The organism is Capnocytophaga bilenii (assembly GCF_017565765.1).
Taxonomy (GTDB): Bacteria; Bacteroidota; Bacteroidia; order Flavobacteriales; family Flavobacteriaceae; genus Capnocytophaga; species Capnocytophaga bilenii.
The window spans coordinates 173,015-230,685 of sequence record NZ_JAGDYP010000005.1 but is presented as its reverse complement, the minus strand read 5'-3'; the positions used below and the strand labels follow the sequence as shown (position 1 = coordinate 230,685).

Here is a 57,671-nt window from a genome sequence, read left to right as displayed (position 1 = left end):
AAAAAAGAATAATAATTATAATTTGGTGAAAGGGAAAGCTAATTTGAAGACATTTGCAAACATTCGCCAAGCTATTATAGATACAGGTGTAGATCCTAAAACTATACAATAGAATATTAACTAAATTATGATGTATATGATAGAAGCTTTTAATAACCTTGATGTACTCCTTAAGGGGTTTTGGATGGTAGCAATACCAGTTACGATTGTTTTTATTATCCAAATGGTACTTACTTTTATGGGAAGCGATGCTTCAGATGGTACTTCAGCCGATTTTGATGGTGATTTTGACGGAGGGGATACCCCATTTCAGTTGTTCTCATTTCGCAACTTAATGAATTTTCTGTTGGGATTTAGCTGGACGGGGATATCTTTCTATAAGATTATTACTAATCCAATAGTACTAATCATAACGGCAATATTAGTAGGTGCGCTTTTTATTTATTTGTTTTTTCTTATAATCAGGGCTCTGATGCGTCTTTCGGAAGATAATACTTTTAAACTAAAAGAAGCTATAGGCAAAGCTGCCGAAGTGTATGTACCTATACCTTCACGAAGAAAAGGCACAGGGAAAGTAATGCTTAGCGTGCGTGGGGCTATACACGAATTGGATGCTATGACTGATGAAGAAGCTATCCCTACAAGTATAAAGGTGAAAGTAACAGCTATAGAAGATAATATTTTGTTTGTAGAGCGCTTATAAAGAGCTGATTTGTTTTGCAGCTTGCTCTAAGTTCTTGGATAATCCAAATAAGTAATTAAACTGTTCCCAATAGAATTGTGTTTCGCGCATTGATATGGGAGCAGTTTTTTCTTTATTGGCATTAGTTGTAATTTCTTTTACAGATGCGCTAAGATGGTCGATAGCTGTTTTGTAATGATTGCTAATAGTAGTGTCTTTTTTTGAGAGTAGTAACAAAGAATGTTGCTGTAACTGTATAAGATTATCAATAGCCTCATTGAAAACAGCTTTAGGAAAAGTGATACGTTTGCTATTTAGCCGAATACCTAAAGAAGCAACTGTAGCCAAAAAAGATTGCTGGATAACAATAATACCATATACCGCAGGATTTTTGTATTGCATAAAGTTAGGTTCTTGTAACATTCGTTGGAATGTAGTATTGAGGTTAGAAAGAGCCAAAACAGCCTCTTTACGCGATACTTTGTAAGCAGTAGTAATACCTTCTTCAGTATTGAAAATTTCTTTCACTTCTATTAAATACCCAATATTGGCTTCTATTGATTTGGTTATAGCCTCTTTATAGCTATTGTGTTCCCAAGTAGGTAAGAGTAGATAATTAGATGAAAATGACAGAACTACTCCTATCACTGTATCAAGTAATCTATCGTAAATAAGAGTATAAATATCAGGATTGATGAGTGCAAAAATAAAAATAGCTGTAATGGTAATGAATACAGAGGCATACATATAATTTTCCTGTATGAGTCCGAAGGCAATAGGCATACATATAATAGCAATATAAAGGTACAAACTGGGGTAGGGGAGGAGATAAATAGCAGCAAATGATACCACCCCGCCTATAATAGTACCATAAGCCCTATTGAGTGAGCGTTCTTTAGTAATCCCAAAACCTGGGCGCATAATGATGAAGATAGTAAGAATAATCCAATAAGCATTATTCAAAGGAAATATGATACCGATGAGATACCCTATAATAACTACAACAGAAAGCCGTAAAGCATGCCTAAAAAAGGTAGATTTTAGCGAAATATGGTCTTTAAGTCTTCGCCACGAATAGTTTTGATAGCTTACAAACTTCCTATATGTACTTTCATCACGTACCCCTGCTTCTTTATTGTAATAATTTTCAAATATCAACCGGATATTCTTTATAGAATTGTATTGGCATTCTATGTAAATATAGAAGTTACGCAACATCAGTAAGCGTTCTTTATCTGCAGCGGTAGCTACCGCTTTTTTTAAGGCTTCATTCTCTTGTTGTGCTTGTTGGAGCAGTGTTTCTAAATGATTATTTAGCGTGATAGGTTTGCGCGAACCTATATATTCCGACATTTGCTGTAATTGCTTGGCTAACTCCTTCAGAAATGAAGCATATATATTCAGATACTCCTTATGTTCAGCAAATTCTTTTTCTACTTTTTCGTATTGCACAGGGTTAGCTAAAGCCAATTCAAAAATATCTACCAATTCTATAAACATCAAGAATTGTCGTTGTAAGTAATCTGTTTTTCCTGTTTTGCTACGTGAGTCGAGCACTTCATCGCGTAGTTTTTCATAGTTTTCGTTTAGGTTGGTTTGCAGATTAATAAGTTTGCTAAGTCCTTGAGTACGATCTGTTGCTGTAAGCAAATCAGCACGAGTAGCAAAAAATTGAGAAGTGAGAGCAAAGCACTTCCCTAATAACTGCTCGCTATACAAGCGCGGACGTATTTTCAGCATCAGATAGGCAAGTAAGCTATACCATACACTCCCTGAGAGTATATAACTACAATATAAAGCTATATTCCACCCTGTTTGCAAATGTGCCAAAGTAGAAGCAATCCCAAAGAGTCCCGCAAACGACACCATTGTAGCTCGCTGTCCATAGAGTGAAATGTAAGCATTAAAAAATGTAAGAACGAACATTGTTGGCAATAGCAAATATGGGTAAGGCTCTGTAAGATTTACCATAGCACTACTGAACATACACAACAGAGTAGCTATCAGCAGCCCGCCGTATAAATGTCTTCTATTACCAGGAATATCGCTGGGCGATATAGCTACAACACTCAAGGCTATAGGCACTCCAATATCCAAGCGATCACACCAATTGCCAATACCAAGAGGCACTAATACGGCAATAGTTTTGATGCAACCTTTGAAGAATGAAAAACTTTTAAAGAAAGAAATAATATTGTTTCGCATTTTTTGTGTATATTCGCCGCAAAATTACAAAACTAATTGCAAATGGCAATCCCTACAACCCAAATATTAAAAGAAGGCAAAATACTATTATACCCCACCGATACAGTATGGGGCTTAGGTTGTGATGCTACCAATCCCGATGCTGTAGCCCGAATATACCAAATTAAGCAGCGCAGTGAGAGCAAAAGCCTTATAGTCTTGGTGAGCAACCTTAGTATGTTGCAGGAATACGTAACGTTTATTCCAGTTAGTGCCTTAGCCTATCTTCAAGTGCCACATCACCCCACAACCATTATTTATCCACAAGCTCAGGGCTTAGCACCCAATGCCATTGCAGCCGATGGTTCTGTAGCCATTCGCATTGTGCAAGATAATTTCTGCCAGCAGCTTATCAATGATTTTGGCAAACCCATCATTTCCACTTCTGCCAACATCAGCGGAGCTCCTACCCCTAAATATTACAAGCAAATAAGTCCCGAAATTATTGCCCAATGTGATTACATAGTGCCTTATAAGCAAGAGGATACCACTATAAAAAAGCCCTCGCGCCTTATCAGTTTTGATGCCAGCGGAGAGCTTATTATTCTACGTGATTAAAAATTATCGTCTTTCTAAAAGTACTACATTTTCCACGTGGTATGTTTGCGGAAACATATCCACAGGCTGTACCTTGGTAACCTTATATAGTTCATCCATAAGTGCAAGGTCTCGCGCTTGGGTAGCACTATTACAGCTCACATACACAATTTTTTCAGGAGCTATTTGCAGTATTTGGGCTACAACATCTTTATGCATACCATCACGAGGAGGGTCGGTAATGATTACATCAGGAGTTCCATTGGCAGCTATAAAGTCATCATTGAATACATTCTTCATATCTCCCACATAAAAAGTAACATTACTTATTCCATTAGCAAGAGCATTTGCTTTCGCATCGGCAATAGCTTCAGGAACAGCTTCTACTCCTACTACTTTCTTAGCCTTTTTAGCTACAAACTGAGCAATAGTTCCCGTACCTGTATAGAGGTCATACACAAGCTCATCACCTTTTAAGTCAGCAAAATTACGAGCCACTTCATAAAGTTTGTAAGCCTGTTTAGAGTTAGTTTGGTAAAACGACTTTGCATTGATTTTAAAACGCAGCTCCTCCATTTCTTCGTAAATACAATCCTTCCCCTTGTAGCATATCAGCTCTTGGTCGTAAATAGCATCATTACCTTTGCTATTGATACAATATTGTAGCGAAGTTATTTGAGGGAATGTATCCGCAATATGTTGCAATAGCAACTCCCTTTTTTCTTTATCTTCTTTATAAAACTGAATCACGAGCATTATTTCATCAGTACTCGTTATTCGTATCATTATTGAGCGCAAGAAGCCTATTTGTTGTCTGGGACTGTAGAATGCCATATTATGTGCCAATGCAAACCGCTTAATTTCCTGTCTTATAGCATTAGAAGGATCAGCTTGTAGGTGGCATTCATCAATGTCCAATACCTTATCCCAAGCTCCTGATATGTGAAAACCCAAACCATTGCGATTTTCTATCTCGTCAGCATTTTTTATTTCTTCAGGCGTAAGCCAACGCATATCCGAAAAAGAAAATTCCATCTTATTTCGGTAGTAATAGATATCGTCTGAACCTATTATAGGCATCAATTCAGGTATCTCAATCCGTCCCAAGCGCACAAGATTGTTCTCCACCTCTTTTTGCTTGTAATATAGCTGACTTTCGTAGCTCATATTCTGCCATTTGCATCCCCCACAATAGCCAAAGTGTTTACATATAGGCGTAACACGTTGTTTTGATAGTTGGTGATACTTAATAGCCTGCCCCTCGTAATAAGCCGATTTTTTTTTAGTAGTTTGTACATCTACCACATCACCAGGAACTGCATTGCTTATAAATATAACTCGCCCATCAGGCGCTTTGGCTACACTTTTGCCTTTAGCTCCCGCATCTATTACGGTTACATTTTCTATGATTATATTCTTGTTCTTTTTCATTTGGGTGCAAAGATACGAATAAATTATGAATTATTTTGTACTTTTGTGCCAACTAATGTTTGGTAATGGAAAAATACGAAAAATACAACGCTATAGTGCTTTCAAGTGCAAAATATAGTGATAATAGCCTCATTGTAAGATGTTTTACCCCTGCTTATGGCACTTGTAGCTATTTGCTTAAAGGTGTATTATCGCCTAAGAAGAAGTTTCTAAAAGCAGCTCTTTTTCAGCCTTTTACACAGTTAGAATTAGTAGCTACTCACAAGGATACTCAGCAATTAGGCTATATAAAAGATGCTAAAATAGCCCACCCTTATGATTCGCTGCATACCGATATTTACAAAAGCACTATTTGTATTTTTCTTGCCGAAATCTGTACGATAGTATGTCCCGCAGGTACACCCGATGCTCCCCTTTTCAACTTTTTAGCAAAGCAACTGCAGCTTTTTGACCAATCACCTTTCAATCCTCATTTTACCCTCAAATTCCTTACTCAGCTCACCAATCTTCTCGGTTTTTACCCCGATACTTCTCAAACGCATTTGCCTTTTTTCAATATAGAAGAAGGTGTTTTTGCTACTACTGAAACCTTACATTGCATTTCAGGGAGACCCCTCATCTTGTTCAAAGATATTTTAACTACTGATACCAATTTTTTAGCTACTCTCAGCAGCACTCGCGAAGAGCGCAATGCTTTGTTACATCAGCTGTTGAAATATTACCAATGGCACTATCCCAACTTTAAGAAAATAAAGTCGTTAGAAGTATTACAAACCCTATTTCAATAAGGAAGAGGCTGTCCAAAAAGTCTAAACTAAACTTTTAAGGACAGCCTCTTTTTATTATATTTAGCAATCGTTACAACTTATTGTTTTTTACCCTGATTAGCTACGCTGTTAATTGCTGCAGCAATAGCCTCTTGATCACCCAAATAGTAATGTTTAATAGGTTTCAAATCAGCATCGAGCTCATAAACTAATGGCACTCCTGTAGGAATATTTAGTTTCAAAATATCAGCCTCACTCATACTGTCTAAATATTGTACCAATGAGCGCAAGCTATTACCGTGAGCTGCAATAATCACACTTTTGCCAGCTTTTATGTCAGGAGCAATCTCACTGAACCAAAGTGGCAACATACGGTCGTAGCAATCCTTGAGGCTTTCACCTGCTGTTTTTTCTTCGTCAGTTAAGTTGTTGTAACGGCGGTCGTGTGAAGGGTGGCGTTCGTCACTCTTTTCCAACAATGGAGGTTGCACATCGTATGAGCGTCTCCACAAAAGTACTTGGTCTTCACCGTATTTTGCAGCCGTTTCAGCCTTATTAAGCCCTTGTAAAGCACCATAGCTCTTTTCGTTAAGTCTCCAGCTTTTGTGAGTAGGTACCCAAAGGTCACCCATAGTTTCCAAGGCGTTGTTTAATGTTTTGATGGCGCGTTTCAATACCGAAGTGTAGGCAACATCAAATTTGAACCCCTCTTCTTTCATTACACGTCCTGCTTCGCGTGCTTCTTGCACTCCTTGCTCTGTCAAATCTACATCTTGCCACCCAGTGAATAAGTTTAGTTTGTTCCATTCACTTTGTCCGTGGCGTAAAAGTACTACTTTATACATAATATGTTCTGTTTTATTATTCTTTTTTATCACCGCCGCCTAAGCCTTTCAAAAAGTTGCCCAATTGTTTTTTAGCCTCTTTTTTAGCTTCCTCTTTGGCTTTTTCTTTAAGGTCTTCTTTCACCTTAGTAATTGTACTATCTTTGTTCTTCTTCAGCCCATCCACTACGTTCATAACATCAGCCGCTGTGCCCGAATTTGTTTTAGAAGCAATCGCATCTTTCAAGGCATCTGTACCTTTGTCTGCAAGGTTATTTATTTGATTTTTAGCTATCTGTGTTGCCAAATCTTTTACTACTGTCTTAATGTCTGTCTTTACTTCAGGCTTGTTAAAAGTACCGCCTACAGTAGCTACTACAGGTAAATTTGTAATTTTCTTTTGGTTTTCAGGTGTTAGCTTTGCCAACAAGTTTTCAGCCTCTTTGCCCAACATTTGTGGGGGCACATTGAAAGTTAGGTTGTAGTTCATTACTTGGTCAAACCCGTGCATACCAGCCACTTCCACTGCTACATCTTTGTATTTTATAGTAAAAGGTTTAATTTTTACTTTACCATCTTCAAAGTCCAATCCCGCTTTCACATTGTTCAGATTGAAATTAGCAAGATTCAACCCCGTAAATTGTTCGTTTAAAGACGAGAGTAGAGGAGAGGCTTTTGTATCAATTTTTGAATCTGCAAGCGAACCAAACAAATTACCCGAAATACTATTCAAATCAGGAGTAAGGTCATTATTCAATTTACCTTTTACGTTAATAATTGTATTGATTTTCCCTTGTAATACTTTTGCTATAGGAGCAATCTTTTCAAGCATTGATATCTTCGAGAAAGCCTCAACAATGTTTAGTTTATTGAGGTTCAAATTTACGTCAAAAGTAGGTACATCACCTTTGGTAGATACCCCCCCAGCAATACCTATATTACCGTCAAAAACATCTGTTTTTAGATGTTCCAAAGTAACCTTTTCATCTTTAATGATAAGTTTCCCCGAAATATTACTCAAGTTCAAATTGTCGTAAAGCACCGTTTTAGCCTTTGCATTTAGCGTACAGTCTAAAAAAGCAGGCACTTTTATAGCCGAAGCCGTATTGTTATTAGTTGCAGCTGTAGTTTTTGTTTCCTCTTTTTTCTCTTCCTTAGCAGGTGTAGTGCTTTCAGTAGTAGGTTGCATAAAGTCACTCACTGCCAGTTTGTTAGATAACATATTGAAGTTACCTTTTAGCGTTTCTTTCTTGAATAAGAAACCGTAAAGGTTATCTATAGTACCGTCAAGGTGCAAATCACTATCCCCTGTATGAGCGTCAAATGTAGAGAGACCTATGTGCGAAGGGTTAAACTTCAGTTGCAAGTTTTCTATATGAAAAGGCTTTACAAATTCTTCACCCGCATACACAAATTTTGCTAATGACAAATCACCTTGTGCTTTTATATTCTGATAGTTATTCGTCTCTACCGATTTCATATCCAATTGCAAAGCCAAATCAGCCTTCAGTTTTCCCTCAAACTTTTTGTCTAAAGCAATAGGGTATGCTTGCGATAAGTTTGCCAAGTTAATAGACCCTTTAGCAGCCAAATCTACATACGGATTAGCAATCACATTGCTCACTTTAGCACGTGCCGAAAACTGGTCTTCATCAATAGTCATCGCAAACTTGTTCAAGTTCACTTTCGTATCGTTCATTATCCCTGTAGCATTATCCACTTTTAAGTCTATACTAATGTTGCGCACAGTTTTAGGTAGCATAGGGTATTTTACCGAAGCATTATCAGCATACATTTCTATCCCAAAAGTAGGTATTTTATCCCCTACCATATCCCCTTTAGCAAAACCTTTCAGAGTGAGGTTACCCGTAGTTTTTACCCCCTCAAGGCTTTTGGTGTATTCTTCAGGAATAAGAGCTAAAAAGTTTTGGAAAGTATTTGTAGGCGTACTAAAAGTCAAGTCATAACGTTGTCCATCGTCCAATAGCTGTATAAACCCATTAAACACCAAATCCAGCTGATTGACAGTAGCCTTATTTTCTTTAAAAGTATATTTTTGCTCTTTGAGGTCAATTCCTAAAAGAGCTTGTAAAGTAATAGGAATACGTTTCATAAAAGTACTCTTACCCATAGCAAAAGTAACATTAGCCTTTGTTTGAGTGTCCAAGTCAAGTACCTCTTGAGCAAAATTTCCTTTTCCGCTGTGGTAAATATCGTCAATTTCCATAAAAATATCCCCCTCCTTATCTTCCATTCTGAAAGTAAATTTCAGATTTTCAACATTATATGATTGAATATCCAGTTTTATAGGAGTAGATTCTTCTTCAGGAGTTTCCGATGGAATAGTAATATCAAAGTTACCTTTCCCCTCTTGGTTCATATGCACATACACCGAAGCATCTTTCACATTAGCTCCCAATAAGTTATAGTTACCACTAATAAGGTCGCTTATACTCAAGCTCACATCTAAATGTTTAGCAGCAAAAAGAGTATCCCCTACAAAAGGTTCTTTGTTAGCAAGTACAAAATCCGAGAGTGTAACCTGTGCCTTAGGAAAATTCTTAAACAAGCTAATATCCACATCTTGAAGTGAAATAGTAGCTTTAAGGTTTTCATTAGCAATAGCAATCACTTTTTCTTTGATAGTATCCTTGAAGAAGTAAGGTATAGCCACCATTAGAGCGATGAGTAGCAGTAGGGTTATCCCTCCCCATTTTAGTATTTTTTTTACTATTTTCATTGATTTTTTCAATTAAATTTTGTTGCTGCAAAGATACTAAATATTTTAAAAACAACAATAATTTTTTCAAAAAACTTTTATGCGCCAATTCAAAATTCAAAATTCTTTTCAGCGAAGGATAAGCGAAGGATAAGCGAAGGATAAGCGAAGGAAAGTCGGCGAGCTGGCACAGCCGAGTATGTGACGAAGGAAAGTCGGCGAGCTGGCACAGCCGAGTATGTGACGAAGGATAAAAGCCTGTGCGGCTCGCACCGAAGGAAAGTCGGCGAGCTGGCGCAGCCGAGTATGTGACGAAAGGTAAATTGAACAAAAAAATCCTTACCAAAATTTGCAAATCAAAAAAAATATTAATACCTTTGTGCGCAATTAAAGAAACATTAAAAAACATTAAACATTATTTCTATGGACGCATTTACTTCACCCATTGGGTTGGTTGTGATTCTCGCAATCGTCATTTTTGTAACTATTTCGTCTTTAGTGGCTCGATATAAACGTTGCCCTTCCGACAAAATCCTTGTTATCTATGGTAAAACAGGAGGCTCTTCTGCCAAATGTATTCACGGAGGAGGAGCCTTCGTATGGCCTGTAATTCAAGACTTTGCTTACTTAGACCTCCGTCCTCTTTCTATCGAAGCAAACCTTACCAATGCCCTTAGCCGCCAAAATATTCGCGTAGACGTACCTTGCCGTTTTACTATAGCAATCTCTACCGAACCCGAAAATATGAACGCTGCTGCCGAGCGACTTTTAGGTATTTCTCCCGAACAAATTCAAGAGCTCGCCAAAGATATCCTCTTCGGACAGTTGCGTTTGGTTATCGCTACAATGACCATCGAAGAAATCAACTCCGACCGCGATAAATTCCTCGATAATATCTCCAAAAACGTTGATAGCGAACTCAAAAAAATCGGTCTTAAACTCATCAACGTAAACGTTACCGACATCAAAGACGAATCTGGTTATATCGAAGCTCTTGGTAAAGAAGCAGCTGCCAAAGCTATCAACGAAGCTAAAATTAGCGTAGCTGAACAAGAAAAAATAGGAGAAACAGGTAAAGCCCTCGCCGACCGTGAGAAAGATACCCAAATAGCCGAAACACATCGTGATAGAGATGTAAAAATTGCTATTACACAAAAAGATAAAGAAATTAGCATAGCCGAAGCTAAAAAAGATGAAACAGTAGGGATTGCCGAGGCTAAAAAATTTGAATCAATAGGTAAAGCTGAAGCCGACCGCGATAGCCGTATCAAAATATCTGAAGCCAATGCAGTAGCTATCAAAGGGGAAAACGAAGCTAAAATCGCTATTGCCAACTCCGAAGCTTTACGCCGTGAAAAAGAAGCCGAATCATTGCGCATCGCTATCTCTGCCGAAAAAGTACAACAAGCTAAAGCCCTTGAAGAAGCTTATTCAGCTGAACAAAAAGCCGAATCAGCTCGTTCTGATCGTGAGCGTGCTACCCAAGTAGCTAATATTATCGTCCCTGCCGAAATCAACAAGCAACGTGCCATTATCGAAGCGCAAGCCGAAGCCGAACGCCTACGCGAAAAAGCTAAAGGGGAAGCAGATGCTATCTATGCGAAAATGGAAGCCGAAGCAAAAGGTCTCTTCCAAATCCTTACCAAGCAAGCCGAAGGGTATAAAGATGTGGTGGGGGCTGCTGGTGGCGACCCTACCAAAGCCTTCCAATTGCTATTGATTGAAAAACTACCTGAATTGGTTAAAACCCAAGTGGAAGCTGTTAAGAACATTAAGATTGACAAAATCACTGTTTGGGATTCTGGTAAAGGCGAAGATGGCAACAATTCTACTGCCAATTTCGTATCTGGTATGATGAAAACTGTACCACCACTCAATGATTTATTCAATATGGCAGGACTTAACCTCCCTACCTATCTTGCTAATAATAAAACACAAGAAAATAAACCAGAAACACAAAATACAGAAGAAATAAATACAAAATAAAATACAACTGCACACAGAGGGTGTCCGAAAAGTTTTAAAAGCACGATTACGCCACACACTTTGGCAAACTCTGAAAGTTTGCCAAAGTTAATTACTCTGATAATCAATTACTTTTATTCACATTGTAGGGGCGATTGGCAAATCGCCCTCACGAAACCAAACTTTTCGGACAGGCTCTTTATAGATAATCACTTATTGTAGGGGCAAATTCTTTTTTGTTCTAATTACATTATAAAAATTATAAAGAACGAATATGAAACATCTTATAACATCATTCCTACTACTATTTACACCCCTTATTTGGGCTCAAAAAGCTCAAATTACCAATGCCAAACTCAATGCTGTAACCGTTTATTTCAGCTCTGCCGAATTGGCTCATAGCCTTAGTGCCAACCTCAATAAAGGTACTAACGAAATTGTCATTAAAAACATAGCGAATGACATCGATGAGAATACTATCCGCATTTTGGCTCCTAAAAGTGTAACCGTACTCTCAGCACAATTTACTACCGATACCTATACCGATAAAGACAATTTACACCCAAAAAGCAAACAAATAAAAGATAGTATAGAGCTACTTACTTTGCAAATTGATAAACTTTCCAATCAAATAGCTGCCGAAAAGCAAATAGTGGAGCTAATTAAAGAAAATAAAAAGGTTTTAGGCAATGGTACTGCCCTAAATATAGCCGAATATACTAAGTTTATCAACTATTCTAAAGAAGAAATGGTAGCTTCACTTGATAAAGCTGATGCTTACACCGAAAAACAAAATAAATTACGTACACTTCGCTATGAATTAGAACAACGTCTCGAAGGCGATGTAAGCAAGGAAAAAACACTCTCTAAAGGTAAAATTGTACTGCAAGTAATGAGCGATACACCTCAAAAAGCCGACTTTTCTCTCAGTTATGTTACGCCTCTTGCTGGTTGGTTTCCATTTTATGAGCTTCGTGCCAATGATATCAATAGCCCGCTAAGTTTGCTCTACAAAGGTGAAATTTACCAAACTACAGGAGTAGATTGGAAAAATATCAAACTGACTCTTTCTAGTGGAAACCCCAATGTACGCAATGAAATTACCTTGCTTAAAGCTTGGTTCTTGCGCTTTGGCAATCGCTATAGTGCAGAAACTATGGAAATCAACGCCTACCGCCGTTCCAATACCTTTGCAGCAGCCGAAATGAAAGTAGCAAATCTAGAAGATACAGCAAAAGAAGAAATGGTAGAAGCTACAATGAATGACTATACCGATGTGAGTGAAAATCAACTCAATACTTCTTTTGAAATCACTACCCCCTATGATATCCTTTCTAATGGTAGAGAATATAGTGTGGCACTCAAAGAGCTCAAGATTAAAGCCAAATACGAGTACTACTCTGCACCTCGTGTAGATAATGGAGTTTATCTTGTAGCCTCAATTGATGATTATTCGCAATACAACCTGCTCAATGGCGAAGCAAATATTATCTTTGAAGATATGTATGTAGGTAAAACAATGATTTCGCCCAATCAAACTACCGAAAGTATGCAACTTACTATGGGCAACGATAAGAAAATAAGCATAAAACGCGAAAAAATAGCCGATAAATCTGAAACTAAATTCATTTCAAGCTATAAAGAGCAGACTTTTACCTATGAAATCACTGTAAAGAACAATAAAAAGGAAACTATCAACCTAAAGTTGAAAGATCAATACCCTATTAGTACCAATGAAAAAATACAAGTAGAACTATTGGAAGATTCAAAAGCTGAAGTGAATACCGAAACAGGTATCCTTACTTGGAATACAACTCTCAAAGCAGGTGAAAGTAAAAAATACCGACTTAGCTATAAGGTGAAATACCCTAAGAGCGAAGTAATAGAGAACCTTTAAGTAAAAATTTGATAATTGAAATAAAAAATATAATTTTGCCGCAGATTTTAAAGAACAGTAACTATGGCATTGCATAATGATTTTGGAAAAGAAGGAGAACAAGATGCTGTAAATTTTTTAATTGAAAACGGACATACTATCTTGGAACAAAACTTTAGGTATGGGCACGCTGAAATTGATATTATCTCACAAAAAGGTAATATAATACATATTGTAGAAGTGAAAACAAGAACTTCTAGTGCTTATGGCGAACCAGAGAGTTTTGTAAATCAGCAGAAAATAGACCTTATAGTAAAGGCGGCTAATAATTATATATTACGCAAAAACCTTGATGTAGAGGTACAGTTTGACATTATCTCTATTGTAAAAAATAGTGTGGAGTTTTCAATCAACTATATAGAGGACGCTTTTTATCCTTTTTAAGATTAAAAACTCAATTTTAGGTACTAATATAAAATGAAAACAATCGCTTCGGCTGTAGAAAATTACATCAAAAAAAAGCCCTTTTTGCAAACTTCACTCTCGCAGGGGATCATAAACCTCACTGCGCTGGCACGTATTATTCAAGAGGATATACAGCGCAATCACTTTACACGTGAGGTGAAAACAGGGGCTATTGTAATGGCTCTGAAGCGATTGGCTGTTGATATGGAGTTCCGCGATACCCATCGCTTTGTAAAGATTCTGAAAAATATTGATAACCCTATAGTACGCACTGAACTGACGGATTATACTTTTTTAGCTTCGCAAACACTAATGAATTGTCAAGCAGAATTGTTACAGCTATTGCAGGAAAATGCAGGTACGTACTACGCTTGGACAAAGGGGGTAGACGAAACCAGCCTGATTGTAAGTAGTAATATAGAAAACTTGGTAGAAAAAGTTTTTAAAAATGAACAATGCTTGCATAAGTTTACTAATTTAACAGCTATAAGTGTACGTCTCCCTATGGAAGATACTATGGTATCAGGAATTTATTACTTTATTTTTCAGCGCTTGGCGTGGGAAGGCGTTAGGCTTAATGAGGTGATTTCAACTACTAATGAATTTACATTCATCATTCCCGAAGAACAAGAAAAGGTAGCTTTTAATGTGATTAAAAATTTAAAATTATTAAAATAAAAATGGTAAGAGTACGATTTGCTCCAAGTCCAACTGGGGCATTGCATATTGGTGGTGTGCGCACTGCTTTGTTTAATTATCTGTTTGCTAAAAAACACAAGGGTGAATTCTTGTTGCGAATTGAAGATACCGACCAAAACAGATATGTAGAAGGTGCTGAGGAATATATTATCAACTCGCTAAATTGGTTGGGGTTAACTTATGATGAGGGGGTAGGCAAAGGAGGCAAACACGCTCCCTACAGACAAAGTGAGCGAAAACCGCTTTACCGTCAGTATGCTGAACAACTCATTGCCAATGGTTGGGCTTATTATGCTTTTGATACTGCCGAAGAACTTGATATACTTAGGAAAACAGCTGAAGCTAAAGGCGAAACTTTTATTTATAATTGGGCTACAAGGGCTACTTTGAAAAACTCTTTGGTTTTGCCTTCTGATGAAGTACAACGCTACTTGGCTGCTGGCAATGAATACGTAGTTCGCTTTAAAATGCCTGATAATGAGGTGTTAAAAATGAACGATATGATTAGGGGCGAGGTGGTTATCAATACCAATACTCTTGATGATAAGGTGCTTTTCAAAAGTGATGGAATGCCTACTTACCACTTGGCAAATATTGTAGATGACCACTTAATGGAAATTACACACGTTATCAGGGGGGAAGAATGGTTGCCCTCAATGCCTTTGCACCTATTGTTATACCGTGCTTTTGGTTGGGAAGCTCCTCAATTTGCACATCTTCCGCTTATCTTGAAGCCTGTAGGTAATGGCAAGCTGAGCAAGCGTGATGGTATTAAATTAGGATTCCCTGTTTTTCCAATGGATTGGACTGAAAACGGAGAAACACTCAAAGGATTTAGCGGAGAAGGGTATTTTCCTGAAGCTCTTATTAACTTTTTAGCACTTTTAGGCTGGAATCCAGGTAATGACCAAGAAATATTCTCAATGAACGAACTCATTGCTTTATTCGACTTGGAAAAAGTTCATAAAGCAGGAGCACGTTTTGACCCTGAAAAAATAAAATGGTTTAATCATCAGTATTTACAACAAAAAGGAAATGATGAGCTAGCAGTACTTTTTGGTGAGCTTTTAAAGAATAAAGGGATAGAGGTAGCAACCTCTACACTACAGAAAATAGTAGGCTTATTAAAAGAACGTGCTACTTTTGTGAATGATTTTTGGGAGTTAGGTAAATTCTTCTTTGAAGCACCTACACAGTATGACGAGAAGGCAATGAAGAAGCAGTGGAAAGAACAATCGCCACTAATTGTTGAAGAAGTGGCAGCATTGCTTAGAAATGCAACCGACTTTGAAGCTCGTGGCTTGGAAGGGATTGTAAAACAGTATATTGCAGATAAGGAATTGGGCTTAGGACAAGTGATGCCCGTACTGCGATTGGCTTTGGTAGGAGAATTGAAAGGTCCTGATATTTTTGATATTATGGAAGTAATAGGAAAAGAAGAAACAGTGAACCGATTGTTTAGAATTTTAGAGTAGAAAATATTTTTTTTAAATTTGATGTAATTTTTTTGATTTTTATTTGGATATTAAAAAATAATTCGTAACTTTGCACCCGAAATAAAGAAGAAAGATGATTTTATATATTTTAAATACAACGGCTATGATGATGTGTTGCATGCTTGATAAGAGCAGTGCGGCATCAGTTGTTGTTGAAAATATAGCATAGTTATAGATATTTTTTGAATTAATACAACAGACACCTCACTGCTTTAGTAGTGAGGTGTCTGATTTTTTAGCTTATATGAATTTACGAAAATCATTTATTACGACTCTTTATGAGGAAAGTAAAACAATAAAACATCATATTGGGAAACAGCGTATCACTACTTTTATTGAGTCGCTTTTTGAGTATTTATTTTTGATTGATGAACGTTCGTGTCGCTCAAAAGCAAGCATAGAAGTGCGATATGACGAATTATGCTGTGATTTTGTAAATATAGTGAGTGATTTTGTAGGTGAAGAGCACTCTAAAGAGGAAATAGAAGGTTATTACAATAGTATCTTACCTGATATTTATGAGCAACTGAAAGGAGATGCTATCTTTTATATTGATAGCGACCCTGCAGCCAGCTCGGTACGTGAGGTACAAGTTACTTACCCAGGCTTCTTTGCTATAATGGTGTATCGGATTGCTCATCAGTTATGGTTGCAAAAAGTACCGTTGCTACCGCGTATTCTATCAGAGTTGGCACATAGCAGGACTGGGATTGATATTCACCCTGCGGCAGTAGTAGGTAATCCTTTTATGATTGATCACGGTACAGGAATTGTGATTGGCGAAACGACTATAATTGGCAATTACGTGAAGGTATATCAGGGGGTTACATTAGGTGCATTGTCAGTATCAGTAAATAAGGCTCATACAAAACGACACCCTACCATTGAAGATAATGTAGTGATTTACTCAGGAGCAACCATCTTAGGAGGAGATACTGTGATAGGACACGATAGTGTGATTGGTGGAAATGTGTGGCTAACTAATAGTATTGAACCCTTTACAAAAGTTTTTCACAAAAGTCAGATAATAGTGAAAGATAATGAAGTGTATGAAGAGCCTATAAACTTTGTAATTTAAGGAGTTTAGGCGTTAAGGATTTAGATTGTATAACAGCTAAGCACTAAATATAATAAAATAGTAACAAATAAATAATTATAATAATGGCGTACAAAAATGTTTTAGAGATCATTGGGAATACTCCCGAAGTAAAGATCAACAGATTGTTTGGCGAAAATGCCAATGTGTTTATTAAATTGGAGCGTTTGAACCCTGGGGGGAGCATCAAAGATCGTATTGCACTTGCAATGGTGGAAGATGCAGAAGCTAAAGGTATCTTGAACAAAGATAGCGTAATAGTAGAGCCAACTTCAGGTAATACAGGAGTAGGCTTGGCTTTGGTAGCTGCCGTAAAAGGATATAAATTGATAGTAGTAATGCCTGAATCAATGAGCATTGAGCGCCGCAAATTGGTGGCTGCATACGGTGCTGAAGTAGTGCTTACTCCTAAAGAGAAAGGAACAGGAGGTGCTGTAGCTAAAGCATTGGAAATTGCAGAAGGCAAACCTAATTATTGGGTGCCTCAACAATTCCAAAATCCTGCAAACCCTGCAGTACACGAACGCACGACAGCTCAGGAGATTTTAAAATCTTTCCCTGAAGGATTTGACTATTTTGTAACAGGAGTAGGTACTGGTGGTCATATTTCAGGGGTATCTAAGGTGCTAAAACAACACTTCCCCAACTTGAAAACTATAGCCGTAGAACCTGACCAATCTGCTGTGCTAAGCGGTGGCAAACCAGGCCCACACGCTTTGCAAGGATTAGGAACAGGTTTTATTCCTGATAACTACGATGCTTCGGTAGTAGATGAGGTGCTTCCTATTTCAAAAGAAGAAGCTTACGAGTTTGCACGCCGTTTGGCTAAAGAAGAAGGTATTTTGGCAGGTATCTCTACAGGAGCTGCTTTGGCTGCTGTAAGTAAGGTATTAGAGAAAAATCCTAAAGCTCGTATTCTGACTATAAATTACGATACAGGAGAGAGATATTGGTCTGTAGAAGGACTTTATTAATGATATATGACAATTAGAAATTAAATATTAGCGATTAGAAAAAAGCAGTTAGGAATACATCTTGACTGCTTTTTTGTATTTTTATAATCCTCATATCTCTCCAATTACTCTATTTTTATAACAAAGTGCCTCATAAATCTAAAAAATCTTTTATATATTAATTACTGATTTTCAATCATTTAAAAACAATGAGTAAAAAAACTTAAAAAAAACTTGGCAAAAAATTTGGAGAATTAAAAAAACGCCGTACCTTTGCACCCGCAAATGAGACGATAGGCGCTCAGGAGCGAATAAGAAACAACACGTACATTGACATAATGTTGTACAGCACAAAAGAAGATTTAAAGAATTAAGTGAAACCTGAAGTCAATAACTTGAAAGAGTCGGTTAGAAGATATTAAAGATTTTAACGATGAAGAGTTTGATCCTGGCTCAGGATGAACGCTAGCGGCAGGCCTAACACATGCAAGTCGAGGGATAAGCTTTCGGGCTGAAACCGGCGTACGGGTGCGTAACGCGTATACAATCTGCCTTTCACAGGGGGATAGCCCGAAGAAATTTGGATTAATACCCCATAGAATAATGGTGTGGCATCATATTATTATTAAAGCTACGGTGGTGAAAGATGAGTATGCGTTCTATTAGCTAGTTGGAGAGGTAACGGCTCCCCAAGGCAACGATAGATAGGGGTTCTGAGAGGGATGTCCCCCACACTGGTACTGAGATACGGACCAGACTCCTACGGGAGGCAGCAGTGAGGAATATTGGACAATGGTCGGAAGACTGATCCAGCCATGCCGCGTGCAGGATGAAGGTCTTATGGATTGTAAACTGCTTTTGCAGGGGAAGAATAAGGACTACGAGTAGTTTGATGACGGTACTCTGTGAATAAGCATCGGCTAACTCCGTGCCAGCAGCCGCGGTAATACGGAGGATGCGAGCGTTATCCGGAATCATTGGGTTTAAAGGGTCTGTAGGCGGGCTGGTAAGTCAGAGGTGAAAGCGCTTAGCTCAACTAAGCAACTGCCTTTGAAACTGCTGGTCTTGAATGGTTGTGAAGTAGTTGGAATGTGTAGTGTAGCGGTGAAATGCTTAGATATTACACAGAACACCGATAGCGAAGGCATATTACTAACAATTAATTGACGCTGATGGACGAAAGCGTGGGGAGCGAACAGGATTAGATACCCTGGTAGTCCACGCTGTAAACGATGGATACTAGCTGTTTGGTTTTAAAGTTTGAGTGGCTAAGCGAAAGTGATAAGTATCCCACCTGGGGAGTACGCACGCAAGTGTGAAACTCAAAGGAATTGACGGGGGCCCGCACAAGCGGTGGAGCATGTGGTTTAATTCGATGATACGCGAGGAACCTTACCAAGGTTTAAATGGTGACTGACGTACTTAGAGATAGGTATTTCTTCGGACAGTTATCAAGGTGCTGCATGGTTGTCGTCAGCTCGTGCCGTGAGGTGTCAGGTTAAGTCCTATAACGAGCGCAACCCCTGCCATTAGTTGCTAGCGAGTAAAGTCGAGCACTCTAGTGGGACTGCCGGTGCAAACCGTGAGGAAGGTGGGGATGACGTCAAATCATCACGGCCCTTACATCTTGGGCTACACACGTGCTACAATGGTCGTTACAGAGAGCAGCCACTGCGTGAGCAGGCGCGAATCTATAAAGACGATCACAGTTCGGATCGGAGTCTGCAACTCGACTCCGTGAAGCTGGAATCGCTAGTAATCGGATATCAGCCATGATCCGGTGAATACGTTCCCGGGCCTTGTACACACCGCCCGTCAAGCCATGGAAGCTGGGGGTACCTGAAGACGGTTACCGCGAGGAGCTGTTTAGGGTAAAACTAGTGACTGGGGCTAAGTCGTAACAAGGTAGCCGTACCGGAAGGTGCGGCTGGAACACCTCCTTTCTAGAGAATAACCGAAATTGATGGAGAGTTAACTTATTCTTTAAATCTTGCTGGACAACAAAAAAAAGAAAAGCAGTCTCATAGCTCAGCTGGTTAGAGCGCTACACTGATAATGTAGAGGTCGGCAGTTCGAGTCTGCCTGGGACTACAAAAAAGGAAATTCTAGAAGCTGGGATTAATTATGAATTTTGGATTGAGGATTCTAAATTAATTCATAATTCATAATTCACCATTGAGGATTTAGAATTAAAAGGGGGAATTAGCTCAGCTGGCTAGAGCACCTGCCTTGCACGCAGGGGGTCAAGGGTTCGAATCCCTTATTCTCCACAACAATTCCCCTACAAGTACTTCTCCAAAAGAGAAGGTTAGGGTGAGGAAACAGTACATTGACATATTGGGATAAAGAGCATAAGAGATCAATAATAGATTATTGATAATCTAACGAAAAATATTAAAAAGAATCAAAGAGAACGAGGTACTTTTTTAATTTAGGATTCAGAATTTAGAATTTAGAATTAAAAGAGACTACAAGCGCGAAAAGTTATGTAAGGGCGTATGGGGGATGCCTAGGCTCTCAGAGGCGAAGAAGGACGTGATAAGCTGCGAAAAGTTGCGGGGATTGGCACATACGAGTTGATCCGCAAATATCCGAATGGGGCAACCCAGTACATTGAAGATGTACTACACCGATAGGTGGGCAAACCTGCTGAACTGAAACATCTTAGTAGGCAGAGGAGAAGAAAACAAAAGTGATTCCCAGAGTAGTGGCGAGCGAAATGGGAGCAGCCCAAACCCATATTGTTACGGCAATATGGGGGTTGTAGGACCCAGATATAGGTTGTAAAGCTGGATTAGAAGTGTTTGGAAAGGCACACCGTAGAGAGTGAAAGTCTCGTATAGGTACAGCTTTATAAATCTTATGGGTATCCTGAGTAGGTCGGGGCACGTGGAACCTTGACTGAATTAGCCGGGACCATCCGGTAAGGCTAAATACTCCTGAGAGACCGATAGTGAACTAGTACCGTGAGGGAAAGGTGAAAAGAACCGTGAATAACGGAGTGAAAAAGACCCTGAAACCATACGCTTACAAGCGGTCGGAGCGGCTTTTAGCCGTAACGGCGTGCCTTTTGCATAATGAGCCTACGAGTTACTGTTACCAGCGAGGATAAGTATTTCAGATACGCATTCGCAGCGAAAGCGAGTCTTAATAGGGCGGCAATAGTTGGTAGTAGTAGACGCGAAACCTGGTGATCTACCCTTGGGCAGGTTGAAGCGCTGGTAACACAGCGTGGAGGACCGAACTGGTTGTCGTTGAAAAGACTTCGGATGACCTGAGGGTAGGGGTGAAAGGCCAATCAAACTGGGAAATAGCTCGTACTCCCCGAAATGCATTTAGGTGCAGCGTTGATAAAAAGTTTAATAGAGGTAGAGCTACTGATTGGATGCGGGGGTTTCATCGCCTACCAATTCCTGACAAACTCCGAATGCTATTAAATGTTCATCAGCAGTGAGGGTATGGGTGCTAAGGTCCATATCCGAGAGGGAAAGAACCCGGACCATCAGCTAAGGTCCCCAAATATATGCTAAGTTGACCAAACGCGGTCTGACTGCACTGACAGCTAGGATGTTGGCTTGGAAGCAGCCATACATTTAAAGAGTGCGTAACAGCTCACTAGTCGAGCGGTTGGGCATGGATAATAAACGGGCATAAGCATATTACCGAAGCTATGGGGTTATACGATGTATATACCGGTAGGGGAGCATTCTATTGGCGTAGAAGCTAAAGGCGTGAGCCGTGGTGGAGCCTAATAGAAAAGAAAATGTAGGCATAAGTAACGATAAGGCAGGTGAGAAACCTGCCCGCCGAAAGATCAAGGTTTCCTCAGCTATGCTAATCAGCTGAGGGTTAGTCGGGGACTAACGCGAACCCGAGAAGGGGTAGTGGATGTACAACGGGTTAATATTCCCGTACCATTGGTTAGAATAAAGTGACGGAATGAGGTATCTACCGCGCAGAGACGGAATACTGCGTTTAAGGTGTTGTTATGGCACTAAAAGTACACTGAGGTTTCGGCTGAAGTGAGAGTAGAGATAACGTTTCCAAGAAAAGCGATAACTAATGCCCGTACCGTAAACCGACACAGGTGATTGGGAAGAGAATTCTAAGGCGCTCGAGAGATTCATGGCTAAGGAACTAGGCAAAATAGACCTGTAACTTCGGGAGAAAGGTCGCCTATCTTATGATAGGCCGCAGTGAAAAGGTCCAAGCGACTGTTTATCAAAAACACAGGACTCTGCAAAATCGAAAGATGAGGTATAGGGTCTGACACCTGCCCGGTGCTGGAAGGTTAAGAGGAGAGCTTAGTGGTAACACGAAGGTTTGAATTGAAGCCCCAGTAAACGGCGGCCGTAACTATAACGGTCCTAAGGTAGCGAAATTCCTTGTCGGGTAAGTTCCGACCTGCACGAATGGTGTAACGATTTGGACACTGTCTCGGCCATGAGCTCGGTGAAATTGTAGTATCGGTGAAGATGCCGATTACCCGCAGTGGGACGAAAAGACCCTGTGCACCTTTACTATATCTTCGTATTGGTCTTGGATAAGTGATGCGTAGGATAGGTGGGAGACTTAGAAGCGGCTATTCTGGTAGTTGTGGAGTCGTTGTTGAAATACCACCCTTTGCTTATCTGAGGTCTAACTTTGCATAGCGCAAAGGACAATTCGTGGAGGGTAGTTTGACTGGGGTGGTCGCCTCCAAAAGTGTAACGGAGGCTTCTAAAGGTTCCCTCAGCACGCTTGGTAACCGTGCGTAGAGTGCAATGGCATAAGGGGGCTTGACTGAGAGACTTACAAGTCGATCAGGTACGAAAGTAGAGCATAGTGATCCGGTGGTTCCGTATGGAAGGGCCATCGCTCAAAGGATAAAAGGTACGCCGGGGATAACAGGCTGATCTCCCCCAAGAGCTCACATCGACGGGGGGGTTTGGCACCTCGATGTCGGCTCGTCACATCCTGGGGCTGGAGAAGGTCCCAAGGGTTGGGCTGTTCGCCCATTAAAGTGGCACGCGAGCTGGGTTCAGAACGTCGTGAGACAGTTCGGTCTCTATCTACTGTGGGCGTTAGAAATTTGCGTGGTACTGACTCTAGTACGAGAGGACCGAGTTGGACGCACCACTGGTGTATCTGTTGTCTTGCCAAGGGCATCGCAGAGTAGCTAAGTGCGGATGGGATAAGTGCTGAAAGCATATAAGTACGAAACCCACCACAAGATTAGATTTCTTTTAAGGGTCGTGGGAGATGACCACGTTGATAGGTTACAGGTGTAACGGTGGTAACATCATAGCCGAGTAATACTAATAACCCGTAGACTTTTTGCGCAGCCTTCTTTTTAAGAGGAGTAGTTAGTTAAAGATATGCTTTTTATCCTTGTATGTTAAAATATTATGGGCTATTGATTAATATAAAATATAGTCTAAAAGATTTAAGGTGGTTATAGTCAAAGGTCTCACCTCTTACCATTCCGAACAGAGCAGTTAAACCTTTTAGCGCAGATGGTACTACGGTTACGTGGGAGAGTATGTCGCCGCCTTCTTATAAAAGAGCAATTCAGTAATGAGTTGCTCTTTTTTTTGTTTGCTGAATTTTAATTGAGGTTAAGCCGTGCTCTACTGCAAAAACCTTTTTAAATTCCTTCTTAGGAACATTGTAGTAAAGTGTTAAATAACGTATTTTTAGGCTGTAAAATTGCGGTTATTTAGTTTCTATAGAAAATAAACTTATGGTCAAATAGAGGGCTTTATAACACGTTAAAAATGAAAATTGACTTGTACGACTCCAACTTTAGCAAATCGGCTTTCCCACGTATCCATTTGAGCTTTGGGATCGAAACTTCTATAGTCGCGGCGTATATTGTATTTAAAAAAGAACCCGGGTTCTGTAGAAAGCGAGAAATTCTTACTTAACTTGTATTGTATCCCAAAAAATGGATTCAATGCTATGCTTGTAAAGTATTGTTGTCGGTCTTTGTAGTATAAGTGTCGTCCCCATATATCTATACCATAGTAAAAACTCCATTGTTGGTAGTTTTTATATACCCTATCAATGCCTACTTTTAGGGCTATTTCATAAAGGCTATCGGTATGGTTGTTAGCACTATAGTCACCACCTATTCTATAAGCCCAAGTTGCATTTTTTAGATAGCGGTATTCTAATAAAAATGTATTACTATCATTAGGAAAGGCTGCGTTAATAAAACGCGAAATTCCTATACCTATCTGATGTTGTGGTGAAGAAGAAAGGCTATCAGTAGTTGTAAAAATAGCATTGCCCTCTTGAGCGAAAGCAATGCTATTGATGGTGATAAATAAGATAAATAATATCTTTTTCATTTTTATTTATAGGTTAAAAAAGCGACCGAAAATATTTTTTATTTTCTCTTCAAAATCTTCTATATAACTTTCAGCTTTTTGTTTTGAGCCGTCAGAGAAGATAAAGAGAAGATCTGAATCGCCCCTATTATCTTCTTCTACTTTCACATCAGCTATTTTTTTATTGTTCTTATAAAGTTCCGCCTTAATGTATGTATTCAAGTCTATTCCTTGAAGGTTATTTATTTTCTTTCCAGCTTTGTGTACTGATTTGATATCAGCATTAGCAATTATTTGAAATTTATCTTGAAAAGCTATTACATTAATAGATTCTACGGCTTCTTCAAACGATGTAAAGCTATCTAAATCGTCTGAAGTAAGTTTTACATTAGCTGCTAATCCTGTAGCACAACCTTGTTGCGAACTAAAATTGAAGTTAAAATTGTAATGTGCATTTTCTCTTTTAAAGAATTTAATTGTAGTGTTAAATGGATTGGTATAGATGCTCAAGTCAATGGCAATAGGAGTAATACCTTTACCTAATTTTTTGAACTGAGCATTACGAAGGGTTATTTCAAGCATTTTAGTATTATCTACCGAGATCAAAAGATGTGCACTCTTAACAAGAAATCTCTTTTGATTGTCTATAAATATTTCTTCATCAGTATAGCTATCTATTTCAGCTCGTGCGTTGTTGGTTGTACTAGAAGCCGTAGCAGGAAATAGAAGTACAATTTTATTATTAGCTTCTTTATTCCAGCTTTTGCTTGTATTATCCCAAGTATAGGTGCCTTTAAATTTATTGAAGTCAAACCTATCGTTATCTTTTGATGAATTAATATCATTTATATAAGTTTCTTCAAATTTCTCTCCTAATTTAGCAAACCAAACATCATCTTGTTTTGAAGTTTTAGCAATAGCATTGTAAAGGAAATTTGCAAAACCTCCATCATTAGCCTTTTGTAGGCAATTGTAAAAGCTATCCATAGTCGCTTTTACTTCTGCTTTAGCTTCTTCAGCCGAATACTTTGGAGTATCGCTGTTGCCATTGCTGTCATCTTTACCACAACCTATAAAAGTTGCAATAATTAAAATACCAAATAAAATTCTTTTCATTGTTTTTATATATTTCTTAATTTTGGGTGCATAGTTACAACATTTTTATATATCTCACAAGTTTTTTAGTATTTATTTTTACAAAAAAATCTAACTTCTTTATTATCAATGAGAAAAATAACTATATTTGCTTAAAAATAGGCATATTATCAGAACAATCATTCAACAAAGAGCTACTTGTGGGTGGAATTGGCACATAATTTGAACATCAGTAAATGAAATTTATACTTGCGTAATACTTATTATGGCGATACTACAGGTCCCGATGTGATTAGAACTGCCCAGCAAATCGGCGATTTTCAGTTTGATAGCTACGGACACCAAGTAATACGTGGCAAACTTATTACCGACCTTTCGCTGGCTTATAATTTTACCGAAAAAGCGACCCTCACTTTGGGAGTAAATAACCTTTTTGATATCTATCCCGAAAAGAATGTAAAAGCGAATAATAACAACGATCAGTTTGTTTATTCTCGTGCTACTTCTCAGTTTGGTCTTAATGGGCGTTATATCTTTGCAAGAGCTTCCTTTAAACTATTCTAACAATGCGCATTTCATTTTATCTTGCTTATATTTATTATCGCAAGTTATTTCCTAAGGGTGATGTACTCACAATAGCCTCACTTATAGCAGTAGCAGGCTATGCTTTGTACGGCCTATATCATCATTACGATAGTCTGCACTATTTGCTATGGGGCTTACCCTTAGGAACACTTGCTTATCATTACCAGCGAAAAGACCTAACACTACTGAAAGTACAACCTCAGTATCCTCTTGCTATCATAGGAGAATACCTCGTTGAAAACCTTCTACCTTTGCTTTTGATGTTTTGGAAAGCCGATTTTATAACAGCTATAGGGGTAATAATCCTATTAGTCATCATTGCTTTTTTGCCTCAGCAAAATTGGGTAATACGCTACCCTTTTTCGCTATCCGACCCCTTTTGGCACATTAGTTTTCGTCAGTATAAACTAATAATAATGCTCCCCATTGCCATTGCACTTATAATTATAGGAGCAATGTATGCCAATCCCAATATCGCTCTTTTTGCTTTGGCTATAACAGCTTTAACAGGCTGTATGCCTTATTTTGAAAGAGAGTACAAAGCACATATAGTAGTAGCTACCCATAAAGGGAAAGATTACCTATTACAGCAGCTTAAAGCAGGTATATACAACAGCACCTTACTTTTTGCACCTGTGCTTATCACTTACTTTATTTGCTTTAAGTGGCAATATATAGAGGTACTGCCTCTGTATATTGCCATTCCTGCTATAGGAGTACTTACCAAATATACCTTCTGGAAACAACCCTTAGGACAAGGATTTGCCCTGCTGGCAATTACTATCGGGATAATCTACATCATACCTATAATGGCAATCCCCTATTTTTATTATTTAGCAATACGAAATATTAAGAAAATACAATATGCTGAACATTCTCATTAAAGAAAAACACTATTCTGACAGAAAAATACTTGAAAACATACAACTTAACCTCTCCAGAACAGGAATTTATGGCGTTGTAGGAAAAAATGGTTCAGGAAAAACTACTTTTTTTAAATGTTTATCAGGTTTAACCTCATTTAAAGGCGAAGTAAAGTACAATAATAAAAAATTACCACCACAACAAGTAGGTTTTTTACCTACCGAACCCTATTTGTATGAGCATCTTACCGTAGGTGAGTTTTATACCTTTTACAGTTTGTTATTAGGGATAAAAACCAATAACCATATGCCCTTTCAGGTAGATAAATCATTGCTCATCAGGGAACTATCTACAGGAATGCGCAAAAAAGTCTATTTGAATGCCATATTGCAAAAAGACTATAGCTTCTATATTTTTGACGAACCCTTCAACGGCTTAGATATCACTTCAGTTTATCAAGTAAAAAAGTTATTAGGCGAGCTTTCGCAACAACATATAGTGTTAGTATCATCACATATTATAGAAACCTTAGCCGATTGCGAACAATTATTTTTAGTAAATAATAAAGAGCTACAGAGTTTTGCACCCTCAGCACTCAATGAGATAGCCACCTTACTGAGTGAGCCATAAAGATAAAAATGTCTCACCGAACCTTCAGCGAAGGATGAGCGAAGGTTGAGCGAAGGATAAAACACACCGAGCTGGCACAGTCGAGTATGTGCTTATACCCCCATATAAAAAAATAATCCTAAAATTTGCATATGTCATATTTTTGTACTACCTTTGTAGGCAAAAGAATACTTAAAAAAAGATATGTTACTCATCAATCATCAAGAACAAACGCTTACAGATACCGATGTATTAGTAGCGTTAGGCGAGGAGTGCAAGCTTATTTTATACAATGATGATGTAAATACCTTTGATTATGTGATAGATACACTCGTGCAAGTGTGCCATCATACATTTGAACAAGCCGAACAGTGTGCCATTATTGTCCATTTCAAAGGCAAATGCGATGTGAAGTTAGGAAGTTATGAAGTGCTTGTGCCCTACTGCATAGGGCTTTTAGATGCTGGACTTTCAGCAGAAATAGAAGAATAGTATAATTAATATTATCAAAAAGTGGAACTAAAATTATCAAAACCTATTTGTTTTTTCGATCTTGAAACTACAGGAATTGACATTACCAAAGATCGTATCGTAGAAATCTCAATCCTAAAAGTATATCCTAACGGAAATAAAGAAAGCAAAACGTGGAAAGTAAACCCTACCATTCCCATACCCCCAACAGCTTCTGCAGTACACAAAATAACCGATGAAATGGTAGCCAACGAACCTACTTTTAAAGAGCTGGCAAAACAGATATACGATATGATAAAAGGTGCCGATTTGGCAGGATACAACTCCGATAGGTTCGATATTCCACTACTTGCCGAAGAAATGTGCCGCGCAGGCATTGATTTCAGTCTCGGCAAAAGCGTAACTATTGATGTACAAACCATCTTCCACAAAATGGAGCAACGAACCCTCTCGGCTGCTTACAAATTCTATTGTGGCAAAGACCTTAACGATGCCCATAGTGCCTCAGCCGATACCAACGCTACCTACGAAATACTCAAAGCCCAGCTCGACCGCTATGACGAGCTGGAAAACGACATCAAAAAGCTTAGCGACTTTACCTCTCGCAAGCAAGCAGTTGATTTCGCAGGTTTTATAGCTTATAATGACAAAGGCGAAGAAATATTTACTTTCGGAAAACACAAGGGAAAACGCATAACCGATGTACTACTGAACGAACCTGGCTACTTCGGTTGGCTACAAAATGCTGATTTTCCTCTTTATACAAAAAAAATACTTTCCGATATAAAACTTCGCCGCTTGCAGCAATAAATAGGTGCTTATTCACCATACTGATTTATTAACACCTTACCCCAATGGAAACAGAATATTATACCCCAGAAGAAAAAGCAGCTATAGAGGAAAAATATAACGAACTCCTAAGTGTTAGCTACCAAACACTTAATGAGGAAGATAAAAAACTAATTCGCTTGGCTTTTGATACCGCTGTTGAAGCCCATAAAAGCCAACGAAGAAAAAGCGGCGAACCTTATATTTTTCACCCCATAGCAGTAGCAAGAATAGTGGCAGCTCAAATAGGATTAGATGCTACCTCTATCAGTGCTGCCTTGCTACACGATGTGGTTGAAGATACCAGCTATACCAATGAAGATATGGAACGTATCTTTGGTAAAACAATAGCCCATATAGTAGCAGGACTTACCAAAATATCACACCTCAGTAGAGAAAATGATATTTCATTGCAAGCCGAAAACTTCAGAAAGTTGCTGCTAACAATGAATGATGATGTAAGGGTAATACTTATCAAAATTGCCGACCGCTTGCACAATATGCAAACAATGGACGCTATGGCTGAATACAAACAAACCAAAATAGCCTCGGAAACATTGTATATCTACGCCCCCATAGCACACCGCATAGGATTGTACAACATCAAAACCGAACTCGAAGATTTATCACTCAAATATACCGACCCAGAACGCTACTTTATGATTCTCGGAAAAATGGAAGAATCTAAAGAAGAACAACAATCCTACATCAATGACTTTACCAAAATAGTAGCCAAATCGTTAGACGAACAAAAATTAGACTATTATATAAAAGGACGCCCTAAATCTATTTACTCTATCAATAGAAAGATGGAATCTCAAGGGGTGAGTTTTGAAGAAGTGTATGACAAGTTTGCCATACGCATCATTTATAAAAGTGACCCTTCCGAAGAAAAATTCTTAGCTTGGAAAATCTATTCCATAGTCACCGACCACTTTCGCCCTAACCCTACACGCTTGCGCGACTGGATATCATCACCTAAATCCACAGGGTACGAAGCACTACACATTACCGTAATGGGACCTAAAGGAAAATGGGTAGAAGTACAGATACGCAGCGAGCGTATGCACGAAATAGCCGAAAAAGGCTATGCAGCACACTTCAAATACAAACACGGCGATCAAAAAGAAGAAGGTATAGAAGTATGGCTCAATAGGCTTCAAGAAGTCTTTGAAAATAGCGATACCAATGCTGTAGATTTCGTAGAAGATTTTAAACTAAACCTTTATTCTAAAGAAATATTCGTCTTTACCCCTAATGGCGATATAAAATCACTCCCCAAAGGGGCTACTCCTTTAGATTTTGCTTTCTGTATTCACACAGGAGTAGGATTAAAAACGCGCGGTGCGAAGGTAAATAACAAGTTAGTACCTCTAAACTATGTACTGAAAAGCGGCGATACAGTAGAAGTTATTACTTCTGAAAATACCAAACCTACAAAAAACTGGCTAAACTACGCCACCACCTCTAAGGCACGAAGTAAGATAAAAAATGCACTGAAAGAAGAAACCAAAGAGGTAGCTTCAGAAGGTAAAGAAATACTTATCAGGAAGCTAAAACAGCTGAAAATTTCACTTACCGAAGATGTAGTAAATGATTTGGTAAGTTATTTCAAAACAAAGACAAGTTTAGATATTTACTATCAAGCAGGAACAGGTGAGATTACAAACCAAATGCTAAAAGAGTTTGCCTCACATCGCAGTTCATTCTTTGGCTTTTTCAAAAGTAAAACAGTAAAAAAAGCCTCTGATGAACCCACATATTCCCCTGATAAGCACTACGACAGCATTGTATTTGGCAAAGAAGAAGAAACCCTTGATTATACATTTTCAAAATGCTGTAACCCCATTCCAGGTGACCCTATCTTTGGCTTTGTAACTATCAATGAAGGGGTAAAGGTGCATAAAAAAACTTGCCCCAACGCAATATCAATGCAATCAAACTATGCCTATCGCATTATACAAGCCAAATGGATAAAATCAGATGAGCAAGATTTTAAAGTAAGTTTAAAAATTAGTGGTATAGATCGCAATGGGCTTATCAGCGATATTTCAAAGGTAATATTAGATAGTAAATTTGTGAAACTTACCAATATAAATATAGACACCGAAGGTAATGTATTTAGTGGTAAAGTATCAATTTCTATTAATAATAACGCTACTCTTAAAAAACTGATGCAGGATATAAAAGCTATAAAAGGAGTAGATAAAGTTATACGATTATAATATGCGAAAATTAGCTAATAGTGAGCTTCAGCGTTTAGATGTAACAACGTTCAAAGAAGCAGCCAAAACACCTATAATAGTAGTTTTAGACAATGTTCGTAGCCTTAATAATGTAGGCTCGGTATTTCGCACTGCAGATGCTTTTTTGATAGAGAAAATATATCTTTGTGGTATTACAGCCACCCCTCCTAATAAAGAGATACACAAAACAGCTTTAGGAGCTACCGATAGCGTAGAATGGCAATACATAGCCGATACACTTGAGGTAGTAAAACAGCTTAAGAATGAAGGAGTACGCATAGTGAGTGTTGAGCAAGCAGAGTATGCTACTATGCTACAAGATTTTACTCCTGTAAAAGACACTAAGTACGCTGTTATCTTTGGTAATGAAGTGAAAGGAGTTGCACAAGAAGTAGTATCAGCATCAGATGAAGTGATTGAAATACCACAATATGGCACCAAACATTCCTTAAATGTCTCAGTGAGTGCAGGAATTGTACTATGGGAGTTGCTAATGAAATTAAAAAAAGCCTGATAGCAATTATATCAGGCTTTTTTAATGTTTTTATCTTTTCTTTCTACAAGTTCAACGTATTGCATAGAGAATATTTCTACATTGGCTTGCTTAAAAATATTTTGGATATTCTTCACCAAGTCAGATTTTATAAAGTACATATTTTCAGGAAGGAAAGTATAAGCATTTAGCTCATATAAAGCATTTACCTCGCCTAACGATAACTGAAAAATATAAGGGTGAGGTTTAGGCGATATGCCATTGGTCATTAAAGCTGCTTCTATAAGTAATTCTTCTATTAGATTATCGGGGTAATCATAGCGTACTTTTATATGTACATTTAGAGCTAAACCTATTTCTTTTCCAATAGAAGAATAATTCATAGTAGCCCCTCCTAAAATAGCCGAATTAGGTATTGTTACATCTTCATTATTAATAGTTTTCAACCGAGTTACTAAAGCGTTTTTTTCTATTACAACCCCTATTATTTCCCCAGATTTTATCCAATCGCCTACCTGAAATGGGCGCATATAACTAATAAAAAAACCTGCAATTGCATTAGAAATTGCTGATGAAGACCCCAATGATATAAGTACCCCTAAAAACATAGAAATACCTTTAAAGGCATCACTATCTGAGCCTGGCAGATGAGGAAATATAATTACTAATGCAAGTACATAAAGCATAGTACGTATTAGTACATAGGTAATATGAGCCCATTCGGGGTGGAAACCTCTAATTTTCAAGATACCACGCTCTATTTCTAAAGCAAAAAAGCGAAATATCTTTAATATATAGCGTGTGATAACAATAATAACTATAATATTAAATAAATGGGGTAAATATCCGATAATTGCTTTTCCTACATCTTTAATAGGATCTGAAAACCAATGTGTTATAATTTTCGATAAGTGCTGTGTAGAAGGGAATATATCAAAGATTAGAGGAATAATAGTTACTATTAAGAATAAGAATATAATAGCTTTTACAACTCCTAATATTTTTAAAAGTACTTTTACAATACGTTTTCTCTTGATAAGCTCATAATTCTTTATTTTGATACCTGTTAAAAAACGATGTTCAGAATTTATAATAAGCCTTCTTAGAAAACGAAATAGCTTATTGATACCCCATATAAGCACAAAAGCTATCAAGAGTACCAAGCATAGCTCTCCTAAACGTATGAGTACCGCTTTGAGGCTGTTTTGCTCTTGTACTTAGTGATAACATTTTTAATAATATTTATGTACTTTGTAGCCAAATCATTTTGGTTTGTATTCTCCCAAAGAGCATCTACTATTGTGATACTAGCAATAATTTTATTTTGATATGCTACTGATAAGCAATCGCTTAGAGGCATAATTTTGATAGAGTCAGCTACAAAAAAGGATCTTCATACAGTTCTTTTAGTTTATCTTCTACATATTTAGCTCGTGTTTCTACATCGTAAGGTCCGTAAGAGTTGTACAAGTAAAAGAGTGTATCTTTTTGAAAAACAACAGGTATCCCTCGTATTTTGGCACGTAATTGTTCAATTTCTTTTTCTTTTTTGGCAGTAGCTATAGAGTCGGCTGTACTTTTAGTGTCATTATTTGTTTTTTTTGCATTAATAAGCTCCTGTATTTCATTCAGTAATAAGGCTATACACACAGAATCTTTTTGCCTAAACTACTTAATAATTTCTATTTCTCTTTGTACATCTTTATTTGTAAGAGTATCGTGGGGCTGAGCTTGCAACCCACACACACTTAATAATAAACATATTATAACAATAAATTTATAATGCATTTTTAAAATGATAATTATACTGCAAATATACGATTTTTTTTTGAAATCTTCAAAAAATAAAAAACTTCAGTAAAGTTTTTTATAACTCTACCAAAGTTTTTAAAAAATATAACTATTAACCTTAATTCAAATCTTCAAGCACTTTTACAGCTTCGTCTATATATACATCTTTTTGCAAGCTTTCGTGCCAACGATCACGGCGAAGTTTTAAATCTTCATTTGTTTTTATTTTTGCCTCATCGGAAGCTACTGAACTAAATTTTAAGTCTGATTTATAGTCGCTTATAGCTTTGAATTTTTTGGACTGTTCTTCATTTTTCTCTATTACTTTTTTATAAGCCTCATAGTTTAGCGGAAATACATTTTCTTTTTGTTGTTGCTTTACGTATTGTGCATTTTCATCTATGAGCTTTAAATAAGCGTTTTCAGCAATGCGTTTTTTGCTATTTTCTATAGCTTTTTCAAAATTAGCATTGTTTGTCCAAGGGATAAATTTAGCGGCTTCTATTTTGTCCCAAGGCATTGCGTTAGGCATATCCCTTTCTCCAACATCAATATATTTGTACTTATCAGGGACTACTACATCACTTTCTACGCCTTTTAACTGAGTAGAACCTCCATTTACGCGGTAAAACTTCTGTATAGTGATTTTTACAGCTCCTAAATCGCCGTAGTTGTTTTGGCGTAAAAAGCTATTTAAATCTACAAAGCTTTGCACAGTACCTTTACCAAATGTTTGTCGCCCGCCAATGATAATAGCGCGTTTGTAATCCTGCATAGCTGCAGCTAAGATTTCAGAAGCTGATGCTGATAATTCATTTGTAAGTATCACCAACGAACCATCCCATTGTGTTTTAGGGTCGTTATCTGAAAGTACATCGCGACTACCACGAGATGATTTTACTTGTACAATAGGCCCTTTGGGGATAAATAGTCCTCCTATATCTACTACAGTTTTTAGTGAACCACCTCCATTGCTTCTTAAATCAACTATTAAACCATCAATATTTTCTTTTTTTAGTTTTTCAATTTCTAATGCTACATCGGTGGCTGCATTACGTTGGTTTACATCTTCAAAATCAATGTAAAATTTAGGTAAATTGATAAGCCCATAACGTTTTCCGTTAGCAGTTATTACTACAGACTTGGCATAGGTTTCTTCAATTTCTACAACATCTCGTATAATAGGCACTACTTCTATGGTGCCATCTACGCGTTTTACTGTAAGGCGTACTTCGGTACCTTTAGGTCCTTTGATAAGTTTTACAGCATCGTCTAATCGCATACCTACTACATCTACAGGCTCGGCACTACCTTGTCCTACTTTTAGTATTTGGTCGCCTACTTCTAAAAGTTTTCCTTTCCATACAGGCCCTCCCAAGATAACGTTTGTAATAGCTATACCGTCTGTTTTCTTTTGTAATTGTGCTCCAATTCCTTCAAATTTTCCCGACATATCACGATCAAATCCTTCTTTTACATCGGGAGCCATATAATTGGAGTGAGGGTCAAAAGTTTCGGTAATAGCATTTACGAATATACTAAACCACTCTTCACGAGTAATGTCGTTGTACATATTGAACATTTCACTAATCGTTTTTTGAGTAGCTTCTATTGATTCTTTTCTTAGTTCCTCGTCTTTTTTAGGCTCATATTTGGCATCTTTCTCTTTTTTAGTAACTTCTTCTTTTTGTTTGGTAATAAAAGAAGAAAGGGTAGAGAATACGATGATTTCTTTCCAACGTGTTTGTAATTCGGTTTTATTTTTTACGAATGACAAATTATCATAGTCGGTATTGATACTTTCGTTGGAGTTTAGGTCTATAGGTTTCCCAAAGATAACTTTAGTAACGCCTTCAGCTTCTTTTATGCGCTGTTTCAAGCGGTCATAAGTAAGATAGAAAAAACTAATATCACCATTTTTTAAATCATCGTCTAAACGAGTTTCGTATTTTTTAAACTCGTCAAAGTCTGATTGTAAGAAATAGCGTTTTTGCCCATCAATATTTTTTAAGTAACTTTTAAATACTTTTTTTGAAAAAGCATCGTCTATCTCTATGGGACTAAAGTGTGCGCGTGCAAGCACGTGCTCAACAATCTCTAAAAGAACTTGTTCTTTATTTTTTTCGGGATTGTTAAAGTTTTTACTTGTAAAACTACAAGATGCAAACGAAATGAATAGTAAAAATAATACTGCCGAAATATTTTTCATTATTAATAAAAATGTTTTTAAATTGATATCATATCCAACACCTAATTTAATCAAATATTGTGCCTTTCTCGTGTTGGGCTAATGATTTTTACATTTTGGAAAGCGATAGCTCCCCTGATAACCCCTGAAATGGTATCGTGTAAAGCCTTAATAATCTGCATTTTCAGTTCATTTTTGTGATAGATAAGGCTAATTTCGCGTGCGGGGTAAGGTTCTACGAAATAATGTACACATTCTTTTTCTTTTTCTTTGAGTTCTAAAGTATGCAAATATGGCAGCAGTGTCATACCCAGTCCTTCGTTTGCCAATCGTACTAATGTTTCGAAACTACCGCTTTTTAGCTGGAAATGCTGTTTTGATTCTATAATATCTTGATTGCAGATATTTAGTACACTATCTTTAAAGCAATGTCCGTCTTCGAGCATCAGGATATCATTGATATCAAGATCTTCGCTATAGATAGTTTTGGCGTTTTGCAAACGGTGATTTACAGGGATATACGCTACAAAGGGTTCATAGTATAGTGGTTTTTCTATGATGTTGGGATTATGCAAAGGTGTAGCTAAAATACCAGCGTCATATGAGCCATCAGCTATTTTTTTGAGGATATTTTCCGTAGTTTGTTCCTCAATTTTCAAGCATACTTTTGGGTATTTTTTAATGAAGTTTGTTAGGAACATTGGCAATAGGGTAGGGGATACAGTAGGGATAATACCTACTCTAAATTCGCCACCTATGAATCCTTTTTCTTGTGCTACGATATCGTTCATTCGCTCAGATTCGTTTACGATTACCTGAGCTTGTTTTACGATACGTTCTCCTACTTCAGTAATTTGTAGTGGTTTTTTGCTTCTATCAAAAATGATAACACCTAATTCTTCTTCCAACTTTTGTATTTGCATACTCAAGGTGGGTTGTGTAACAAAACTATGTTCTGCGGCGGTTGTAAAATTCTTGTATTTGGCTACAGCCAAGACATATTGAAATTGAGTAATAGTCATATCAACTTCTTATTTGAATTCTGGTAATACTTCTTTGCCTATTTCTTCTAGTACTTCTGCAGCGGGGCGAGTACTGTATTTTAGTACTAACATTGTGTGGTTTACGCCTATTTTTTCCAACTCTTGGAACATATCTATCAGGTAGTTACGTCCTAATCTAAAACCTAAGTCTATTTTTTGAGGTTCAAAATTAGGATCATCCATCAGGTCTATATATACAGGCTGGATATAGGGTTTTTTAGGTTCGCCGTCTTTAGCTAGGGCTTCATTCCACTCTTCAACAATTTTTTTAGTAAAAGCGAAATCACGAGGGTAGTAAATCCAACCATCAGCATTTTTGGCTATCCACTCGAGGTTTACACCGCCTACGTGCCCTGTTACGTACATTGGTATATTTTTGCGTATGGGTTTAGGTACTACATCGCCTACATTAGCCATTAGTGTACCGTAGTCGTTGTTATAGGTGGGAAAATCTTTACTCCAAAGCTCGCGTAGCATTCGCATATGTTCTGATACACGGGCACTGCGTAATTCGAAGGGTTTGTTAAAAGCGGGATATTCTACGGGTCTGTCGCCTGAGGCTACTCCCATTATAAATCTGTTAGGGAAAAGGACATCGAGGCTTGCTGAGGCTTTTGCTACGTGTAATGGGTGTCGTAAGGGTAAGATAACGCTTGCGATTCCGAATTTAATTTTTTTAGTAAGCGAAGCTATATGCGAAAGATATACCCAAGGGTCATATATTTGCCCTACTTCTTTAAAATCGGGGTTATTGAGTGGGATATCGCGTACCCACACGCTTTCATAACCTAATTCTTCAGCTCGCTGTATAAGCTCTACTTGATGCTCCATTTTAGGAATGGCACCTTCATATGCTTCAATGGGTAATAAGATGCCTATAGATAATTTATTAGGGTCTATCATAACTGATGATTTTTTATTTTGCAAAGATACAAAATAATGTTTAATTACAAATATTTAATGATTATTTTTTTTGCTTACACACTCGGCTGCGCTAGCTTCGGTGCGAGCCGCACAAGCTTTTATCCTTCGTCATATACTCGGCTGCGCCAGCTCAGTGCGAGCCGCACAAGCTTTTATCCTTCGTCACATACTCGGCTGCGCCAGCTCGCCGACTTTCCTTCGCTCATCCTTCGGTGAGAAGAATTTTGGATTTTGAATTTTGAATTGTGAGACTTTTGGGCTGATTTGGAAGTGGGGGTATTGCTAATGTTGTGGTTTAAAGATCGAATACTGATGTTCTTTTGGTGTAGAACAAGTCTTTGATTTTCAATAAAGAAGCTAATAATAAATACACGCCAAACCAAGCACCAAGTGTGGCAAATGTGCCGTAAATGAAGAATATTCGCACATCTTTGGCGCGTACGCCTAATTTCTCGGCTAATCGTGATGATACTGCAAAGCCATATCTTTCAAGAAAAAATCTGAAACCTTTCATTTGTAATAAGTTATGGGTTAGTTTTTTTATTTTTAACTTTAAAAAGTAATAATACTCCTAATGCAAAGAATACGAGTAGTGATAGGGTCGCGTTTCGCATATTGCTGGTATATTGGTCTATAGCGCCGTAAACTCCCATTCCTATGACAATCCCTATTTTCTCTGTAATATCGTAAAAGCTGAAGAATGAGGTTGTATCATTTGTTTCGGGTAGGTAGGCTGCATAGGTGGAACGCGAAAGTGTTTGTATGCCGCCCATTACGAGTCCTACGAGGGTAGCTAATAGGTAAAAATGGAAGGGCTTATGGATATAAAATGCTATTACACAAATTATTACCCATATGATATTCAACAAGATCAATGTATTGATATTGCCCCACGCTTCTACAGCTTTTACTGTTAGTTTAGCTCCTATAATAGCTACCAGCTGAATGATAAGTACGCTTATTATCAGCCCCATAGTGCTTTCGGTTTGGCTTGCCCAAGCTATCTCTTGTTCGCCAAAATAGGTGGCTACCAGCATTACTGTTTGTACGCCCATACTATACACAAAAAAAGCGATTAAATACCACTTTAGTTTTTTAGAAGTGGTGAGTTGTTGCCATACTTTTTTGAGTTCTTTGAAGCCATTTAAAAATATCTGTCGGCTTAATTTTCCGCGCTCTTTTTGGTAGGTAGGTAGATAATAGAATGGGATAGCACTAAAGATTATCCACCAAATGCCTACGGTAATAAACGATATACGCATAGTGGTAAGGGTGGTTTCTACGCTTTTGTTTTCGAAGCCTACCCATTCGGGCTTTAATACCATTATAAGATTGAAAATCAGTAATATTACGCTTCCAGCATAGCCTAAGCTGTAGCCTTTGGCACTTATGGCATCGTATTGTTCGGGTAGGGCTATATCGGGCAAGTAGGAATTGTAAAATACGATGCTTCCCCAGAAGCCTACTACACCACAAAAATAGCATAATAAACTAAAATAAATATGCTCTAAAGAAAACCAATAAAGTGTGATACTTGAGAGTGCTCCTAAATAGCAGAAGAAGCGCATAAATGACTTTTTATTGCCTAAATAATCGGCAATACCGCTTAATACGGGCGAGAGTATAACCACTGCAGCAAATGCCCAAGCAGTTACAAAGGTGATTACTGAGGTGCTTTTTACGGGTATTCCTAATAAATTGATGTGGGTAATGCCTGCAGTGCGAAATAATAATCCGTAAAATATGGGGAAAATAGTAGATACAATTGTTAACGAATATACGGAATTAGCCCAGTCATAAAACGCCCACGCATTCAATAACTTTTTATGTCCTCTTGGTAATACTTTTGTCATTTTATTATGATTTTTGGAGGTTACTCCATTTTTCGATACCATAAATTACGAAGAAACCTACTATAGCGAGTAACAAAGCCGTTACTACTTGGGCATCGTTGTGGGTTATCATTTCAAAGGTAGAAGGTAGTACGCTTTTTTCGTGTATTACGCTACCATTTAGGGGGTCTGTTTGCAGTGTTTCTTTCCAAGGCCATACTTTATTTAACGAGCCTATGATAAAACCTGTAAGTCCTGCAAAGGTGAGGTTGCGGTATTTGGCAAATAGCCATTTTAGGGCTTTTGAAAAACTTAAAATACCAGTAAGTGCACCCATACCAAAAATTAAAATAATTTTGAAATTCCAACTGCTAAGGGCATCAAGTACTGTGTGATAGGCTCCTAAAAGTACTAAAATAAAAGCTCCCGATATACCTGGTAGTATCATTGCACAAATAGCTAATGCACCACAAAGAAATATAAAAAACACATTTTCATTACTGCCATTCACCAATGGCGGAATAACTGTAATTATATAGGCTATCGCTCCAGCAAGTAGCATCACCATAATGCTACCAAAGTTCCAGCGTTCTATTTCTTTCATTAAAAAAAGTACACTTGCCACCATCAGCCCAAAGAAGAATGACCATACCATTATTGGATGATTTTCTAAGAGAAATTTCATTATTTTAGCTAGTGAAAGGATACTGATACCTATTCCAGAGAGTAAGGCTACGAAAAAACTTCCGTTGATATATTTCCAAAAAGCAACAATTCCTTCTTGGGTGAGAACTTTCAGAGCTTGCAAATTTATTTTGCTAATAGAGCTTATAAGCTCTTCGTAGATGCCCGAAATAAAAGCTATAGTACCTCCAGATACGCCAGGAACTACATCGGCTGCACCCATCGCTATTCCTTTTAGTGAGATGAGGATATAATCTATAAAAGTTCTTCTCATTGTATAAATTTCTATTTTTCGGCGACAAAGATACTAATTAATTCTCAACAAAAAAAACTTTGCCAAAGGTCGTGAGATTCATCTCGCTACCTTTGGCAAAGTTTTTTTGCGATGTTATACTATTTTTAATAACCGAACAATTCTTCTAACGAAAGTTTCTTGAACTTTCCTATTTTCTTTAGTTCTTCTGTTGAAATGTTTTTCTCTGAAGCTAAAATTACGTAGGTGTAAGGCTTTTTAGCAAGGTATTTACTATGAAAGTTTGTTAAATCTTTCATACTAACATTATTTATATTATTATAAATGTTTTTCCTAATATCGTAGTTCAAACCTAATTCTTTTGCGGCTAAATAGCTGTAGATAATACCATCTTGGGTGATGCGTTCAGATTCTATTTCCTTTTTCAACTGTATTTTAGCTATATTTAGGTTTTTTTCTACTGTAGGCATTGAGGTTAGCAATTCGTCCATTGCTTTTACAGCCTCTTTAAATTTATCGGCTTGCGAACCTACGTATGCCAATAGATAGTATTTACCGTCTTTTTTGCTTGGGGATCCGTAATAACCAAAAGTGGCATAAGCTAAGGCTTTGCTCTCACGAATGTTTTGGAATACTAATGACCCCATACCCCCACCAAAGTAGTTGTTGAATACGCCTATTACGGTGCTTTCTGCGGGGTTGTAAGGAGTAGTATTGCGAATCCAGCGGGTTTCAGCCTGTACCATTTCGTAATCGGTAAATAGTACTTGGTTTTCTTTTTGCTCTATTTGCTTGAATACTTTTGCAGCAGGAGCTTTAGCAAATTTGGCAGGGATTTTGTGCCATTTGCCTAATTTGTTGGTAAGCTCTGAAAGAGAAGCAGGACCATAATAGATAATGGTTTGTTCTAATTCGTTTAGTTTTCTTACTTTACTTACCAATTCTTGGCTGCTCATCTTTTCTATTTGGGCGTTAGAAAGTGAATTGTTATACTTGTTTTTTGCTCCGTACATTGCATAGCTTGTAAGAGCTTGCATTATCTGTGTTTTATTTGTTTTATTGTTGATACGTGATTTGTAAGTTCTTTCTTTTAGTGCTTTCAAAGCATCTTCGTCCACTTTTGCATTTAGTACTAATTCTTCATAAAGTTTTACAGCTGCTTCAAAGTTTTCTTGTAATCCTTCAATGAAAACGGTAGTGTATTCTTCGCCTACAGTAATATTGAAGCTTGATGCTATTTTATAGAACTCTTTGGCGATTTCTTCGGCTGATTTTTTATCAGTACCTAAAAACTGGAGATAGCTTCCTGCCCAAGGAAGAACCAAATCATTGTTATAACCTATTTTGTAACGGAACGATAAGCGGAACAAGTCATTGTCTTTATTTTGTACATAAAGTACCTCAGCTTTTCCTAAATTACCTTTTTGTAAATCTTTGTTATAATCTAAAAACTCAGGTTTTACAGGGGTGTTAGGGATTGCATCAACCATTTCAACGAAAGCTGAGGTTTTGTCGGCATTCATTTCAATGGGTGTAATTTGAGGTTTTTCTATCTTTTCGGTAATAGGGCGTTCTCCTTTTTTCTTATAGATAGCTACATAATTATTATTTAAGTATTTATTAGCGAAAGCCATTACATCGGCTTTTGTGATTTTAGAGAGTTCGTTGATAAAATCTACTTCTTTGCGCCAATCTAAATTACCTGTAAAGGCATTCATTAGCATACTAGCCCTTCCGCCGTATGATTCTGTCTCTTCTACAGTAGATTTTTTCAAGTTATTGATGATAGCAGGAAGCAAATCTGCATCAAAATTACCTTTTTTAAGATTTTCTATCTCGTTTAGCATAAGTTTTTTTACATCATCCAAGTTCTGCCCTTGTGTAGGTGCCCCTGATAGGTATAGCACGCCATAATCGGTAAGCAGATATGAAAAGGCACTAGCACGCAACAATTTTTGTTTCATTACCAAGTTTAGGTCTATAAGTCCTGCTTTGCCATTTGTAAGTATAGCCCCTATAAGGTTAGCAAGGGCAGCGTCTTTTTCCTGATTACCAGGTAAGCGGAAGCCTATAGATAGGCTTTCTGCATCGGGACCTACTACTTCTTTGATAATAGGTGCGTTGATTGGGGCTTCTGCTTCAAATGTATATTTAGGCACATCTTTTCTTACCATATAGCTAAACGCTTTATCTATTTTTGCGATAGCTTGGTCGGGGTCAAAATCACCCGATAATATCACCCCCATATTGTTAGGCACGTAATAAGTATTGAAATACTTGCGAATTTCTTTCAGTGATGGGTTTTTAAGGTGCTCAACTGTTCCGATAGTAGTTTGTTGCCCGTAATTGTGTTTTTGGAAGAGGTTTGCAAAGAGCACTTCAAACACTTCACTTCCATCGCTATCCAAAGAGCGGTTTTTTTCTTCATAAACGGCTTCCAATTCGGTATGGAATAGTCGCAATACGGGGTTACGGAAACGTTCTGCTTGTACTGTGATGTATTTATCTAAAGCATTAGAAGGAACATCATCGGTATAGACTGTTTGTTCAAACGAGGTAAAAGCATTTGTACCCTGTGCTCCCATATGGGTCATCATCTTGTCGTATTCGTTAGCAATAGCATATTTGCTTGCCACACCCGATACTTCGTCTATTTTTTTGTAAATTTCTTTTCGTTTTTCAGGGTCGGTAGTGTGGTTGTACTCTTCGTAAAGGGCGTCAATTTTTTCAAGTTCTTTTTGCTCTTTTTCCCAATCTAATGAGCCGTATCTGTCAGTTCCTTTAAAGAGCATATGCTCAAGATAGTGGGCAAGCCCTGTATTGGTAGCGGGGTCGGTTTTGCTACCTGCTTTTACAGCTATATAACACTGTATACGAGGTTCTTTTTTAATAGGGCTTAGTATAACAGTAAGCCCGTTTTTAAGAGTATAGAACCTTGCATTGGTAGGGTCGTTAGTTACGTATTTGTAACTATAACCTCCACTTTGTGCTTCTTTCCACTCATAACTTTGAGCGAAAGTACCGAGAGTTATGGCAAAGGTAAAGAGCCATAAGAATAGATTTTTCTTTAGCATAAAGTAATTATTAATTTTAGTTTTATTGAATGTTCTTATTTATTTGTTATTCCTTCCATTTTCTACTATTGATGCGGTCTAATAACGGCTGGAAGCTATCAGCAATATCAAACTGAGTACCTATAGCATCAAAGATAGCATCTTGGGTGAGTACCCATTGTGGTACCTCATCTGGTATTTTTCCGTCATTGCTATCAAAATAATCTTCGCGCCATTGTTCGCTGTCATAATAAGCCTCTAAAGCCTCATATTCGGGCTGTATAGCCTTCCATTCTTCCAATAGGGCTTCAGCATTGGTAAGGATACCCTCCAATCGCAAGAGGATATCATTCATTTTACTGATGTTTTCGTATCGTTCGTTCATTTTTTTGCTTTTTGGTTATATATCACTTCTAACTTATTGTTTCTTAAAAATTAAATTTCAGGAAAAATAATCTCTTTAGGAATGAAAGTATAGCTTTTTTTGTTGATAATTTGAATTTCTTTTAAGTAATTTTCTTTAGAGAATTTAAAACAATAAGGTTTTCCTCTCAAAAAATCCCATTGAACAATAGCTTCTGAATGTGTTACCTTAATTTTACTCCATCCCCCATCATCAGCAACGCCACAAGCACAAGTAAACAATAGATATTCACCAGTTTGTAAGCTACTTTTGCATAATTCACTGGGGACTATTAGCATATCTTCAAAATCAGGATAAGTAGCTATATCCTCGTAGTCAATGAGAAGCTGTAGATAACTAAAATTTTCAAAACGAATACTATCGCGAATGAGGTATTCGTCTTCTTTTAGTGTAACTACATTGATTTTGAGTTTATTCATTCCTATTTATTTAGTAAATGTACATTCTGATATACCTTTCTAATCTCGTCTCTTACTTCCATTAGCGCAAAACCCAACAAGTTCTTGCCACGCCACATAGCTATATTCTGTGCTTTCTCATTTTCTTTGCCTAAGCCTATTCCCCAAATAGTATCCATCGGACTTGCTTCTACTAATATTTTATCATTAGTAGAGAGTAAAAAGTCCATCATTTCCTTATTCTGAGTGAATTTGTAATAATTCCCATTGAGCACAATACTATATTTGGCTTTGTCCCATACCTGAGGGTCAAAGTTGCGCACTTTCCTTCCCAAGGCTTTCATCAGTTTAGGGTCGGAAGTGTTCATTATTTCTTTCTCCACCTCTTCATCACCAAATAACCGAGCTTTTTCAGCCATCATATACTGCTCAGCACAGTAATACTCATCACCATCTACACAAAAAGGTGAGGGTTGCCATTGCGAAAAACAAGATTCATTCACCACCTCTGCATTGGGCTTCCAAAAGAAAACAAACTTGGGCTTCTTTGCCGAATTGATAAAGGTCGCTTTAGAATATTTATAAGCACCTTTAGGTTGCCAAACTGGAATTCCTTCGTAGTAATAATCCTCCTCGTCATCTATATCTTGGTCATCCTCTTCCCATCTGTTGTAATGCCAAAAACAAGGATACGGAAAAAGTGCTTGGTACTCTTTTTGTTGTGCTGAGGTAAGGGTCTCATACCAGTCCCAAAACTCCCATTTATAACCTTCGCCAGCACCCATACGCCAGCCTATCGTAAATTCAGTATAAGCAGGGAACGCAATCCACTGCGGTGCCATAGGTGTAAAAGAAAGTTTTTTCATAAATGATTTTTTTATAGATGATAATCTGCCATAGCTTCGTAAAAATCAGCTTCATCAATAGCCATATTTTGGCATACCCACTTAGCAGCTTCTATATAACCTACCGATGCCACACTAAGTTTTCCTAAAGGAAGGTCGCCCTCTGGCGTAATAAGGTATATTTCATCATTATGTGTCTCAAAATCAGGTGTATGGTATTCCATTTTCCTAATAGGATTTTCGTTGGCTTCTACTATACTGCTAAGGGTAGTATCTTCTTCGTTGTAAATTAAGATACCTCCTTTGGTAATTGCACTGATAAAAGCATTGTAAGTATCACGACTATCCGTAGTGGCAATATCTGTAATGAGGGCTACAATAGGTCGCAGGGCAGCACTTTGGGCATCAGCTTCTATAAGTACAAATTCGGTATCCTCTAAATGTACTTGTTGCCCTATTATGGGCTGTTGCAAGCAGTAGCTTAAAGGTTTGTTGTAGAACGCCATAGTGTGCAGCACACGCGCTAAAACTTCTTGCCTACCTTTTTCACCTGCTATTACTACACGGGTTTTGTCTTTGAAGTATTCATATAAAAATTCAGCAGGCGATAGGAGTTTTAGCCCCAATTGTTGTGCTTGTAGCAAATCGGGGTGGTGTTCCGAAAGGTGAGGATCTACCACCACACAATCAGTGTTGCTTGTCATTTCTTCAGGGAGGGTAGTAATATGATGCTTATTGCTAAGCTCTTTCATCAGCGGACGCAGATGAGTGCTAGGAGCTACGATAAAATGTATATTCATAATGTTTAATGATTAATGCGCTTAAATATCAATGACTCTAAAGGGGCTATATCCACACGCATATGTCCTTTACCATTTTCTATATATAGCATAGTTTCTTTTGTGCTGTAGAGTGCTTCTGTTAGAGGGTAACTGCCGTCATTCAAGAACCAACTGCCTAATAAATAAGCAGGCAACTGCAAATCAAAACCATAGCTTTCATACGGACTAAAATTGCTCACTATCACCCATTGTTCTTCCTCATAGCCTCTTGCAAAACTATACACTTTGTCGTTGTAATAGGCAGTATGCTCGCGGTTATAAGCGTGCAAGTCGGTATAAGCTCCATTTACCTTTAGGTTCAGTAATCGCTGATAGAAATCTCGCAAAGCCCGTTCAGCCTCCGAAAGCTGTCCCCCGTCAAAGCGTTTATTATTCACCCAGCGCTGGTGGGCAGGTACGCCTATATAATCAAAAATAGAGGTGCGAGACGGACTGCCAAAACCTGCCCATTCTGCCGCTCGCTCACCCACTTCCTGACCGAAATATACCATCACCGGCGACTCGCTGATAAGGGTAGAAACTACCATTGCAGGTTTAGCCTTTTCGGCATAGCCCGCAAATTCTGGTGAGGCTATACGTTGCTCATCGTGGTTTTCTAAAAAATGCAACATACGGTCTGAAATATCAGACAGGTTGTGTTGTATAGGGGCAAGGGTATCAGTGGTATGTCCGTAGCTAACGATAGCTCGTAGTGTATCATATAGCTGTACTTTGTCGTAGAGGTAATCCATCTTCCCTAAATGTAAGTAAGGGCGATATTCATTAGGGTTATACACCTCAGCCAACAAAAAAGCTTCTGGTTTATGATGCTTAATAGCCGAATTGAGATAGCTCCAAAACTCCACAGGCACCATTTCAGCCATATCATAACGGAAACCATCTACGCCTTTCTCGAGCCAATACAAAGCAATATCTTTAAACTTTTGCCAAGTATCAGGTACTATTTGGTTTTGCCAAAAGTGGTAATGTATCTCTGTAGCTTCATTTTCAAAACCAGCAGGTAGAGTAGGGAAGTCTTTAGTGCCATCAGGGCGTACCCCGTAGTTGAGCTTTACAGTTTCATACCAATCATTGCGATCGGGCTGAGAAGCACGCGCCCCATTGCCTGTCCATTTAGCAGGAAACTCGTGATACTCGCCATAAATACCCTCTGGCAACTGAAAAGCCTCGTTGGGGTTGTAATAGAAATTATTGTTTACAGCATAAGTTACCGAAACATCATCATCTTCACCAAAACCGCGTACTTCCTCAGGTTTAGCAATGCTCTCATAACGGCGTGCCACGTGGTTAGGCACTATATCCATAATCACTTTCAATCCGCATTGGTGTGTACGTGCAATAAGGGCTTCCCACTCCTCCAAACGTTCTGCAGGATTGTCAGCAAGGTCAGGGTTTACAGTGTAGTAATCCTTAATGGCATAAGGAGAGCCCGCACGTCCTTTTACTACCGCCGGAAAGTCATTACAGATGCCATAAGCTGTATAATCAGTAGTGAGAGCGTGATGTAATACCCCTGTAAACCATATATGTGTAGCTCCTAATTTTTTTATTTCTAATAGAGCCTTCTCAGTAAAATCTGAGAATTTTCCTACTCCATTTTCTTCCTTAGTACCCCACGCTTTATTGGTAGTATTAGTATTCCCAAAAAGCCTCGTCAGCACCTGATAAACTACTATTTTATCGCTCATATTTTAATATATCACATTATCTACTTTTTTATCATTGAGAGGATATAATTATCTGCTTCCATTATTAACTCTTCTTTATATTACATTCTAACTCTTCTCTATTCCACTATTGTCTAATAAAACATTGTCTTTATTCTTGTTCAACAACCAAAAACAAACTCCATATAACATCACTAAAATAGTTTTAATCGTTGTATCTCTTTTAATCTAATTGTATTGTATCTTTCCTATCTCAGGAAATCTTTCCAAAAAGTTTCTCGTTTCTTTCATCGTTTTGAGTTTTACTGTAATACTTTCCAAAAAAGGGAATACTTCAGGAACAAGCCAAGACAAATCTCCTAATCTAAACGAATTGGTAGCAATACGTAAATGGCGCAGTTGCTTCACCTCTTTGATACTGAAAATATCAGTGAGTTCTTTCATATTCATCAACGAAAGATAGGTAAGTTGTTTTAGTTCGACAAGTGAAGGGAGTCTAGCAATTTTATTAGCTCCCCAAAATGATAAACTTTCTAAATATATTAACCTCGAAATAAAACTGATGTCTTCTAACTTATTGCTATTGAATAGCAACAATTCTTTCAAATTAGGCATCTTCTTGTCGAGGTCTGTGCTTTGTAGCCCTTGCACTTCCAAAAACTCCATAGCGGGCATTGCTTGAAGTAAATCTGTTTGTAAGCCTCTCACATTCATTTTCTTTAATGATTGCAACATCGATAACTCTTGATGTTGTTTTTTTGTTAGAGGAAGTTCTAAGTTAATCTTTTCCAATTTATGGCAAGATTCCAAAGGTGTAAGACTTAGATTTTTATCATACCGAAGTACCAAAACTAATTCTTTTAGGTTTTGAAAATACTCAATACCTTTGAGCGAATCAAATCCCCAATCTCTATTGTTAATAAACACTTGTTCTACATTCCATACACTTTTAAAATCCTCTATATTTATCCAAGCCTCTTGATTATTTTCTCTTAGCAATTGCAATATAAACACCGATTTATGAGGTTTTGCCAGTACCTCTGATAGCACTTGTAACTTCTCAGATTTAGGAGGTGCTTCAAAACGAAGCCTAATAATATGATTCTCTATTTCTTTTAGTTGTAAAATAGTTTCATCACTCGCATTATTTATCTCTAATAAAGCGAGATTATTTCCATCATAATCTGAATAAAATTTAATTTCTTTGTTCATTATCAACTTTCATCTGGTATTATCCAAAGTGCAATATCTCGTTTTCTTATTTCATCTATTATTTTTGCAACCTTATGTTTTTCTATTTCTAATCTTTTTAAATTCTTAATAAGCGATATATCATCTATTTCTTTGATAAAATCATTGTCAAACAAACAGAGCTCTTTTAGATTTGGCAATTGCTCTAAGCCTTCTAAACTTTCTATTTTGGAGTCATAACTTACATTTAAATGCTCAAGAGACTTCAATTTACTAAACGGAAGAAAGTTTTTAAAAGGACAAGATAGCATCTCAATATATTTTAATTTTTTGCATACCTCCAAGCCATCAAAAGTTTGCGGGTCATCATAATAAGTATGAACTGCATACAATTCTCGCAAATTAGGAGTATTTTTAAATGAAGAAAAATCAAAACCTTTCAACTTTATATGTAATTTTTTGAGCTTGGGCAATGTAACATCTATTTCTTTAAAATGTTCAGCATCCAATTTCTCAAGCAAAGGAATATAAGCTCCTTTCAAACTATTAACCGAATAAGGCAATACCAACTCCCGTAAAAAAGGTAAACATACATCTTTTAAACTATCTGTTTCAAAATCTCCTATATCTAAACTCCTCAAAGAAGGCAAATGAGCTTCTGCCAACGAATATACATCATCTAAAGTGCACCTCAAAAAATTTATACTTTTTACAGTATCAGCAAAAGGCAAAAAATCATCAAATGATTTTATATCCTTATCCATAAAAAATAATTCCACAGGTATTCCTCTGTATAATCGTATGGAATGCCATACCCTTGATGGGAATAAATGATTTTTAAATTGTATTTATCGGTAAAATAGGTGTACATAAATAGATGCATTATTAAAAAATACTTTGCCAAAGTTTTTATAGCCTGTTGTGCTACAACCTTTGGCAAAGTTATATTTTATTAATCAGTATCGCCCGTGCGACTTGTGCCCATAAGCATCAGGTAGGCTTTCAAGAATTCATCGAGCTCACCATTCATTACGCTATCTACATCGGTAGATTCGTAATTAGTACGTACATCCTTTACGAGTTTGTAAGGGTGCATCACATAGTTGCGTATTTGCGAACCCCATTCTATCTTCATTTTGCCTGCCTCTATTTCATCGCGTTTGGCTTGACGCTTTTTTAGCTCTATTTCATACAACTGCGATTTGAGCAACTGCAATGCCTTGTTTTTATTATCAAGCTGACTGCGGGTTTCGGAGTTCTCAATAATAATACCTGTGGGGTGGTGACGCAAGCGCACTGCGGTCTCTACTTTGTTTACATTCTGTCCGCCAGCCCCACTTGAGCGCATCGTCTCAAAGGTAATATCTGCAGGGTTGATTTCTATTTCAATAGTGTCATCTGCCAGCGGATATACATATACCGAGGCAAATGAGGTATGGCGTTTGGCATTGCTATCAAAGGGTGAAATACGTACCAACCTATGTACCCCATTCTCTCCTTTGAGGTAGCCAAAAGCATATTCACCTTCAATTTCAATAGTAACTGTTTTAATACCAGCCACATCGCCCTCTTGAAAGTTCAGTGTTTTTACCTTGTATTTCTGGTTGTTGCACCACATTGTATACATACGCAAGAGCATTGAAGCCCAGTCGCAACTTTCAGTACCACCAGCTCCTGCTGTAATTTGCAATACAGCACTCATAGCATCTCCCTCATCTGAAAGCATATTGCGGAACTCCAAAGCCTCAATAGCGTGTAGGGCTTGGGTGTATTGCTGATCTATCTCTTCGGCTGTGGCTTCTCCTTCTTTAAAAAAATCAAGTAGTACTTCTACATCCGAGGTAAGACTTTCGGCTTCCTCGTAGTCTTCTACCCATTTTTTTTTAGTGCGAAGCTCACGCATTACTTTTTCTGCTTCTTTAGCATTGTCCCAAAAGTTAGGTGCAAAAGTCTTTTCTTCTTCGTTACTTATTTCAATGCGTTTGGCATCTATGTCAAAGATACCTCCTTAACGCACCCAGGCGATTCACTAAATCCTTTACTTGTTCGGTGTTTGTCATTTTTTAATTCTTAACTCTTATTTCTTACCTAAATTAAACTTTCAATATTTCAGCTTCTTTAGTAGCCAATACTTCTTCTACTTTTTTGATGTATTTATCAGTAAGTTTTTGTACACGCTCTTCAGCATCTTTCTTGATATCGTCAGAAGTTTCTACTTTTTTTATCTCCTTATTTGCTTCTTGTCGGGCATTTCGCACACTTATTTTAGCATCTTCCCCTTCTCCTTTAGCTTGTTTTACCAATTCACGGCGGCGTTCTTCAGTAAGCGGTGGGACAGTGATAATCACCATTTCGCCGTTGTTCATAGGGTTAAAACCTAAGTTGGCTATCTGGATAGCTTTTTCAATAGGCTGAATCATCTTCTTTTCCCAAGGCTGAATAGAGATGGTACGAGAATCAGGAGCTGATACGTTAGCAACTTGGCTTAGAGGTGTTTGTGCTCCGTAATAATCTACCATTACACTGCTTACCATTTGCGGACTTGCTTTGCCTGCACGAATATTGCCCAATGCTTTATCCAAGTGTTGCAATGCTTCTTGCATCGCTTCTGATGTACTGTCTAAGATAATATTAATTTCTTCGTTCATTGTATTTGTTTTTATTTATTAAATGTTAGTTATTAGGAATTAGTTTTGTTTGATAGTAACTTTTCTATTTTCATTTGTAGGTTATTATTCTTCTTATGAAAGAAGAAAATAGCCACAATCAATAAAATTGTCAATAATGGTTGTATAATCACAAACAAATAGATGTTCACTGCTTCATAAGTAGTTCCAAAAGAATCTGCTAATAAATACAAGCCTTCCACTGCAAGGTCAAAACATCTATGTAATAGATTTTGTTCCATTAGCATTGTGCTTTTAATTGTTTAATAAAGCGCTTTTTCTCTCTGTATTGCACGTATTTAACTACAAAAAGTAGCAAAAGAGCAATATCTACCATAGGCATTAGAAAAATAAAGACAATAGCATTCACTTCTTTATAGGTAAACCCTGTGAAATTTGCCAATGATTGCATTACTTCACAACACCAATTGAATAATACTTTCATTAATCATTTTAATCATTAACCATTAACCATTAACCATTAACCATTAATCATCAACCATTAATCATTAATCATTAACCATTAATCATTAACCATTAATCATTGTTCTTATTTCTTCTTGTATATTTCTTCAAAAGGAAGCCTAAAACGTTCTCCCCGAATGCCTTGATCTTCACGCAGTCCGCAAGATACGAGCATATTCACTTCTGCTCCATAAGGCAGGTGTAATATCTTTTTTACGCGTCGGCTATCAAAGCCTTCTATAGGACAGGTGTCATAGCCTGCTTCTGCCATTGCCAGCATAAAGGTTTGCGCTACCAATCCGCAACTCTTGTGTACATTCACCCGCATATCACTTTCAGAAACGAGTTGCATCATAGGGTGAAACCAACTGCTAACTACCCCAAAAGTCTTGCGCAAAAGACCCAAAAGACCAAAACACCTGCTAAAGAGAAAAGGCATCAGCTGGTTGTAAAACTTCTCTTGTTCCTTGATGCGCTTGGCTTGTTTCTCTGGCGGACTATTGCGCTGTATATTACCGCGTTCAAACTCTAAAACCTTCTTGGCGTGCAGACGGTGTTTGTCCTGTCGGGTAACGAATACTACCATTTGCTGTGCTGTAGTAGCCGTTTGCTGGTCAAGGCAAGCGTGTCCCAGTTTTTTGAGTAGTTCCTTATCGGTGATGTGATATACTTCATACAACTGCATATTATAGGTGGTAGGAGCCAGAGTAGCCAATTTAAGGCACTCCCGCACCTTCTCTTCACTAATAGGCGTAGGAGCGTAATAACGCACCGCCCTTCTAAAATCTAAAATGTCTTTTAACATATTGTTTATTTGTTGTTAGTTGTTAGAGAATGATGAGAAACTCATAGGGTTTGGAGTTTTATAAGGGGCTCCGAGTTACTTATCACTACACTTTGCCAAAGGTCGTAGCACAACAAGCAATTATAAACTTTGGCAAAGTTTATATCAAAATCTAATCATTAACCATTAATCATTAACCATTAACCATTAATCATTAACTACGGTTCCTACATTTTCCCCTGCTACTACTTTAGCGAGATTGCCTTTTTTGTTCATATCAAATACAATAATAGGCAAATGGTTCTCTTGGCTAAGGGTAAAAGCAGTCATATCCATTATTTTCAAGTTTTTGTCAATACATTCATTGAAAGAAATGTTATTGAATTTTACTGCATTAGGATCTTTCTCAGGGTCAGCTGTATAGATACCATCTACACGAGTGCCTTTAAGAATTACATCAGCATTGATTTCAATAGCGCGAAGTACTGCTGCCGAGTCGGTTGTAAAGTAAGGATTGCCAGTACCTGCTCCAAAAATAACCACACGTCCTTTCTCTAAGTGGCGTACTGCACGGCGTTTGATAAACGGCTCTGCTATAGATTCCATCTTGATAGCTGTTTGTAAGCGGGTAAAGATACCTTCGTCTTCCAAAGCACTTTGCAGAGCTAGTGAGTTAATAACCGTAGCGAGCATACCCATATAGTCGCCTTGCACTCTATCCATACCATTGCTAGCCCCTGCTACTCCTCGAAAAATATTGCCGCCACCAATCACTATAGCTACTTCTACACCTTGTTTTACTACCTCTTTAATTTCAGTAGCATACTCCTTTAAACGAGCAGAGTCTATCCCGTACTGGCGACTTCCCATAAGGGCTTCCCCGCTGAGCTTGAGTAAAATCCTTTTATATTTCATAGTTATAGAAATAATTTTGTTAATCATTAAAATTTTACAAAAGTACTTATTTTTATCAGAACTACCAAATAATTAACAAAAGTTTTTTTTGAAGTGTCAGATTATCATACTCAGTGAAATCCTTTTGCGCACACTATCAAGGGCTACCACCTTTACTTGTACTTGCTGATGTAACTTTACTACCTCATTCACATCGGTAATATAATCGTCTTTTAGTTGCGAAATATGCACTAATCCACTTTCTTTGATACCTATATCTACAAAACAACCAAAAGCAGTAATGTTGTTTACGATGCCGTTTAGTATCATTCCCTCGCGTAGGTCGTCAAAGGTTTTTACATTGGGGTCAAACTCAAATACTTTGGCTTTCTCGCGTGGGTCAAGTCCTGGTTTTTCTAATTCTTTTAGTACATCTTTTAGATACAATTCTCCTGCCGTATCGGTTTGGTAGTTTTTTATGTTGATATTTGCAATGGCTTGTTTGTTGGCTATTAGCTTTTCTACCGAAATACCTATGTCTTTAGCCATCTGTTTTACTATGGGATAGGCTTCAGGGTGTACTGCCGAATTGTCTAACGGATTTTTGGGGTTGTGCACTCGCAAAAAAGCTACCGCTTGCTGATATACTTTATCTCCAAGTCGAGGTACTTTCTTCAGCTCTTCACGCTTGTTAAAGGCTCCGTTGGTAGAACGATAATTTACGATGTTTTCTGCCATCTTTTCGCCTATCCCCGACACGTAACTCAATAACGACTTGCTCGCAGTATTTAGGTTTACGCCTACTTTGTTTACGCAACGTATTACCGTAGCATCTAGTTCGTCTTTCAGTAGCGATTGATTTACATCGTGCTGATATTGTCCTACTCCTATTGATTTGGGGTCTATTTTTACTAATTCAGCCAAAGGGTCGGCTAAGCGTCTGCCTATAGATACTGCGCCTCGTACTGTTACATCGTAATCGGGAAATTCATCACGGGCTATTTTAGATGCTGAATAAACTGAGGCACCCGCCTCGCTCACTACAAACACATCTACAGGGGTAGCAAAACGAATATTCTTTACAAAGCTTTCGGTTTCGCGCGAAGCAGTTCCATTGCCTATACTAATAGCTTCAATGGCGTGTTTGCTTACCATTGTTTGTAGCTTTTTAGCCGCTTCGGCAGTGTTTTGTTGTGGAGGGTGTGGATAAATCACATCGTGCTGCAGTAGGTCGCCTTTCTCGTCTAAGCATACCACTTTGCACCCTGTGCGGTATCCTGGGTCAATAGCTATAATGCGTTTTTCTCCCAGTGGCGAAGCCAATAACAGCTGTGATAAGTTTTCAGAAAATACACTTATTGCTTTCTCATCAGCTTTATTTTTAGCTTCTTGCAATATTTCGTTAGAAATGGAAGGCTCTAATAATCGTTTGTAGCTATCTTTTATGGTTTTTCTCAAGAAATTGGCAGTTTCGCCTTCACTTTTAATGAGGTTATCTTCTATAAAAGGCAAAGTATCTTCAGGAGCTACCTGTACTTTCATCTTGATAAAACCTTCTTTCTCAGCGCGCAACATTGCCAATAAGCGATGTGAAGGGGCTTTGCTGAGTGGCTCGTCCCATTCAAAATACTGCTCGTATTTTTGTGCCTCCTCCTCATTGGCTTTATCTTTTTGTACTTCGGTAATTACGGCAGCTTTTCGCTGAAATATTCTTCGTAAACTGCGGCGCACATAGGTATTTTCATTTATCCATTCGGCTATTATATCCGATGCCCCTTGTAGTGCTTCTTCTTCGGTAGTTACTTTATCGGATAGGTATTTGGCAGCTAATAGTTCAAGATTATTTACTCGCTGGCTCATTATTTGTTTGGCGAGTGGTTCCAATCCCTTTTCTTTAGCTACATCGGCTTTGGTTTTTCGTTTTTTCTTGTAAGGCAAGTAAAGGTCTTCCAATTCATTGAGTTCAAAAGAGTCTTCTATACGCTTGCGAAGGTCATCGGTGAGCTTACCTTGTTCTTCTATAGAGGATAATATGGTTTCTTTTCGTTTTAGGATATTGTCGTACTCACTTTGGGCTTTAGCTATTTGTTCAATCGCTACTTCGTCTAAATTCTGAGTATGGTCTTTTCTATAGCGAGCAATAAAGGGTATGGTGCAGCCTTCGGCAAGTAGCAACAGAGTGTTTTCAATAGATTTTTCGGTGAGTTGTGTTTTGCTTTTTATAAATTGAATGTTTGTCAAAATAATATAGTTATAAGGTTAAAATTTAATTTCGTGAGATTCGTAAGGGGCTGTATTGGGGGTAAAAATGCGCGCTGTGAGTTCGCCTTTTAGGCTGATGGATTCACCTTCCACCCGAATCCAGCTTCCTTCGCGCAAGCCTACAACGGGTATATTGTTAAAATTTAGAAACTCTTTTATGCGGGTTTCGCGAGTTTCTCCTTGGTGCTTGCTATGTGGGTCGGGGTCTATATAATGCGGATTGATGTTGAAAGGCACAAGCCCTAAAGTGTTGAAACTAGGGGGGTAGATGATAGGCATATCGTTGGTAGTTTGCATTGTTACTCCTGCGATATTAGTACCTGCACTACTGCCCATATAGGGGCAACCATTTAGCACGGCTTCTCGCAAGGGTGCTATGAGCTGTTGCTGATATAATTGGGTAACTAATAGAAATGTATTGCCACCGCCTGTAAAGATAGCTTGGGCATTACGTAGGGTTTCTGCTGGATTTGCAAAGGTGTGGAGCCCTATAATTTCTTTTCCTATTTTTTTAAAAGCCTTGTGGGCTATGGCAGTATATTCATCGTGGCTGATGCCGCTGGGGCGTGCATAGGGGATAAATATGATTTGGTTTATACCTTCAAAAAAATTGATTAATTCATCTTGCAAATAAGATAAATAAGTGCCTCCATAAACAGTGGAAGTGCTTGCTAATAAAAGTTTTTTCATAACGATAGTACATTAAAAACAGCTGACAAAAGTAGGGTGTTTTTTTATATTATCAAAGAAAAAAGGGTATTTTTTGTGTAACGCTGTATAGGCTTAAAGTTTGGGGTAATTTATTTATCCTTCGCTCAACCTTCGCTTATCCTTCGCTCAACCTTCGCTCAACCTTCGCTCAAGGTTCGCTGGGAAGAATTCTGAATTTTGAATTCTGAATTTTGAATTGGTGGGTGGAATTGGCGGAAGAACAAAATTCGCAATTGAGAATTCGTAATTCAAAATTATTTTGTACCTTTGTGCCATTAATAACGAATATTATTTACTATATGAAGTTTGAAACGAAAGCAATTCACGGTGTAAGGCATACTAATAACCCTACTAGTGAGAATTGGGGGAGCACAGTTAATTTTGCTACTACTTTTCCTATCAAGGAGTTTGGAGTAGAGCAGGAATTTGAATACAGCAGGGTATCAAGCCCTACTCGTAAGGATTTTGAAACGCTTATTGCAAAATTGGAAAGCGGAAAATACGGTTTTGGATTTTCTTCGGGTATGGCGGCTACGAGTTCTGTATTTACGATGTTTAAAGCTGGCGACCACTTCGTTTTCGGCTTAGATATTTATGGGGGTACTTACCGCATTATGCACGATATTTTCAATCAATTTGGTTTTGAATCTACTTTTGTTGATACCACCGATTTGGCTAAAGTGGAAGCTGCGGTAAAACCTAATACGAAAGCTATCTTTATAGAATCACCTTCAAACCCACTATTGGATGTTACTGATATAGTAGGGGTTGTGGCTATTGCTAAAAAACACAATTTGCTTACGATTGTGGATAATACATTTATGTCGCCTGTACTACAACGTCCTTTGGAATTGGGAGCTGATATTGTATTACACAGTGCTACTAAGTATATAGGCGGTCATAACGATATTATTGCAGGGGCTGCGGTGGTGAACGATGAAGGTTTGGCAGAGAAAATACGCTTTGCCCAAGTGGCTTTGGGAGCATTGGTCTCTCCTTTTGATAGCTGGTTGTTGCTAAGAAGTATGAAAACCTTAAAATTACGCGTAGAAAAAGCACAAGAGAACACGCTAAAACTCTTGGCATTTCTTAAAACTCACCCTGAAGTAGTGAAAGTGTATTACCCTACTGAAAATGACAATAAAGGTAAAGCAATACACGAAAAGCAAGCGAGTGGGGGAGGTGCTGTATTTTCATTCACTGTAAAAAGCGAGGCAAAGGCAAAGTCGTTTTTTGAGAGTCTAAAAATAGCTTTATTTGCAGTTAGCTTGGGAGGGGTAGAAACTTTGGTGACACACCCAAGCACGCTTACCCATACAGAGTTTCCTGAGGAAGAAAAAGTAGCTCGAGGGGTTACTCGTACGCTTATACGTGTGGCAGTGGGACTGGAAGATGCTGATGACCTAATAGCAGACTTTAAGCAAGCGTTAGAAAAATAATTAACTAAAAAACATATAATAATGAGAGTAGCAGTAGTAGGTGTTACGGGTATGGTGGG

At 37.8% G+C, this 57,671-nt stretch carries 50 protein-coding genes, 2 tRNA genes and 3 rRNA genes (2 of these 55 running past the window's edge); 25 read left to right on the top strand and 30 right to left on the bottom strand.

Annotated elements, in window-relative coordinates; genetic code table 11:
- Both J4N46_RS08275 and J4N46_RS08270 read left to right on the top strand, forming a co-directional pair.
- A protein-coding gene (locus tag J4N46_RS08275) for a hypothetical protein (protein ID WP_208058906.1) crosses the window boundary here: on the top strand, window positions 1-112 show its 3' portion. It extends 2,681 nt beyond the left edge of the window; 112 of the gene's 2,793 nt are visible here — the last part of the coding sequence; the start codon falls outside the window, past its left edge; the stop codon is at window positions 110-112.
- A gap of 24 nt (window positions 113-136) precedes the next feature.
- Window positions 137-703: an NfeD family protein gene (locus J4N46_RS08270; RefSeq protein ID WP_034556556.1), complete on the top strand. Its 567-nt coding sequence runs from the start codon at window positions 137-139 to the stop codon at window positions 701-703.
- Here J4N46_RS08270 and J4N46_RS08265 read toward each other — a convergent pair.
- Window positions 698-2,887 carry an FUSC family protein gene (locus J4N46_RS08265; protein WP_208058905.1) on the bottom strand — a complete coding sequence of 730 codons (2,190 nt, stop codon included), beginning with the start codon at window positions 2,885-2,887 and terminating at the stop codon, window positions 698-700. The genes J4N46_RS08270 and J4N46_RS08265 overlap by 6 nt on opposite strands.
- A 42-nt stretch (window positions 2,888-2,929) precedes the next feature.
- On the opposite strand from J4N46_RS08265, the gene J4N46_RS08260 reads away from it, so the two are divergent.
- Complete coding sequence (locus J4N46_RS08260; protein ID WP_208058904.1) at window positions 2,930-3,484, top strand: L-threonylcarbamoyladenylate synthase; 555 nt, start codon at window positions 2,930-2,932, stop codon at window positions 3,482-3,484.
- A gap of 3 nt (window positions 3,485-3,487) precedes the next feature.
- Here the strand turns inward: J4N46_RS08260 and rlmD are convergent, their stop codons facing one another.
- The gene (rlmD, locus tag J4N46_RS08255; protein WP_208058903.1) at window positions 3,488-4,894 is read right to left on the bottom strand and encodes a 23S rRNA (uracil(1939)-C(5))-methyltransferase RlmD; all 1,407 of its coding nucleotides are present in this window, start codon (window positions 4,892-4,894) and stop codon (window positions 3,488-3,490) included.
- 65 nt (window positions 4,895-4,959) lie between these two features.
- On the opposite strand from rlmD, the gene recO reads away from it, so the two are divergent.
- Window positions 4,960-5,682 (top strand): DNA repair protein RecO, encoded by a 723-nt coding sequence (gene recO / locus J4N46_RS08250; protein ID WP_208058902.1) that lies wholly within the window; start codon window positions 4,960-4,962, stop codon window positions 5,680-5,682.
- Between the two features lie 77 nt (window positions 5,683-5,759).
- Here recO and gpmA read toward each other — a convergent pair whose 3' ends face one another.
- Both gpmA and J4N46_RS08240 read right to left on the bottom strand, forming a co-directional pair.
- Window positions 5,760-6,506 (bottom strand): 2,3-diphosphoglycerate-dependent phosphoglycerate mutase, encoded by a 747-nt coding sequence (gene gpmA / locus J4N46_RS08245; protein ID WP_034556555.1) that lies wholly within the window; start codon window positions 6,504-6,506, stop codon window positions 5,760-5,762.
- A 16-nt stretch (window positions 6,507-6,522) separates the two neighbouring features.
- The gene (locus J4N46_RS08240; protein ID WP_208058901.1) at window positions 6,523-9,225 is read right to left on the bottom strand and encodes an AsmA family protein; all 2,703 of its coding nucleotides are present in this window, start codon (window positions 9,223-9,225) and stop codon (window positions 6,523-6,525) included.
- A 402-nt stretch (window positions 9,226-9,627) separates the two neighbouring features.
- On the opposite strand from J4N46_RS08240, the gene J4N46_RS08235 reads away from it, so the two are divergent.
- The 12 genes from J4N46_RS08235 (at window position 9,628) to rrf (ending at window position 23,290) form a co-directional block, all read left to right on the top strand.
- A complete protein-coding gene (locus J4N46_RS08235; protein ID WP_208058900.1) occupies window positions 9,628-11,190 on the top strand; it encodes a flotillin family protein in 1,563 nt (520 codons plus the stop codon).
- 253 nt (window positions 11,191-11,443) lie between these two features.
- Window positions 11,444-13,066, top strand: coding sequence for a DUF4139 domain-containing protein (locus tag J4N46_RS08230; protein ID WP_208058899.1), 1,623 nt, complete (start codon window positions 11,444-11,446; stop codon window positions 13,064-13,066).
- 63 nt (window positions 13,067-13,129) lie between these two features.
- Window positions 13,130-13,489 (top strand): YraN family protein, encoded by a 360-nt coding sequence (locus J4N46_RS08225; protein WP_208058898.1) that lies wholly within the window; start codon window positions 13,130-13,132, stop codon window positions 13,487-13,489.
- Between the two features lie 33 nt (window positions 13,490-13,522).
- On the top strand, window positions 13,523-14,188 hold the full coding sequence (locus tag J4N46_RS08220; protein ID WP_208058897.1) for an aspartate kinase: 666 nt from the start codon (window positions 13,523-13,525) through the stop codon (window positions 14,186-14,188).
- A 2-nt stretch (window positions 14,189-14,190) separates the two neighbouring features.
- A complete protein-coding gene (gltX, locus tag J4N46_RS08215; RefSeq protein ID WP_208058896.1) occupies window positions 14,191-15,684 on the top strand; it encodes a glutamate--tRNA ligase in 1,494 nt (497 codons plus the stop codon).
- 265 nt (window positions 15,685-15,949) lie between these two features.
- A complete protein-coding gene (locus J4N46_RS08210) occupies window positions 15,950-16,783 on the top strand; it encodes a serine O-acetyltransferase (protein ID WP_208058895.1) in 834 nt (277 codons plus the stop codon).
- Between the two features lie 83 nt (window positions 16,784-16,866).
- Window positions 16,867-17,775, top strand: coding sequence for a cysteine synthase A (cysK, locus tag J4N46_RS08205; protein WP_009414851.1), 909 nt, complete (start codon window positions 16,867-16,869; stop codon window positions 17,773-17,775).
- Window positions 17,776-18,184: 409 nt separating this feature from the next.
- Window positions 18,185-19,697, top strand: a 16S ribosomal RNA gene (locus tag J4N46_RS08200).
- Window positions 19,698-19,771: 74 nt separating this feature from the next.
- Window positions 19,772-19,845: transfer RNA gene (locus tag J4N46_RS08195), tRNA-Ile, on the top strand.
- A 105-nt stretch (window positions 19,846-19,950) separates the two neighbouring features.
- Window positions 19,951-20,024, top strand: a tRNA-Ala gene (locus J4N46_RS08190).
- Between the two features lie 207 nt (window positions 20,025-20,231).
- Window positions 20,232-23,075, top strand: a 23S ribosomal RNA gene (locus J4N46_RS08185).
- A gap of 105 nt (window positions 23,076-23,180) precedes the next feature.
- Window positions 23,181-23,290 (top strand): 5S ribosomal RNA (rrf, locus tag J4N46_RS08180).
- Together the 16S, 23S and 5S rRNA genes with 2 tRNA genes alongside form the textbook arrangement of a ribosomal RNA operon.
- Window positions 23,291-23,504: 214 nt before the next feature.
- Here the strand turns inward: rrf and J4N46_RS08175 are convergent.
- Complete coding sequence (locus J4N46_RS08175; RefSeq protein WP_208058894.1) at window positions 23,505-24,086, bottom strand: hypothetical protein; 582 nt, start codon at window positions 24,084-24,086, stop codon at window positions 23,505-23,507.
- A 6-nt stretch (window positions 24,087-24,092) separates the two neighbouring features.
- Window positions 24,093-25,181, bottom strand: coding sequence for a hypothetical protein (locus J4N46_RS08170; RefSeq protein ID WP_208058893.1), 1,089 nt, complete (start codon window positions 25,179-25,181; stop codon window positions 24,093-24,095).
- 228 nt (window positions 25,182-25,409) lie between these two features.
- Between J4N46_RS08170 and J4N46_RS08165 the strand changes: the two genes are divergently transcribed.
- The 7 genes from J4N46_RS08165 (at window position 25,410) to J4N46_RS08135 (ending at window position 31,277) form a co-directional block, all read left to right on the top strand.
- On the top strand, window positions 25,410-25,724 hold the full coding sequence (locus tag J4N46_RS08165; protein ID WP_236013886.1) for a TonB-dependent receptor: 315 nt from the start codon (window positions 25,410-25,412) through the stop codon (window positions 25,722-25,724).
- Between the two features lie 2 nt (window positions 25,725-25,726).
- Window positions 25,727-26,629, top strand: a complete 903-nt coding sequence (locus J4N46_RS08160; RefSeq protein ID WP_208058892.1) for an ABC transporter permease — start codon at window positions 25,727-25,729, stop codon at window positions 26,627-26,629.
- Window positions 26,610-27,239: an ATP-binding cassette domain-containing protein gene (locus J4N46_RS08155; RefSeq protein WP_208058891.1), complete on the top strand. Its 630-nt coding sequence runs from the start codon at window positions 26,610-26,612 to the stop codon at window positions 27,237-27,239. The genes J4N46_RS08160 and J4N46_RS08155 overlap by 20 nt, the downstream gene beginning before the upstream one ends.
- Window positions 27,240-27,422: 183 nt before the next feature.
- The gene (locus tag J4N46_RS08150) at window positions 27,423-27,710 is read left to right on the top strand and encodes an ATP-dependent Clp protease adaptor ClpS (protein WP_009414665.1); all 288 of its coding nucleotides are present in this window, start codon (window positions 27,423-27,425) and stop codon (window positions 27,708-27,710) included.
- 21 nt (window positions 27,711-27,731) lie between these two features.
- The gene (locus J4N46_RS08145; RefSeq protein WP_009414664.1) at window positions 27,732-28,499 is read left to right on the top strand and encodes a 3'-5' exonuclease; all 768 of its coding nucleotides are present in this window, start codon (window positions 27,732-27,734) and stop codon (window positions 28,497-28,499) included.
- Between the two features lie 44 nt (window positions 28,500-28,543).
- Window positions 28,544-30,742, top strand: a complete 2,199-nt coding sequence (locus tag J4N46_RS08140; protein ID WP_208058890.1) for a RelA/SpoT family protein — start codon at window positions 28,544-28,546, stop codon at window positions 30,740-30,742.
- A gap of 1 nt (window position 30,743) precedes the next feature.
- Window positions 30,744-31,277, top strand: a complete 534-nt coding sequence (locus tag J4N46_RS08135) for an RNA methyltransferase (RefSeq protein ID WP_208058889.1) — start codon at window positions 30,744-30,746, stop codon at window positions 31,275-31,277.
- 11 nt (window positions 31,278-31,288) lie between these two features.
- Here J4N46_RS08135 and J4N46_RS12690 read toward each other — a convergent pair whose 3' ends face one another.
- The 24 genes from J4N46_RS12690 to pepE all read right to left on the bottom strand — a co-directional run bounded on the left by J4N46_RS12690 (window position 31,289) and on the right by pepE (window position 56,152).
- A complete protein-coding gene (locus tag J4N46_RS12690) occupies window positions 31,289-32,419 on the bottom strand; it encodes a mechanosensitive ion channel family protein (RefSeq protein ID WP_236013884.1) in 1,131 nt (376 codons plus the stop codon).
- Window positions 32,420-32,633: 214 nt separating this feature from the next.
- Window positions 32,634-32,906, bottom strand: coding sequence for a hypothetical protein (locus tag J4N46_RS12685; RefSeq protein ID WP_236013883.1), 273 nt, complete (start codon window positions 32,904-32,906; stop codon window positions 32,634-32,636).
- Between the two features lie 259 nt (window positions 32,907-33,165).
- A complete protein-coding gene (locus tag J4N46_RS08125; RefSeq protein ID WP_208058888.1) occupies window positions 33,166-35,256 on the bottom strand; it encodes a carboxy terminal-processing peptidase in 2,091 nt (696 codons plus the stop codon).
- A 50-nt stretch (window positions 35,257-35,306) separates the two neighbouring features.
- Window positions 35,307-36,257: a hydrogen peroxide-inducible genes activator gene (locus J4N46_RS08120; protein WP_009414658.1), complete on the bottom strand. Its 951-nt coding sequence runs from the start codon at window positions 36,255-36,257 to the stop codon at window positions 35,307-35,309.
- A 9-nt stretch (window positions 36,258-36,266) separates the two neighbouring features.
- Window positions 36,267-37,181 carry an LLM class oxidoreductase gene (locus J4N46_RS08115; protein WP_009414657.1) on the bottom strand — a complete coding sequence of 305 codons (915 nt, stop codon included), beginning with the start codon at window positions 37,179-37,181 and terminating at the stop codon, window positions 36,267-36,269.
- A gap of 316 nt (window positions 37,182-37,497) precedes the next feature.
- Window positions 37,498-37,716: a hypothetical protein gene (locus J4N46_RS08110; protein WP_009414656.1), complete on the bottom strand. Its 219-nt coding sequence runs from the start codon at window positions 37,714-37,716 to the stop codon at window positions 37,498-37,500.
- A gap of 10 nt (window positions 37,717-37,726) precedes the next feature.
- The gene (locus tag J4N46_RS08105; protein ID WP_208058887.1) at window positions 37,727-39,055 is read right to left on the bottom strand and encodes an MFS transporter; all 1,329 of its coding nucleotides are present in this window, start codon (window positions 39,053-39,055) and stop codon (window positions 37,727-37,729) included.
- A gap of 4 nt (window positions 39,056-39,059) precedes the next feature.
- Window positions 39,060-39,992 carry a DUF368 domain-containing protein gene (locus tag J4N46_RS08100; protein ID WP_208058886.1) on the bottom strand — a complete coding sequence of 311 codons (933 nt, stop codon included), beginning with the start codon at window positions 39,990-39,992 and terminating at the stop codon, window positions 39,060-39,062.
- Window positions 39,993-40,117: 125 nt separating this feature from the next.
- On the bottom strand, window positions 40,118-43,045 hold the full coding sequence (locus J4N46_RS08095) for a M16 family metallopeptidase (protein ID WP_208058885.1): 2,928 nt from the start codon (window positions 43,043-43,045) through the stop codon (window positions 40,118-40,120).
- 46 nt (window positions 43,046-43,091) lie between these two features.
- Window positions 43,092-43,409, bottom strand: a complete 318-nt coding sequence (locus J4N46_RS08090) for a DUF4298 domain-containing protein (protein WP_034556417.1) — start codon at window positions 43,407-43,409, stop codon at window positions 43,092-43,094.
- A 50-nt stretch (window positions 43,410-43,459) separates the two neighbouring features.
- Window positions 43,460-43,867 carry a hypothetical protein gene (locus tag J4N46_RS08085; RefSeq protein WP_208058884.1) on the bottom strand — a complete coding sequence of 136 codons (408 nt, stop codon included), beginning with the start codon at window positions 43,865-43,867 and terminating at the stop codon, window positions 43,460-43,462.
- A gap of 2 nt (window positions 43,868-43,869) precedes the next feature.
- Window positions 43,870-44,712, bottom strand: a complete 843-nt coding sequence (locus J4N46_RS08080) for an NADAR family protein (protein WP_208058883.1) — start codon at window positions 44,710-44,712, stop codon at window positions 43,870-43,872.
- Window positions 44,713-44,723: 11 nt separating this feature from the next.
- Window positions 44,724-45,491 (bottom strand): Mur ligase domain-containing protein, encoded by a 768-nt coding sequence (locus J4N46_RS08075; protein WP_208058882.1) that lies wholly within the window; start codon window positions 45,489-45,491, stop codon window positions 44,724-44,726.
- Window positions 45,492-45,496: 5 nt separating this feature from the next.
- Window positions 45,497-47,221 carry an alpha-amylase family glycosyl hydrolase gene (locus J4N46_RS08070; RefSeq protein ID WP_208058881.1) on the bottom strand — a complete coding sequence of 575 codons (1,725 nt, stop codon included), beginning with the start codon at window positions 47,219-47,221 and terminating at the stop codon, window positions 45,497-45,499.
- Window positions 47,222-47,428: 207 nt separating this feature from the next.
- On the bottom strand, window positions 47,429-48,412 hold the full coding sequence (locus tag J4N46_RS08065; RefSeq protein WP_208058880.1) for a leucine-rich repeat domain-containing protein: 984 nt from the start codon (window positions 48,410-48,412) through the stop codon (window positions 47,429-47,431).
- A 2-nt stretch (window positions 48,413-48,414) separates the two neighbouring features.
- Window positions 48,415-49,170, bottom strand: a complete 756-nt coding sequence (locus J4N46_RS08060) for a leucine-rich repeat domain-containing protein (protein WP_208058879.1) — start codon at window positions 49,168-49,170, stop codon at window positions 48,415-48,417.
- Between the two features lie 173 nt (window positions 49,171-49,343).
- A protein-coding gene (prfB, locus tag J4N46_RS08055; RefSeq protein WP_208058878.1) for a peptide chain release factor 2 occupies window positions 49,344-50,451 on the bottom strand; the annotation gives its coding sequence in 2 pieces (ribosomal slippage) (window positions 49,344-50,390 and window positions 50,392-50,451; 1,107 coding nt in all).
- A gap of 33 nt (window positions 50,452-50,484) precedes the next feature.
- A complete protein-coding gene (gene frr, locus J4N46_RS08050; RefSeq protein ID WP_208058877.1) occupies window positions 50,485-51,039 on the bottom strand; it encodes a ribosome recycling factor in 555 nt (184 codons plus the stop codon).
- A gap of 32 nt (window positions 51,040-51,071) precedes the next feature.
- Complete coding sequence (locus tag J4N46_RS08045; protein WP_208058876.1) at window positions 51,072-51,299, bottom strand: hypothetical protein; 228 nt, start codon at window positions 51,297-51,299, stop codon at window positions 51,072-51,074.
- A complete protein-coding gene (locus J4N46_RS08040) occupies window positions 51,299-51,502 on the bottom strand; it encodes a hypothetical protein (RefSeq protein ID WP_208058875.1) in 204 nt (67 codons plus the stop codon). The genes J4N46_RS08045 and J4N46_RS08040 overlap by 1 nt, the downstream gene beginning before the upstream one ends.
- A gap of 105 nt (window positions 51,503-51,607) precedes the next feature.
- Entirely contained in the window at window positions 51,608-52,327 is a 720-nt protein-coding gene (locus J4N46_RS08035; RefSeq protein WP_208058874.1) for a nitroreductase family protein, read from the bottom strand.
- 186 nt (window positions 52,328-52,513) lie between these two features.
- Complete coding sequence (pyrH, locus tag J4N46_RS08030) at window positions 52,514-53,221, bottom strand: UMP kinase (protein WP_208058873.1); 708 nt, start codon at window positions 53,219-53,221, stop codon at window positions 52,514-52,516.
- A gap of 96 nt (window positions 53,222-53,317) precedes the next feature.
- Window positions 53,318-55,441 (bottom strand): Tex family protein, encoded by a 2,124-nt coding sequence (locus tag J4N46_RS08025; RefSeq protein ID WP_208058872.1) that lies wholly within the window; start codon window positions 55,439-55,441, stop codon window positions 53,318-53,320.
- Window positions 55,442-55,459: 18 nt separating this feature from the next.
- Window positions 55,460-56,152, bottom strand: coding sequence for a dipeptidase PepE (pepE, locus tag J4N46_RS08020; protein ID WP_208058871.1), 693 nt, complete (start codon window positions 56,150-56,152; stop codon window positions 55,460-55,462).
- A 320-nt stretch (window positions 56,153-56,472) separates the two neighbouring features.
- Between pepE and J4N46_RS08015 the strand changes: the two genes are divergently transcribed.
- Both J4N46_RS08015 and J4N46_RS08010 read left to right on the top strand, forming a co-directional pair.
- On the top strand, window positions 56,473-57,612 hold the full coding sequence (locus tag J4N46_RS08015; protein WP_208058870.1) for a trans-sulfuration enzyme family protein: 1,140 nt from the start codon (window positions 56,473-56,475) through the stop codon (window positions 57,610-57,612).
- Window positions 57,613-57,633: 21 nt separating this feature from the next.
- Window positions 57,634-57,671, top strand: the 5' portion of a protein-coding gene (locus J4N46_RS08010) for an aspartate-semialdehyde dehydrogenase (RefSeq protein ID WP_009414637.1). The gene runs 952 nt beyond the window's last position; only the first 38 of its 990 coding nucleotides appear in the window; the start codon lies at window positions 57,634-57,636; its stop codon lies beyond the right edge, outside the window.

Coding starts and splice junctions, on each gene's coding strand:
- J4N46_RS08270 (WP_034556556.1), top strand. CDS start 137: ATGATAGAAGCTTTTAATAACCTTGATGTACTCCTTAAGGGGTTTTGG.
- J4N46_RS08265 (WP_208058905.1), bottom strand. CDS start 2,887: ATGCGAAACAATATTATTTCTTTCTTTAAAAGTTTTTCATTCTTCAAA.
- J4N46_RS08260 (WP_208058904.1), top strand. CDS start 2,930: ATGGCAATCCCTACAACCCAAATATTAAAAGAAGGCAAAATACTATTA.
- rlmD (WP_208058903.1), bottom strand. CDS start 4,894: ATGAAAAAGAACAAGAATATAATCATAGAAAATGTAACCGTAATAGAT.
- recO (WP_208058902.1), top strand. CDS start 4,960: ATGGAAAAATACGAAAAATACAACGCTATAGTGCTTTCAAGTGCAAAA.
- gpmA (WP_034556555.1), bottom strand. CDS start 6,506: ATGTATAAAGTAGTACTTTTACGCCACGGACAAAGTGAATGGAACAAA.
- J4N46_RS08240 (WP_208058901.1), bottom strand. CDS start 9,225: ATGAAAATAGTAAAAAAAATACTAAAATGGGGAGGGATAACCCTACTG.
- J4N46_RS08235 (WP_208058900.1), top strand. CDS start 9,628: ATGGACGCATTTACTTCACCCATTGGGTTGGTTGTGATTCTCGCAATC.
- J4N46_RS08230 (WP_208058899.1), top strand. CDS start 11,444: ATGAAACATCTTATAACATCATTCCTACTACTATTTACACCCCTTATT.
- J4N46_RS08225 (WP_208058898.1), top strand. CDS start 13,130: ATGGCATTGCATAATGATTTTGGAAAAGAAGGAGAACAAGATGCTGTA.
- J4N46_RS08220 (WP_208058897.1), top strand. CDS start 13,523: ATGAAAACAATCGCTTCGGCTGTAGAAAATTACATCAAAAAAAAGCCC.
- gltX (WP_208058896.1), top strand. CDS start 14,191: ATGGTAAGAGTACGATTTGCTCCAAGTCCAACTGGGGCATTGCATATT.
- J4N46_RS08210 (WP_208058895.1), top strand. CDS start 15,950: ATGAATTTACGAAAATCATTTATTACGACTCTTTATGAGGAAAGTAAA.
- cysK (WP_009414851.1), top strand. CDS start 16,867: ATGGCGTACAAAAATGTTTTAGAGATCATTGGGAATACTCCCGAAGTA.
- J4N46_RS08175 (WP_208058894.1), bottom strand. CDS start 24,086: ATGAAAAAGATATTATTTATCTTATTTATCACCATCAATAGCATTGCT.
- J4N46_RS08170 (WP_208058893.1), bottom strand. CDS start 25,181: ATGAAAAGAATTTTATTTGGTATTTTAATTATTGCAACTTTTATAGGT.
- J4N46_RS08160 (WP_208058892.1), top strand. CDS start 25,727: ATGCGCATTTCATTTTATCTTGCTTATATTTATTATCGCAAGTTATTT.
- J4N46_RS08155 (WP_208058891.1), top strand. CDS start 26,610: ATGCTGAACATTCTCATTAAAGAAAAACACTATTCTGACAGAAAAATA.
- J4N46_RS08150 (WP_009414665.1), top strand. CDS start 27,423: ATGTTACTCATCAATCATCAAGAACAAACGCTTACAGATACCGATGTA.
- J4N46_RS08140 (WP_208058890.1), top strand. CDS start 28,544: ATGGAAACAGAATATTATACCCCAGAAGAAAAAGCAGCTATAGAGGAA.
- J4N46_RS08135 (WP_208058889.1), top strand. CDS start 30,744: ATGCGAAAATTAGCTAATAGTGAGCTTCAGCGTTTAGATGTAACAACG.
- J4N46_RS08125 (WP_208058888.1), bottom strand. CDS start 35,256: ATGAAAAATATTTCGGCAGTATTATTTTTACTATTCATTTCGTTTGCA.
- J4N46_RS08120 (WP_009414658.1), bottom strand. CDS start 36,257: ATGACTATTACTCAATTTCAATATGTCTTGGCTGTAGCCAAATACAAG.
- J4N46_RS08115 (WP_009414657.1), bottom strand. CDS start 37,181: ATGATAGACCCTAATAAATTATCTATAGGCATCTTATTACCCATTGAA.
- J4N46_RS08110 (WP_009414656.1), bottom strand. CDS start 37,716: ATGAAAGGTTTCAGATTTTTTCTTGAAAGATATGGCTTTGCAGTATCA.
- J4N46_RS08105 (WP_208058887.1), bottom strand. CDS start 39,055: ATGACAAAAGTATTACCAAGAGGACATAAAAAGTTATTGAATGCGTGG.
- J4N46_RS08100 (WP_208058886.1), bottom strand. CDS start 39,992: ATGAGAAGAACTTTTATAGATTATATCCTCATCTCACTAAAAGGAATA.
- J4N46_RS08095 (WP_208058885.1), bottom strand. CDS start 43,045: ATGCTAAAGAAAAATCTATTCTTATGGCTCTTTACCTTTGCCATAACT.
- J4N46_RS08090 (WP_034556417.1), bottom strand. CDS start 43,409: ATGAACGAACGATACGAAAACATCAGTAAAATGAATGATATCCTCTTG.
- J4N46_RS08085 (WP_208058884.1), bottom strand. CDS start 43,867: ATGAATAAACTCAAAATCAATGTAGTTACACTAAAAGAAGACGAATAC.
- J4N46_RS08080 (WP_208058883.1), bottom strand. CDS start 44,712: ATGAAAAAACTTTCTTTTACACCTATGGCACCGCAGTGGATTGCGTTC.
- J4N46_RS08075 (WP_208058882.1), bottom strand. CDS start 45,491: ATGAATATACATTTTATCGTAGCTCCTAGCACTCATCTGCGTCCGCTG.
- J4N46_RS08070 (WP_208058881.1), bottom strand. CDS start 47,221: ATGAGCGATAAAATAGTAGTTTATCAGGTGCTGACGAGGCTTTTTGGG.
- J4N46_RS08065 (WP_208058880.1), bottom strand. CDS start 48,412: ATGAACAAAGAAATTAAATTTTATTCAGATTATGATGGAAATAATCTC.
- frr (WP_208058877.1), bottom strand. CDS start 51,039: ATGAACGAAGAAATTAATATTATCTTAGACAGTACATCAGAAGCGATG.
- J4N46_RS08045 (WP_208058876.1), bottom strand. CDS start 51,299: ATGGAACAAAATCTATTACATAGATGTTTTGACCTTGCAGTGGAAGGC.
- J4N46_RS08040 (WP_208058875.1), bottom strand. CDS start 51,502: ATGAAAGTATTATTCAATTGGTGTTGTGAAGTAATGCAATCATTGGCA.
- J4N46_RS08035 (WP_208058874.1), bottom strand. CDS start 52,327: ATGTTAAAAGACATTTTAGATTTTAGAAGGGCGGTGCGTTATTACGCT.
- pyrH (WP_208058873.1), bottom strand. CDS start 53,221: ATGAAATATAAAAGGATTTTACTCAAGCTCAGCGGGGAAGCCCTTATG.
- pepE (WP_208058871.1), bottom strand. CDS start 56,152: ATGAAAAAACTTTTATTAGCAAGCACTTCCACTGTTTATGGAGGCACT.
- J4N46_RS08015 (WP_208058870.1), top strand. CDS start 56,473: ATGAAGTTTGAAACGAAAGCAATTCACGGTGTAAGGCATACTAATAAC.